Source organism: Streptomyces sp. NPDC028991, from assembly GCF_055564775.1.
Genome location: NZ_JBVHVP010000018.1, coordinates 1 through 56931, shown reverse-complemented (window position 1 = coordinate 56931; position 56931 = coordinate 1). Strand labels below are relative to the sequence as shown.

Genomic DNA, 56931 nt, shown 5'->3' with positions numbered 1-56931 from the left:
AGCTCGGCCAGGGGCAACCAGCGGAAGCCGGGTATCGCCTCGACGTCCTCGGTGACCTCGACGACCATGTTGCGGTTGCGTTTGCGCAGGAACCACGAGCCGTGCTCGGACTGGTGCACGTCGGTGACGATCCGGTGCCGGGCGGCGGCGTTCAGGAAGTGGTCGAGATAGGGGACCTGGGCACCCTTGTGCACGCCCGTGTAGTTGCTGCGGGTGGCCTGCACGGTCGGGGAGATCTGGAGCCCGCCCCAGTTGCCCGGCTCCGGCTTGAGCTGCAGCAGGCCGTGCGGTACGCCGCCGAACCGCTTGACGAGGATGCCGAGCATCCCGATCTCCGGCTGGCTGATGATCGGCTGCTGCCAGTGGGACACCGGGTGCCCCGGTCGTCGCACGTCCAGCCCCTCGACGGAGAAGAACCGGCCGCTGCGGTGCCGGATGGCGCCGGCGTCCGGATCGGTCTCCCAACCGTCCAGGGCGTCCAGCGGCACCTGTTCGGCGCGGATGCCCAGGCGCTCCGCCGCGTCGTCGAGCCAGGACCGGATCCCGACCCGGTCCGCGTGTGTCAGGACGCTCACCGCCGCACGCTCCCGTGCGGCAGGACGTCCTCGAGGAACGCCATCTGGTGGTGCATGGTGGCGCGGAAGTACCGCGTGTAGCGGTCGGCGTGCTCTGCCGTCATGGTCGACAGCGGTACGCACAGCGAGACGTACGTGTCACGGGGGACGAGGGCCAGCCCCTTCCACACCGTCCCGTTCTCGCGTATCTGCGACTCCACCGCGGCTTCGAGCGCCGCCGTACCGCCCCGCCAGCCACGCGGGAGCACCAGTTCGCCGCCGTCGGCCAGGGATCCGTACCAGGTCAGCAAGTCCTGCCGGACAGCGTGGAGTTCGCGCTCCTGGTTGCGGGCGTCGGAAAGTGCGCGGTAGGCGGCGCGGGCGGACAGGGCGTCGTCGAACCGGGCGATCTCGTGCGTGAACCGCCGCTCCAGGCGGTGGGTCCTGGTGCCGGGATCGTCCAGCAGGGTCACCGTACGGTCCAGGAGGGGGGTGCAGCGTTCGCCGGCGTCGGCGAAGCGCAGCCACAGGTCCCAGTCCTCCAGGCCGACCGGGGACTCGCGCCAGCCGCCCACCTGTTCGGCGAGGCCGGCGACGTGCCCGGCGCAGGAGTTCTCGAACAGCGGACTCATCAGCTGGATGTCAGGGTGCCAGCACAGGGACAGGGGGTGCGCCGTGCCGGTCACCGTTCCGGCGGCGGTCACCTTGCGGGCCCGGGTGGCCACGAACCGGGCTCCGTCGTCGAAGGCCTGCCGGAGCCGGAGCAGGTGGTCCGGCTCCCAGTGGTCGTCGTGGTCGAGGTAGGCGACGAACTCGCCCGCGGCCTCGCCCAGCGCGATGTTCGTGGGACCGGACTGGGACCCGAACCGCCCGGTCCGCAGCAGCCGTATCCGGCGGTCGCGCGCCGCCAGGGACGCGACCACCGCGTCCGTGTCGTCGTCGCTCGCGTCGGACACCACCAGCATTTCCCAGTCGCGCATCGTCTGTGCCCGCACGGATTCCAGCGTCGACAGAATTGCTTTACCGCGGTTGTACGTAGGGCATATGACGCTGATGTGTGGCGGCATGGGGATATGGCCTTTCCAAGGTCCGATGCGTCGGAGTATGGGCGAACAACGACCTCCTGTTCAAGGTGAATGGGGGTCGCGGGCGCCTCGGTGCGGGGGCGGCCCGCCCTTCCCCGTCCCGGGACGGGGAAGAGACTGTCCTCTTGGCGGGGGCGCGGAGGTCGTCGACCCCATATCTTTGTGATGTCAGGTCGGGGCGACGGGTGCCGTGGGAAACGGCTTTCCGGTCGACTGACCGTCGGGACATTGTCGGGGGAATCAACGTGCCCTTTTCATGGGCGTGTTTCGATGTCGGAGTGACACATGACCGCGTATTCGGTACTGATGCCGTTTCTGCCGCGCCGGCCGGAACAACTGCTGCCGTACGCCGCGCTGGTCGAATGGACCGGTGCGGACCGGTTGTGGCAGGGCCAGGCGATGCTGGTCGAACCCTTCCAGGGGTTCGCCGCCGCGGCCGGCGCCGGCTTCCGGGTGCCGACCGGCACCGGTGTCACGCTGATGCCGCTGCGGCACCCCTACGAGGCTGCCCACCAGGTCAGGTCACTGGCCATGACCACGGGCGAGTCGGTGGTCGCGGGGTTCGGCCCCGGCGGCAGGGAGTTCCAGCGGAGCCTGCTCGGGGCCCCGTACGCCAGCCCGCTGACGGCCGCGCGCGAGTACCTGACGATCGTCCGCGGCCTGCTCTCGGGCGGGACCGTGGAGCTGGACGGGGAGTACTTCTCCTGCCACGCCGGAATGGTCCCCGCGGTGGCGCCGCGCATCGACCTCGGGCTGGGAGTGCTGCGGCCGGGAATGGCGAGACTGGCCGGTGAGGTCGCCGACGCCGCCGTCACGTGGCTGACGCCTCCCGCCTATCTCCGGGACACGGTGCGGCCGGCCATGGCGGAAGGCGCGGAAAAGGCGGGGCGCGAGACGCCCCGGCTGTCGGCCGTCGTTCCGGTGGCGCTGGAAAGGCCCGACCGCGATCCGACGGAATTGGTGGTGGCCAGCAATTCGCGGCACATGCGCACTCCGCACTACATCGACATGCTGCGGAAGGCCGGAATCGACATCGCGGGCGAGGAACTGCCGGCCGCGGCGAAACGAATGCTCGAAGGCGATGCTTTCGTCCACGGCGCCATCGACGCGATCGTCGAAAAACTCGCGGCCTATCGCGAGGCCGGTGTGGACGAGATCGTCCTGAATCTGACCGGCGTGTTCAACGTGCACGGCCCGAAGGCCGCCATGGACGACCTGAAGAAAATCCTGACATCGGTCACGGCGTGACGCAGACGGACGCGACAAAGAAGTCGAACAGGAAAAGGGGGGTGGAAGACGTGGACGGGAACCGTATGTCCGCGGCCCGACGGCACCTGATGTCCTGGGGAGTGGGCCGGGCGCTGCCCGGTCGCCCCGGGCAGGAGGACGCCGGTGCCGCGACGGTGGTCCTGGAGAACCCGCGACACCTGGCCGAGGTGCTCGGGTCGGATCTGGTCGGCCGGCACACGGTGGTCCTCGCGCCGGGCCGGGTCCCGGAGAACGCGGACGTCCCCGGACCCCTCGTCGTGGGGTACCAGGGGTCGCTGAGCGAGCCCGGCGGCGACCTGTCCATCGACGACTCCTTCTTCCTCCAGACCCAGGACTACGCGACGTCCGCGTACATGTCGGTGATCGGCGCGACCCTGATCCGCGTCACCGAGGAGGCGGACTTCGAGGCCTTCCTCGCCGACGCCGACCGCGCCCGCGCCGAGGGCGAGTTCGCCGCCTTCGCGACCGACCCGGCCGTGCAGCTCGCGGACGTCTCGGCACTGGGCGCCGGACCGGCCTCGGACGGCCCCGCCACCCGGCTGTACGTCGGGGAGGAGGGCGGACTGTCCACGTCTCCCTGGGGCCGCCGGCTGGGCGTGCTGGGCGACGGCTTCGCCGCCGTCGTGGCCGCCTGGGACCGTGCCAACGCCGAGACCGCACACCCCTGCGCGGTCGCCCTGGGCGACACCGTGCCCGAGGACGTCCGCACGGCCGCGCTCACCGGACGGCCCTGGCTGGGCCGGTACCTGGCCGCGCTGGCCGCGGTGCGGGAGCTGCGGGCCCGGGGTCTGGACGGCGTACGGGTCTCCGGCTTCGGAGGCCGCCTCGCTCCCGACCCGGCCGGTTCCTCCGGTGCCGCGGACGCCGACGACGCCGGGCTGCCGCTGCTGCTGTGGACGGACGAGGCCGCGTACGTGCACGCTCCCGGGGCGGGCCGGACCTTCCGGGTCGGCCTCACGGCGGGCGTGCTCGCGGAGACGCTGCTGGCGTGCGGCTCCCTCGACGCCGCCGCCGAACACGCCGACCGGGACCGCCTGCGCGAGGTGGAGGCCTTCTTCGCCGAGGCGGGCGTGGAGCTGCGGTCCACCGGGCTCCTCGGCGCGGGGGCGTGAGACCGTGGCCGTCGCGCTGACACCGCCGAGTGTCCCGGGCCGGGCCGGCGACCTGCTGGCCGAGCTCGGTGACCGGGCCGAACTGCACGATGTGTACGACGAGACCGGCTCGCCGATCTACCACGACTTCTCCCTGAAGGACACGCACGAGGTCCGCGAACTGGTGGGTCTGGTGCGGCGGACACCCGGCACCGTCCTCGAACTGGCCGCCGGTTCCGGCCGGCTGACGCTGCCGCTGCTCGCGCTCGGCCGGGAGGTGACCGCGCTGGAGCTGTCGGAAGGCATGCTGCGGCTGCTCGACGAGCGGCTGGCGCAGGCACCCGCCCGGCTGCGCGAGCGCTGCGTCCCGGTACGGGCCGATATGAGCTCCTTCGCGCTGGGCCGCCGGTTCGAGGTGATCGTGCTTGGCACGACCTCGGTCTCCCTGCTCGACGAGGAGGGCCGGGCCGGTCTGTACGCGGCGGTGCGCGAGCACCTCGCACCCGGCGGCCGGTTCCTGCTCTCCACGGCGGACATCGTGGCGTCCGACGACCCGGGCCCGGACACCGACGGGGCCGCGTCCGAGGCGGAGGTGGAGGCCGTGATCGAGGCGGTCGGTGCCAGCGGACGCGTCTACCGGATGCACGACCACTGGCCGGCCGGGTCCGACACCCGCACCGTCACCATCTTTCCCGCGACGGTCGGCGACGAGGGACCCGTCACGGTGTGCACCACCACCGTCGGCGTGCTGCCCGCCGACCGCCTGGAGACCGAGCTCGCGGCATCGGGCCTGACGGTGCTGTCCCGGCACCCGCTGCCCGGCACCGGGCGCTACCGCGACGTACTGCTGGAAGTGGGGGTGACGGCATGACGGACAACGGCACCGGAACGGCCCCCGGCCCGGCCCTGTGGCCTTCGATGCTCGCTCCGGAGCTGCACGGCGACGACGGACTGTGCGCCGTGTCGGCCCAGGGCGTCCGGATCCGTTTCGCCGACGGCCGCGAGCTGCTGTGCGGCTCCAGCGGACTGTGGAACACCAACCTCGGCTACGGCAACCGGGCCATCGCCGAGGCGGCGGCCGAGGCCCTGTGCGAGGCCTCGTACCTCAGCGTCTTCCGGTACGAGAACGTCTACGCCCGCCGCGCGGCGGCGGCCCTGATCGACGTCTGCGGCCCGGACCACTACCAGCGGGTGCTGTTCTCCACCTCCGGAGGCGCTGCCAACGACCTGGTGATGAAGGTGGCCCGGCACTACCACGCGCTGCGCGGCCAGGACCGGCGCAAGGTCGTGGTCGGACTGCGCGGCAGTTACCACGGCCTGACCTTCGGCGGCTTCGCGCTGACCGGCGACAACCTGGGGCAGCAGCTCTACGGCGTCGACCAGCGGCTGGTGCGGCACGTGGCGCCCAACGACCCGGACGAGATCCGGGCGTTGCTGGACCGCCAGGGCGCGCACGTCGCCGCCGTCGTCGTCGAGCCGGTGCTCGGCTCCGGCGCGGTCCCGCTCACCGAGGAGTACGTCGCCGAGCTGCTGCGCCTGCGCTCGGAGCACGGGTTCCTGCTCGTCGCCGACGAGGTGGCCACCGGCTTCGGCCGGACCGGCGACTTCTTCGCCTCGCACCGCTGGCCCGGGCAGCCGGACCTGCTGGTCACGTCGAAGGGACTGACCAACGGCACCAGCGCCGCGGCGGCCGTCGTGGCCTCGCACCAGGTGGCCGACGTCTTCACGGACGCCGGTTCGCTGCTCTCCCACGGCGAGACCCAGGCGGGCACCCCCGTCACCTGCGCGACGATCCTCGCCACCGTCGAGGAGATGCGGCGGCTGGACGCGGTGGCCCTGGGACAGAGGCTGTCGGCGCGGCTCGACACCGAACTGGAGCGCCTGGCCGCCGAGCACCCCAGGGTGTCCGGGACCACCGGCGTGGGCTGCTTCCGCTCGGTCCGCGTGACCGCGGCGGACGGCTCGCCGCTGCCGCAGACCGAGGTCCCCGCCCTGGTGGCCGCGATCCGCGAGGCCGGCGCCGTCGTGCACCCCGGGGTGCACGGCATCCAGCTCTTCCCCGCGCTGACCTACACCGATGCCGAACTGACCGAGCTGCTGGACTGCGTACGCACCGGCATCACGGCGTACACGGCGGACACGGCGGACACGGCGGACACGACGTACGCGGCGGACCCGGCGTACGCGGCGGACCCGGCGTACGCGGCGGACCCGGCGAGATCGAGGGCGGCGACATGACCCCCGGCTGGCACTGCCCCACGGTGATGGCGTACGGCGGTGACGGGCTCGCGCAGTGGCTCGGCACCCGGCCGGAACGCTCCGTCGCCCTGCTGCTGGACGGCGGCGTCGCCGAAGCCGGCGTCGCGGGCTCGGTGCGGGCGCGGATCGAGCGCGGCGGCCGGACGGTCCGGACCGTCGTGGTCAGTGGTCCCGGGACGCCGGAAGCCGTCACCGAGCTCGCCGGGCGGATCCAGGACGCGGACCTGGTGGTCGCGGTCGGCGGCGGTTCGCTGCTCGACCAGGCCAAGCTGGCGGTCCTGCTGCGGGCGGACCCCGGCGCGCTCGCCCGGCTCACGGTCCCGCAGCGCGGCGGGCTGGTCCTGCTGCGGGCCGAGCGGTCCCGAGGGCCCCGCCTGGTCGCCGTGCCGACGACGCTGGGCACCGGCTCCGAGCTGAGTGCCGTCGCCTGCCTCGCGTACGAACGGGGCAAGCGGCTGGTGATGGGCGGGGGGCTCCGCCCCGACGCCGCGGTGATCGACCCGGAGGCAACCGCGACGCTGCCCGCCGAACTCGTCGCGGAAGGCGTCCTGGAGGTGCTCTTCAGGATCAGCGGCAGCTACGTCGGCGAGCACCGGGACCAGCCCACCGAGGACGCCCTGGCGCAGGCGCTGGCCGAACGGGCGGTACGGCTCGGCAACGAGGTGCGGGCCTGCCGCGCCCGGGGCCGGGCGGCCGACGAGCGGCAACGCACGGAGATCGCCAAGATCAGCGGCCTCAGCCACGCCGGCTGGGTGGTCCTGAACCGTTCCCCCTACGCCGGCAAGGGCTGGTACCTCGCCAACGAGCTGTCGAGCGAGCTGGGTCTGCGCAAGATGACGGCGGTCGCCGCGCTGCTGCCGCCCCTGTGGTCAGCCATCGCCGCGGGTGACCCGCGGCTCGGGTCGGCGCGCAGGCTGGACGCGCTGTGGCAGCGCCTGCGGGCGGCGGCCCTCGACCCGGTGGGCGAGGGACGGGCGGACCCGCCGCTGCCCGAGGACCCGGGGGCGGGTATCGCGGCGCTGATCGACTCCTGGGGCGTCGGACGGCGGATCACCGCGGAACCCGGCCGGCTCGCCGTCGTCGCCCGGCGCAGCGTACGGGCGTGGGGCGCGGGGCTGCCGATGCTCGACGGACTGGGTGCCGCCGACATCGAGGGCCTGCTGGCACGGGCGGTGTGCGATTCGACGCCGGTCAGCCTCTGACCGCCGAATCCACCGAGACTTCCGCGGGTGCGGGCTGTCGCCCGGAGTCCGCGGATGAACAGCACATATATGGAAGGGGGGTAAAGAAAAATGCAGAACTCTGCCGAGCTGGACATCACTCCGGCGCTCGAGCTGGGCATGCAGGAGCTGGAGGCCATGGAGGCCCCGGGCTTCTGGTCCGTGACCGGTTACATCAGCGGCGCGGGTGCCGGCGGTGCCGTCACCTACAGCATCGTCGCTTCCGTCATCGCGACGACCTGATATCCGGACTCCGGATATCGGCTCGCAATTCGAACTGGTTGATGAGAAGGAGGTGTTGAACAATGCAGGACATCTTCGAGAAGAACGCCCCCGAGGCGCTTGAGCTGGGCATGCAGGAGCTGGAGGCCATGGAGGCCCCGGGCTTCTGGTCCAACTTCAAGGACGGTGTGGTCGTCTCGGTCGCCGCCAGCGCCGTCTACGGCGGTGTGGCCTCCGCGGTCGCCGTCACCTGATCCACGCCCACGCGGAGAACGACCGCACAGGCGAACCCCGCCCCGGAAGGAAGTCTCGTTTCCTTCCGGGGCGGGGAGCCGGGTTCCCGGCCGTGGGACACCACCGGGACGACTGAGAAGGAATTGCCATGCCAAGAAATCACAGTCAGATCGCCTGTGTGTGCCACATCGCTGTGAACTCCCGCACGGAGAAAGTATGAGTAGTGCCGTCGTAGCAGATTTCCGCGGTCTGACCAAACGCTTCGGTGAGTTCACCGCGGTCGAGGACGTCACCTTCGAGGTCCCCGCCGGACGTATCGTCGGCCTGCTCGGCCGCAACGGAGCCGGGAAGACCACCTCGCTGCGCATGCTGCTGGGCCTCACCGCGCCGACCGCCGGAAGCGCCACCGTGTTCGGCAAGCCGTATGCCGAACTCCCGCACGCTGCCCACCGGGTCGGCGTCAGCATGGACGGCATCGGCGTGACCCCGGGCGTCACCGGCCGCCGCGACCTCAGGATCTGGGCCAGGATGCTCGGTCTGCCGCGCCGACGGGTCGACGAGGTGCTGGAGCGCGTCGGCCTCGACGGCCGTGCCGACAAACAGCTCAAGGGCTTCTCCACCGGCATGAAGCAGCGTCACGCACTGGCGTCCGCGCTGCTCGCCGACCCCGAACTGCTGGTCCTGGACGAACCCGCCAACGGCCTCGACCCGGACGGGATCCGATGGCTGCGCACCTTCCTGCGGGCCCTCGCCGACGAGGGCCGCACCATCCTGCTGTCCAGCCATCTGCTCGCCGAGGTGGAGCAGACGGTCGACGACGTGGTGATCCTGCAGAAGACGCTGCGCTACTGCGGATCCCTCACCGAGCTCACCTCGGACGGCCGGCACAGCCTCGAGGACCGCTTCTTCGAGCTCGCCGAGCCGACCGCAACCGGAGAAGCCGCCCATGCGTAACCTCATAGCCGCCGAATGGTCCAAGGCGTTCACCGGACGCGCCTGGTGGTCGCTGGCCCTCATCGGAGTGATCCTCGGGTTCCTGGCGAGCAGCGGGTTCGTCGCCCAGGCCGAGGAGGACATCGCCAAGGGCGCCACGACCATCGAGGCCGTCACCGACCAGGTGGTCCGCTCCTGGTTCATGCTGCTGCTGTTCACCGCCCTGCTCGGCGCGGTCCTCGTCACCCGGGAGTACAACTCCGGGGCCATCGGCAGGTCCGTGCTGCTGAGCGGCGGACGCGGCCGGCTGCTGGGCGCGAAACTGCTCGTGGGAACCGGCATGGGCGTCGTGTTCGCGCTGCTCGCCACGGGACTGGCCGCCGCCTCCCCGGCGGTGTTCCTCGCGGCCTCCACCGATCTCGAACCCGCCTGGACCCACGAGACGACGCTGACCCTGGTGGGCGTCTTCACGGTCACCGTGCTGGGCGCCCCCTGGGGGGTGCTGCTCGGCTGGGTCATCCGCAACCAGACCGCCGCGGTCGCGACCCTGCTGGGCCTGACGCTCTTCGTCGACGAGGCGCTGCTGCGGCTGGTGCCCTCGGTCGGCAGGTTCACCATGACGATCGCGATGAGCTCGGTCTACCGGGACGGCAAGCCCGAGCTGCTGTCGGTGCCCGTCGCCCTGATCGTCATCGGCGCCTGGCTGGCCGTGACCGGTTACGCCGCCCGCCGGCTGTTCCTCACCCGGGACGTCATATGAGGCGTGGGCGGGCGGGATCGGGCGGGACGCTGACGCCCGAGCGGGCCAGTGCCCTGCTGGAGCGGCCACAGCTGGCCCCCGACGTGCGGCTCCACGAGCCGATCGCCGACGGCGCGCCGTGGGTCGTCCAGCGCGGCTCACAGCAGTACATCCGGGTGGGGACCGACATGGTCCGGCTGCTGCGCGTCCTGGACGGGGAACGCGACCGCACCCGTCTGGTGGAGGCGCTGGGGGCGCCCTGGACGGAGGAGGCGGTCGAGCGGGCGGTTGAGAGCCTGCACGGGATGCGGCTGCTGGAGGACGGGCAGCCCCACCGGCGCGCCAACTCCTGGTTCAAGTTCGTTCCACCGCTGACGTTCCAGTTCACCGTGGTCAAGCCGGAACGCATGCTCGCCGCGCTCGTGCCGCTGCTGCGGCTCGTGGCCAACCGGGGCGGCGCCGTCCTCGCGGCCGTCCTCGCCCTGGGCGGTGTGCTGTCCCTCGCGTTGCAGGCGCCGCAGCTGCGGCAGGCGCTGGGCTCCCCGCTCCCGCTGGGCGTCCTCTTCGGTGTCGCGTGCGCCTCGGTCGTCGCGACCGCGCTGCACGAGATGGGCCACGGCGCGGTCCTCACCCACCACGGGGGGCGCCCCAGCCGGATGGGCGTCATGCTCTTCTACCTGACGCCCGCCTTCTTCTGCGACGTCTCCGACGGCTGGCGGCTGCCCCACCGGGAACAGCGCGTACAAGTGGCGCTCGCCGGAGTGGTGACGCAGGTGGTCATCGCCGGGTCGGTGGCGCTCGGCGCGTTCGGGGTCGGTGCCGCGTCCGGCGACTCCGGCCTGCGCGACGGCATGCTGGTGTTCGCCGTGTCCACCTACGTGACGGGCCTGCTCAACCTGCTGCCGCTGGTCAAGCTCGACGGCTACATCGCGCTCATGACCCACCTGGACATCTCGCACCTGCGGGACCGGACGATGACCGATGCGCGCCGCTTCCTGGCGAAGGTCCTCTTCGGCGGCCGGTACACGCGGGAGCTGTCCGGACTGCGATGGTCCGTGCCGTTCGGCCTCGCCTCCATGGTCTTCCCGGTCTACCTGATCGCGATGGCGTTCACCCTCTGGCTCGACATCCTCCAGGGCATGGGCCTCGTCGGCGCGACGCTGGTGCTGGTCGGCGTCGTCTACCTCGGCTACCGCCTGTTCAACGGCGCGCGGCTGCTGCTGCGCGAGGCGCGCACGGCCGGCGCCCGGATGTGGCGCGTGTGCGCCGTCGCGCTGCTGCTCACCGCGGGGCTCGGTACGGCGCTGACGACGGTGACCGTGCCGTACACGGTCACCGGCGGCTACGTCGTCGAGGACGGCGGGGCCTCGCTCGTACTGTCGGACGCGGCCGACCTGGACGCGGTCGCCCCGGGCTCCCCGGTGACGCTGTACCGGCGCGGAATGGTGACACGCACCGAGATCGGGTCCGCGACCGTGGGACGGGGACCGGCCGAGGAGGACGTCGCCCCGCTGTCCGCCTTCGTGCCGGTGCGGGAGGGCGATTCCCTCCCGGTACCCGCCGTCCTGCTGCCGCTGTCCGTCACCGACACGGCTCCGGCGGAGAGCGTCGGGACGGCCCGGGTGGCGGCCGGCAGCCGCTCGCTGGGCGAATGGCTCTACCTCTCGTACATCGCCCCGGCCGCTCGCTGACCCGCCCTCACCCGACCCAGGAAACAGGACTCCTTCGGCATCATGGACATCATCCGGCACCTGCATTTCTGCCCGCCCGGTACGCCGTTCTTCGACCTGCCGGCCCGGTCCGCCGCGGCCGAGGACGACTTCCCCCTCGTCCACGACGAGCTGCCGGAGGGCTGGGGCCGTGCGCCGGGCAGCGAATGGGTGGTGCTGTCCCCGCCCAGCGTGGCGCTGCCGCGGCAGGGCTGGAAGATCCACGTCTCGGCGACCCTGGACAACTCCGGCCACCTCCTCGACGTGGTGGCGAAGTACTGCGTCGCCGAGCGCGTGATGTTCAAGTTCATCCGCAGTCGGGACCTGCTCAAGAGGCGCAACAGCAAGTACGGCGACCGCAGCGGCAGCGGCAAGTTCGTCACCGTCTATCCGCTCGACGACCTGCACTTCGAGCGGATCCTCCACGAGCTGGGCGACCTGCTGGACGGCGAGAGCGGGCCGTACATCCTCAGCGACCTCCGCTGGCGCTCCGGTCCGCTCTACGTCCGCTACGGCGGCTTCGTCCTCCAGGCGGTGCGGTCCGAGACGGGCGAGCTGATCCACTGCATCGAGGACCCCGACGGCCGACTGGTCCCCGACCGGCGGGGCCCCGGGTTCCGGCCGCCCGAGTGGGTGACCCCGCCGGCCTGCCTGGCCGAGGCGATCGCCGCCCGCAACGCGGGCACGCTCCGGGACTTCCCGTACCGGGTCACCGAGGCGGTGCACTTCTCCAACGGCGGCGGGGTGTACCGGGGCACGGACACCCGGGACGGCACCGAGGTCCTGCTGCGCGAGGCCCGTCCGCATGCCGGCCTGGACGCGGACGGGCGCGACGCCGTCGCCCGCCACGAACAGGAGCACTGGGCGCTGCGCCGGCTCACCGGCCTGCCCTGCGTCCCCCGGCTGATCGACTACCGCAAGGGTCACGAACACTACTTCCTGGTCCGGGAGTACGTGGAGGGGACGGCGCTCTCCAAGGAGCTCGTCCGGCGCAACCCCCTGCTGAAGGCGGTCGGTTCCGAGGAGACCGTCGCCGAGTACACCGCCTGGGCCCTGGACGTGCTCGACCAGATCGAGCGGGGCGTCGACGCCATGCACGAGCGCGGTGTCGTCTTCGCCGACCTGCACCCGGGCAACATCCTGGTCCGGCCCGACGGCCGGGTCGTCTTCATCGACTTCGAGACGGCCGGCACGCCGGACGCCACGACCGCGCAGACCATGGGCGCGGTGGGGTTCATCGCCCCGGCCGGGCACACCGGATTCGCCATCGACCGCTACGCGCTGGGCTGTCTGCGTCTCGCGCTCTTCGCCCCGCAGGTGGCCGTGCTGCCCTGGGCGCCGGAGAAGGCGGACGAGCTGATCGACGTCATCACCGCGTACTACCCGGTGCCCGAGGAGTACGCGGAGCGGGTCCACCGGGATCTGGGGCCGACGGCCTTCCCGGTGCCCCGCCCGGAGCGTGCCGGTGGTGCTGAGGACGCCGAGGACGCCGAGGGCAGCGGTGGAGGCGGCGGGCGGCGCGCGGCGTCGGTGTGGGCGCTCCCCGCACCGGCCGACCGGCCCGCGCTGCTGCGCTCCCTGGCCGACGGCCTGCTCGCGACCGCCCAGCCGGGCCGCGACGACCGGCTCTTCCCGGGCGACGCCGAACAGTTCTTCACGCCGGAGGGCGGACTCGACCTCGCCCACGGCGCCGCCGGAGTGCTGTGGGCCCTCGCCGAGGCGGGAGCCCGGGTACCCGAGGAGCACCTCGACTGGCTCGCCGAGAAGGCGCACGCCCTCGAGGACCCGCGGCCAGGCCTCTACGACGGACTGGGCGGCATCGCGTACGCCCTGGACCGGCTCGGCCGGGAAGACACCGCCCGCGAACTCCTCGACCGCGTCCTCGACGTCCCCCTGGACGACCTCGGCCACAGCCTCCACGGCGGCCTCCCCGGCGTCGGGCTGACCCTGCTGCACTTCGCCGGGACCACCGAGGACCGCGGACTGCTGGAGCACGCGGGCCGGATCGCCGAGCGCGTCGTGCGTGTCGTCGCCGACGCACCGCCGACCCCCGAAAGCCCTGGGAAGGGCAGGGGAGCGGGGCTGCTGCGAGGAGCGTCGGGCGGTGCCCTGTTCCTGCTCCGCCTGTACGAACGCACCGGGGACACCGCCCTGCTGGACCACGCCGTGGCGGCACTGCGGCGGGACCTCGCCGACTTCGGCTGGACACCGGGGGCGCCGTTCGCGGACGGCACCACGGGACGGCTGCCGCTGGTCGCCTCCGGCAGCGGCGGTACGGGCATGGTGCTGCACGACCTCCTCGCGCACCTCCCGGACACCGAACTGGCCCAGGCGCGCGACGCCGTCCTCGCCGCGACGGAACTGCCCTTCGTCGCGCAGGCGGGTCTGCTGAACGGCAGGGCGGGCGTCATCATGGCGCGGGCGCACATGACGAACGCGCCGGTCCGGGAGAGGACGCGGAGCGGGGCGGACCACCCGTCCGGGCCGGAGCACGGCCCCGGCCCGGACCCCGTGCAGAGCCGGCACGTGGCGGGACTCGGCCTCAACGCCGTCCGCCACCAGGGTCGTCCCGCCTTTCTCGGCCAGGAGTCCCTGCGGATCTCCTCCGACCTGGCGACCGGCACCGCCGGTGTGCTGCTCGCACTCGGGTCCGCGTGGAGCGACCGCCGCTGCCGACTGCCGTTCCTCTGACCGCCCCGAAGGGCGCTCCCGGCCGGGACGCCCTCCTCCCCACCGCGCGTCCACCCCGTCGCCTCCCGGCAGGAACCTCTCGATGATCGACTTCTTGGCCACTCTCGACCCCGGCAACGGACTGGCGGAGAAGTCCGGCATGCTGCCCCCCGCACCGCCCGCCGATCCCCTGTGGAAGGCCCTGGTCCGGCTCTCCTGCGGCACCGACCGCGCCGAGAACACGGCGCAGGCGCTGTCGCCGAGGGTCGTCGGCGCGTACGGGTACTCGCGCATGGACGCCCTGGTGCGCGGCGCGGGTGAGGCGGTCGAGCGGTACGCGCTCTTCCCGCGGCCGGGATCGCTCCCCGGCGCGGTCCGGGCGGCCCCGAGTACCCTCGGCACCCGCGCGCTGTCCTTCGCCGGCCCCGGTGTCGCGCTCGGCGACGCGCGGGTCACGGAGCGGCCCCTGACGTGGTACCCGGCTCGGCGGCTCCGGGACGGCGCCGAGATCCTGGTGCCCGCGGGCCTGGTCGACTACCCGGCGCCCGCCGAGGAGGCCGAGGGTTTCGACCCGGGCCCCTCGGGGGCGGCGTCCGGGCAGGGGTACGACATGGCGTTGCGCTCGGCCCTGCTGGAGACGGTCGAACGGGATGCGCTTCTCGTCGCCTGGGAACGCAGGCTGCGTCCGACGCGCGTCGACGTCGGCGCCATCGAGGCGGACCGGGTGCGCAAGGGCAAGGAGAACGTGCACTGGCGCAGCCTGCTGAAGCTGTGGGGGTCCGCCCGGGAGGCCGGGCTCGTGCCGGTCCTCGCGGATCTGCCGACCGGGGTGCCCGGCGTGGTCTGCACCGTGGGGGTGGTCATCGACGAGACGGGTCCGCAGCCGCTGGCGACCGTCGGATGCAACGCCACGGACCAGGTGGGCTGGAGCATGCTCGGGGCGCTCCAGGAGGCGCTCCAGATACGCTCGGCGGTGGTGAACCAGCGCGAGAGCCACGGCTACGGCGAAGCCCCGGCCGAGATCAGGGACGACGACGACCGGCTGCGGTACGTGGCGTCCCGGCAGTGCTTCGACCTCGTCGGCGAGTGGGTCGCCGGCTTCGGCGAGGCCCGGGCCCCCCGCACGGCGCGACCGGTGACGACCTCCGCGGTCCTGGAGGGCCTGCTGGCCGACGGGGCCGACCCGCTCGCCGTCGACCTGACCGGCCGGCTTCCGGCCGCCCTGCGGGAGATGGGCTGGGCCGCGGTCAAGGTCGTACCGGTCGGCTACCAGCAGTTGCGGATGGCGGAGTCACACGGCTTCAGCTGGAACTCGCGGCGGTTGGAAACGGCCGAGGCCAGGACGGGCCTGGCCGCCGCACCGGGACCGGCGCCCCGGAGCCGTCCCCACCCCCTGCCCTGAGCAGGAACGTTTCACAGATCGAGTTTCGCGGATCAGCAGAAGGAGAGGACCCCCTCATGGAGACCACACTCGGCGAGCAGATCATGCTCCTGTCCCTCGACGACACCACCGGTGCCCCCCAACTGCAGTCGCAGTCCGAATACATGATCTCCAGCGCGTCCGTACTGGAACTGGCGCTCGCGGGCCGCGTCCGCATGGAGGGCGACCGCCTCGTCGTCACCGACCCCACCCCGCCGGGCGTCCCGGCCCTGGACGAGGCGCTCGCGCGGATCGCCGGAGCGGACGAGCCCAAGGACGTCCAGGCGTGGATCTTCGAACTGCGCGAGGAAGCCGTCGCCGGCGCGCGGCAGGGACTGCTCGACAAGGGCGTCATCCGCGAGGAGCGGACCCGGCGCTGGGGCATCTTCCCCACGAGCCGCTACCCGGAGGCCGACGGATCGGCCGAGGCCCAGGTGCGCCGGAAGCTCACGGCGGCGGTCCTGGAGGGCGAGGAGCCCGACGCGCGCACGGCCGCGCTGGTGGTGCTGCTGCACACCGGAGGGCTGCGGGACCTCGTGTTCGCCGACGCCGACCGGACCGCCGTCGACGAGCGCATGGCCGAACTGACCGAGGGGCACTGGGCCGAGCCGGCCATGAAGCAGCTGATCGACTCGGTGTACGTGGCGCTGTCGACCTACTCGGCGTCCACGACCGTCACCGTGATCAACGCCGCCACCTGAGGTCCGGTCGGGTGAATCGGGCGGAAGCGGAACCGCCGACCTCAGTTCTTCCTCAAGTCGTTTGCTCCGTCAACTCTTTACGTTGAAGGGGTAATGAGCTTGTGTTAACTTCCCCCTTAGTGATCACGGTTGTACGGGGGCGTGACCGGCTTTGACCAATTCCGGGCTTCCCCCGCGCTGCGACCATAGTTTCGGGGGAAGTATGGAACGAATCCTTGTCGGCATCAGCACTCCTTCGGCGCGGCGCCGAATGACCGAGGCGCTGGCCGACTTCGGGTGGCTCGTCTCGGGGAAGGACGACAGGTACGCCTCGGCGAGGCCCGTGACCCCGGCCGACGTCGCCATCGTCGAAAGCGGCACGGTGGACGCGGACCCGTCGGTCACCGAGTGGGGCAAGCGGGTCATCGTGCTGGTCAACGGGCGCAGCGACGCGTTCTTCCGGTTGCCCCGCTGCGCCCGGGTGGCCGGGATCGTCGATCGCGACGACCCCGACCACGGTTATGTCAGGGCCGTACGCGAGGTGTTGAGCGGGCGGGGCTGGATCTCGCCCGAACTCGTTCCCACGCTGCTGTCCGGCCGGGCCGGCCACGCCCGGCCGCCGGAGCTCCCCACGGCGGAGATCACTCAACTCACCGGCCGGGAACGAACGGTGGCCGTGCTCGTCGCCGAGGGCCTGTCCAACTCCGAGATCGCCGAGCGGCTGACCATCGAGCGCAGCACGGTCAAGTTCCACGTGTCGAACGTGCTGCGCAAACTGGGCTGCCGGGACCGCGCCCAGGTCGCGGCCCTGTGGCACTCCCAGGCGCTGCCGGTCCACTTCGCGGCCTGAGCCGCCCCCGCCCCGGGGCGGGGGACGACTCGACCTCCGGCGGGCGCGCCCGCGCACCGCCGACCGCTAACTTTGCGACAGGCGTCGTCGCAGCGTGCCCGCTCCGCGCGTGCGGAGGGCGTCCACGCCGTCCGACACGGAGTCCATTCACCCGGTTTCCGTTCGGCCGCGTTCGCGATAGGAAAGCAACGGTCGCGGGCGCCGGTGCAATGGCAAAGAACTCCCGGTCCACGACGCGGAAAGTTGCACAGATGGAGCATGCCCCCGAGCCCCGCGTGTCGGTGATCTGTCCGACGTACAACCGGTCCCGGGCGATCCTGGACACCCTCGCCTCGGTGACCGCCCAGACCGTCACCGACTGGGAGATGCTCGTGGTGTCCGACGGCAGCACCGACGACACCGATGACTGGGTCCGCCACGGCGCCCGCACCGATCCACGGATCAGACTGCTGCGCACCGCACGCCACGGCCATCCCAGCGGCCCCAGGAACACCGCACTGGCCGAGGCACGGGGCGAGTTCGTCGTCTACCTCGACCACGACGACCAGTGGCGCGCGGACCACCTGGAGGTGGTGCTCTCCCTGATGGAGGGCGGTGCCGAACTCGTCGCCACGGGCTTCGAACTGCGCGACCCCCGAGGAACGCTCCGGGCGGAGTCACAGCCGTACGAGATGTGCTGGCACCCGGAGTTCCAGGTCCTCGGGGTGGTCTTCGAGCCGTCGCGCGTGGCACACCGGCGCGGCCTCGCGGAACGGGCCGGCGGTTGGCGCACCGGTGCGGGCCTGGAGGACTGGGACCTGTGGCTGCGGATGACCGACGCGGGGGCACGCTTCACCACGGTGGCCGACCGCACGACGGTCCTGCTCGACGACAGCGGCACGCGCCGGCACCGGATACCGGCCAGGCACCGGCTGCCCCTGGCCGTCTTCGACGACCCCCGCGCGGCACGTTCGATGCTGGAGCTCCTGCGCTCCGGGCGGGACGCCGCCGCGTACCGGACCGCGCAGCTCGCCGACACCGAGGAGTGGCTCGCCCGGCTGGTGGCGGACGAACGCTTCACCAGGCCCCTGGGCTGGCACGGCGACCCGGTGGCGCAGATCGCGCGGGCCAGGCGGTCCGCCCGGGACCTGTGGCCGGACCTCCAGGTCATCAGGTGGGGCGACCGCTACGCCGTGGCCCAGCCGCTGCGCTGCTCCACCGCCGAGCACGCCGAGCGCGTCACGTCCTTGGCGCGGCGGAGCCAACCGAGGCTGTTCGCCCTCCTCGACGCGGCCGCGGCGGAGTGCGCCGGGACCGCCGGGAACCTCACGGGAGCGGGAAGACGATGAAGGCACTCGTTCTCGCCGGCGGTACCGGCACACGGTTGCGACCCATCACCCACACCGCCGCCAAGCAGCTCGTCCCCGTCGCCAACAAACCGGTCCTCTTCTACGGCATCGAGTCGATCGTCGCCGCCGGCATCACCGAGATAGGGGTCGTCGTCGGCGGCACGGCCGGCGAGATACGGGCCGCCCTCGGTGACGGCTCGGCCTTCGGGGCCCGGATCACCTACCTGCCGCAGGAAGCCCCTCTCGGGCTGGCGCACGCCGTGCTCATCGCCCGCGACTGGCTCGGCGACGACGACTTCGTCATGTACCTCGGCGACAACTTCGTCGTCGGCGGGATCACCGACGTGGTGGAGGAGTTCCGCCGGGAGCGACCCGACGCCGGCATCCTGCTCACCAAGGTCGCGGACCCGTCGATGTTCGGGGTCGCCGAGCTGGGGCCGGACGGCGCCGTCGTGCGGCTTGAGGAGAAGCCCCCGGCGCCCCGCAGCGACCTGGCGCTGGTCGGCGTCTACCTCTTCACCCCCGTGGTGCACGAGGCCGTCGCCGCCTGTGTGCCCTCGGCGCGCGGCGAGCTCGAGATCACCGACGCCGTGCAGTGGCTGGTCGACTCCGGCCGCGACGTCCGCGCCACCACCATCACCGGCTACTGGAAGGACACCGGTAACGCCGACGACATGCTGGAGGTCAACCGCACCGTCCTGGAGACCGTGGAGCCGGCCGTCCAGGGATGGGTGGACCAGGCGAGCGAGCTGGTGGGCCGGGTCAGGATCGCCCCCGGAGCCAGGATCGTGCGGTCCCGGATCGTCGGTCCCACCGTCATCGGTGCCGACACCCTCGTCACCGACTCCCACATCGGGGCCTTCACCTCCATCGCCGACGGTTGCCGGATCAGCGGCAGCGAGGTGGAGTTCTCCATCGTCCTGCAGGGATCGCGGATCGAGGACGCCGGCCGTGTCGAGGGTTCGCTCATCGGCCGCTCCGTCCACGTCTCCGGCGCGGTCCGGGCACCACGAGCACACCGCCTCGTCCTCGGCGATCACAGCCGGATCCGGATCGCCTCCTGAGCCCGCTTTTCGGGACACCCACGACACGAGAGACCGCGACACCCGCCATGAGAACCCTTGTCACCGGAGGGGCCGGCTTCATCGGCTCCCACTTCGTACGATCGCTGCTGTCCGACCCCACGACCGAGGCGGTCACCGTCCTGGACGCGCTGACCTACGCGGGCAACCCCGCCAACCTCGCGCCCGTGGCCGACGACTCCCGGCTGCGCTTCGTCCGCGGGGACATCCTCGACGCCGAACGCGTGGCCGGCCTGATGGCCGAGCACGACGCGGTGGTCCACCTGGCCGCCGAATCCCACGTCGACCGCTCGATCGCCGACGGCGGCGACTTCGCCTCGACCAACATGCTGGGCACCCAGGTCCTGCTGGAAGCCGCCGTCCGCACGGGCCTCGGCACCTTCGTCCACGTCTCCACAGACGAGGTCTACGGCTCGATCGCCGTCGGCTCCTGGACCGAGGACCAGCCCCTCGCCCCCAACTCCCCCTACTCCGCGGCCAAGTCGGGATCCGACCTCCTCGCCCTGGCCTACCACCGCACGCACGGCCTTGACGTCCGTGTCACCCGCTGCTCGAACAACTACGGGCCCTACCAGTACCCCGAGAAGATCATCCCGCTCTTCATCACCAGCCTTCTCGACGGGCGCCGGGTACCGCTGTACGGAGACGGCGGACAGGTCCGCGACTGGCTGCACGTCGAGGACCACTGCCGTGCGCTCCGGCTCGTCCTCGAGGGCGGCCGCCCGGGCGAGGTCTACAACATCGGCGGCGGCACCGAACTCACCAACAAGCAGCTCACCGAGCGACTCCTGGACGCCTGCGGCCGGGACTGGGACAGTGTCGTCCACGCCGAGGACCGCAAGGGCCACGACGCCCGCTACTCCGTCGACTGGTCCAAGATCCGTGACGAACTGGGCTACGAGCCCCGGCGCTCCTTCGACGAGGGCCTGGCCGCCACGGTGGCCTGGTACCGGGAGAACACCGCCTGGTGGAAGGCGGCCCGGGAATGACGTGTCGGATCGTTGCCGATACGTTCCCGCCGTCGGCCCCCTGGTCGTGGCCGGAATCTCGCCGCTGAACCGCAGCGGCCGGGTACACGCGGGGGCCATACGCGCCAGGACCACGGACATCTCTCCCCATGGGACACATCGGGATCCGCTCCGGACCGAGCCGGCCACCGTGGTGTGCCTGCCGATCGCGGGTACGCCTCCACTCGCTGCCGCCGAGGGTGGTTTCATCGAGGTCGGACAAGCACCCCAGCGTTCCCGTCCGGCCTCGTCAGGGGGCACGCTTGCAGCCGCTCAGCGCCCTGGCCGACCTGGTCTCGTAATGCGTAGGTCTCGGGTTCGAATCCCGAAGGCGGCTCCGAGAAACCCCAGGTCACGTAGTACGCGACCTGGGGTTTTGTGCTGCTCGGGGAGGTCGGTCGCCCGGTGCCTCTCCATCTCGGTCAGCGGCTGCCCGGGGAGTTGTCCGGGGCGTCGAAGGTGTACCAGATCTTCACCATCGCTATGCCGGTGAACGTCAGGAGGAGCCAGCCGAGATCCGCGTTCCGGAGAGTGTCGCCGGCGAGCTCCGCCCCCGCCACCTCCACGATGCCGATCGACAGGAACACGCCGAACGTCCACCAGTCCGAGCGCCTCCCGCGCCGGATCGCCGCATAGAGGAACGGGATCCAGGCGAGGGCCCCCACCAGCACCAGCGCCACCAGGCACCACATGGCCTTCTGGAAGCGCCCCGCCACCAGGAGGCCCCGGCGCCGGGCGACGGCGGACGCGCGGCGGTGGTGGTGCCATGCCTCACGCCACCGGCCCGTCCTGAGCAGCAGCCGGCGCAGCCGGGCGGCGGCCCCCGCGTGGTCCCGGTCGGCGGCGCGGCGGTAGTACCGTTCCGCCGCTTCCCGCTCTCCCGCGGCCTCCAGCAGCATGCCGGTCCTGGCGGCGGCCTCCAGATGACCGCCGTCGGCGGCCTGGCGGTGGTAGGCCACCGCTTCCGCGCTCCGGCCGGCCTCGTCGAGCAGGTCGGCCAGGTCGGCTGCCGCGTTCGTATGGCCGAGTCGGGCCGCGAACCGGTAGTAGCCCTCAACCCGGTCGCGGCATTCAGACTCGCTCAGATCACAGAGACCCGGCATCTCGGACGGGTCTCCGCTCACCCTCCGGCTCGCGGCCAGAGCCATGAGCCGGAAGTAGCCGGCGTCCCGGTACGCGTGCGTCGCCTGTTCTTCACCGACCCGGTGGAGGTGGCGTTCCGCTTCTTCCTCCCGTCCCGTCAGGCTCAGCAGCAGCGCCAGCCGCGGCACCATGTCGTCCTCGCCGGCCTCCACTGCCGCGCGTGCGTGGGGGAGGGCCTCCTCCTCGCGGCCCAGTTGAGCGAGCGCCGTGATCAGGAAGGACCTGGCGGTGGAGTCGCCCTCGTCGGCGGCGGGTCGGGCGAGTGAGGCGGCGGTCTCGTTGTCGCCCGACCTGCCCGCGTCGATGATGCGCCGGTGCAGCTCGTTCTCGAGGACGGGCAACCGCTCCGCACTCGGGCCCGCCCCGGCCAACTGCATCGCGGCATACACGTCGCCTCGCGCGGCCCTCCAGAACGTGTAGTCGTCGTCCGGATCGGACGCGGCCACGAGGAGGGTGTCGCCGCCGAGGCCCCCGGCGGCTTCGATGCGGCTCGCGACCGCGACGCGGGAGTACTCCAGCTCGGCCCTGGTCCCGGCACCTCCCTGTGCGTGCTTCAGCCCGAGGAAGAGCCGCGTGCGCGCGAAACTGGGCCTGGGCAGCGGGATGCCGAGCACCTCCTGCCGGACCTCGTCCTCGCGCGACATCCGGGCCATCAGCAGGCCCAGCGCCGCGACGGCGCCGGGGTGTTCCGCCTCGGCGGCCCGCCTCAGCAGGCTCTCGGCCTCCTCCGCGCGCCCGTGGTCGGCCATGAGCATGCCGAGTGCCGTCACCGCCCACAGGCTGCCCGCGTCGGCCGCCCGGCGGTACCACTCCTCGGCCTCCGTCTCCCGGTCCGTCTGGCGCAGGAGTTCGCCGAGCAGGACCATCGCGCGGTCGTCGTCGTGATCGGCGGCCGACCGCAGCAGCGCCTCCGCCTCCGGTGAGCGCCCCGTGCGGGCCAGGAACAGCCCGAGCTCGGCGGCGGCGGTGGGCGACCCGGCGGCGAGGGCCGAGCGAAACAACTCCTCGGCCTCCTGCGGGCGTTCCTCCAGGTCCAGCCGTCTGCCGAGCCAGCAGGCGACCTCCGGGTAGTCGTCGCTCAGCGGCCGCCATGCCGCATCCACCACGTGGGAGAGCCCCGCACCGAGCGCGGCGACTCCCACGGCGAAGCGGTCCACGGGTTTCCGCGCGTGGCCGAGGGCCTCGTCCCAGACCTCCGCCGGGACGGCCTTGTCGGTGTGGTCCACGAGGTAGTCGAACACGTCCCAGTGGTCGGCCGTCCCGTCCTCGTCCGCCGGGAACAGCAGACTCGTGGCCCCGTGACGCAGCTCGGCGGCCCAGGCGAAAGCGGCGTCGAGTGCCTCGGGACGCAGCTTCCGGCCACCGGCCTCCTCGAGGTACCGCCCGTGCAGCTTGACCAGGAGAGGGCGCGGATAGGGGCCGCGCAGCCCGGCGTGCGCCAGGCCGACGGCGGCCGCGACGAGGGCGGCCCCGCGCGGGTTGCCTTTGGGGCGCCACGCCCGCTGCCACTCGTCCAGCAGGGCTGGTCCCGCGGCGAGGTACTCGGCGACGCCGTACGGGCCGTGGTGCGCCACCGCGTCGGCGATGCGGCTGTCGTCGCAGGCCCGGGCGCGGGCCAGCTCCGGTGCGCTCCACACCCGCTCGGCGCACACCCCGTCGGCGGCGTTGAGGACCCGGGCGCCGATCGCGACCATCTGGAGCCGCGGGCCCTCGGCATCGTCGCGCGGAGCCCCGGCACGTGGCATGAACATGTCGAACTGCTTGATGCGCATGGTCGCCAGCACGGGTGTGGCCGTCCGGCTGAGCTGGTCCAGCATGCCGAGGGTCAGGCCGTCGGGCCCCAAGTACTGCTCCAGGTCGTCCAGCCATATGACGCACGGGCTGTCCGCGCGGGCCACGGCCGGCATGTCGGTGCCGCTCGCGGGCTGGACGACGCGATGGTCCGGCAGGGTGGCCCGCAGGGCCTCGAAGGCGGTGCGGGTCTTTCCCGCCGTGGAGTCGCCCGTCACCAGGACCAGTCCGCCGTCCCGTCCGGCGGTGGCCAGCCGGTCGCGCAGCACCGTGTCGAAGTCCCGGTCCACGTACGGGGGCAGCGCGTCGCCGTCATCACCGGGCCGGGCCCGGTGCACACCTGCCAGGAGCGCGTTCCATTCCCGGGCGACGGGCCACTGCCGGGGGTCCCGCAGGTACTCGGGGGCGGGCGGCGCGGCCTGGTACACGAACTGATCGGTGCGGCCGATCGCCACGCTGCCGGGGGCGGTGGCGTGGACCGTGAGACTGTCCGGCGTACTGGTGTCCGCGGCAGGCGGTAGTGGGCCTCGGGCGGCCGGTCCGTTCAGCCCTGGTACGGATCCGGCACCTGAGGGGGGCCGACGTGCACGCCTCCATGGATGATCGCGCCCGCGACCGAGCCGCCCTCGGCACGGATGTCCACGTTGCCGCCGACCGCCAGTCCGCCTTCGCCCGCCGACACGGCGTCCCGGGAGGTGTGCTGGGTGTGCTGGGACAGCAGGGCTTGCAGGTCCTCAGCGGCCTGGGCTCGTTCCGTGTCGTCGAGACCTTCCAGCAAGCTCTCGATACGGGTACGCCAAGCCGCTTCCTGACCGATGCGCACACGCTCCACCACGCCCGCCTCTGCGGTGGTCAGCTCGCCTGCGGTGGTCAGCTCGCCTGCGGTCTGGTCCAAGCGCTCCAGCTCCGCCCGCTCGCGCTGCTCGTCTCCGCGGCCGAACCAGCGTGCCATCGCCTGCCGAAGGCCGGTCCACACATCCGTCCCGGCCGCCTGCACCACCGCGGTTCCGCCTGCCGCGGCCAGCGCCGTGAACGCCTGCTCCAGCATTTCCTTCTCCCCCTCGTCAGGACGAACCCGCTCGTACGGCAGCGCCGCCATCCGATGGTGCACAGTGTCTTGACTGAACACGCGCCGCGTCCGCCACCGGTTGCCGCACGGTGCTTCTCGGCCCGTCCGTCCCGCGGCTGCCCCGGGTTCGGCCCCCTGGTTGTCGAGCTGGTTGTCGAGCGCCTGGCGACCGCCTCGAGCGCCTGGCGACCGCCTACCCATGGCACGTGGAAGTGAACCGTGACCACGGCCGTGCGGCCGGTGCGGCCGGTGCGGCCAGTGCGGCGAACCTCGGGGCCACTGGCGGGCGTACGCCCGGAATCCCGGTCGTGAACGGCTAGCATCGCGCACACGCTGTCGGCCGGGGACGAGGTGAGGACATGGGCGAGCACACGGGCGCACCGAGGATCGCCGTCGCCGTGGTGACCATGGGCAACCGGCCCGCCGAGGTCGACGCCCTGCTGGAGTCCGTGGCCAAGCAGGACGTCGCACCCGCGCGGATCGTGATCGTCGGCAACGGCTGTCCGCTGCCCGAGTTCGCCGCACGGTTGTCCCTGCCCGGTGAGGTCACGCCGGTCGAGGTCGACGAGAACCTGGGCTGTCCCGGCGGGCGGAACGTGGCGCTCGCGCGGTTGCGGGAGTTCGGAGACACCGACGTGGTCGTGGAGCTGGACGACGACGGGCTCCTCGTGGACGCCGATGTGCTGCGCCGGGTGGGGGAGCTGTTCGCCGCCGACGACCGGCTCGGCATCGTCGGCTTCCGCATCGCCGACGAGAACGGCGAGACGCAGCAGCGGCACGTCCCCCGGGTCGGCGCCCGTCACCCCATGCGGGGTGGGTACGTCACCGGATTCCTCGGTGGCGGGCACGCGCTGCGGTCGGCGATGCTCGACGAGATCGGCGACTGGCCCGCCGAGTTCTTCTTCGCGCACGAGGAGACCGACCTGGCCTGGCGCGCGGCCGACGCCGGATGGCGCATCCTCTACGCGCCCGAGCTGCTGCTCCAGCACCCGAGGACCTCGCCCGCGCGGCACGCCGTCTACTTCCGGGTCAACGCCCGCAACCGCGTCTGGCTCGCCCGCCGCCGGCTGCCGCTGCCGCTGATCCCCGTACACCTCGGCGTCTGGGTGCTGCTCACACTGGCGCGCAACCGGTCGCTCGGTGGACTGCGGGCCTGGTTCGGCGGGTTCACGGAGGGCCTGCGCAAGCCCGCGGGGGAGCGGCGGCCGATGCGCTGGCGCACGGTGGGGCGGCTCACCCGGCTGGGACGGCCACCCGTCATCTGAGCAGGACGAGAGCCCCGGTCGTTCACCTCTGACGAACGGGGCCCTCATACGTCCCCGGACCCGGCCGCGGCGGCGACACTCCCCCGAGCAACGCGATCTACGCGCGCACCCCCGGGCCAGATCCGATGATGTGATCACATCAGACCTTGCCAACGGATCGCTAACATGTGGCCAACGGTTCTCCGTTGAGGAGAGGGCGCCGTGACGGACGCGGCCGTGGCGGAGAACCGCTGTGAGGAAGGTGGCAGGGCGGCGTGAAGCGGTACCGCCTGCGGTTCGGACTGCTGGGACCACCGGTCCTGTACGACCCGGCTGCCGCCGCCCCGGCGACCGGTGCCGGTTCTGTCACCGCTCCGGGCCTCGCTCCTGTCTCCGGCTGCCCCGGCCCCGGTTCCGGCCCCGGTTCCGGTTCCGGTTCCATCCTCGGTCCCGGCCCCGGTTCCATCCCTGGCCCCGTCCCCGCCCCCATCCCCGTCGCCAGTCCCAAGGCCCGGGCCCTGCTCGCCGCGCTCCTGTTGGAGGCGGGGCGGACCGTGTCCGTCGAGTCGCTCCAGGACGCGCTCTGGGGCGCCGCCCCGCCGGCATCCGCGCGGGCCTCGCTGCACAACCATGTGACCCGGTTGCGACGGCTGATCGACGAACCCGGCCGGCTGCGCACCGTACCGTCCGGATACCTCCTGCGGGTCGAGGAGGGAGAGGTGGACGTCCACGTCTTCGAGGCCGCCGCCGGTGAGGCGCGGGTCGCGCACGCCGACGGTGACTGGGCACGGGTCGTGCGTGCGGGCTCGGCGGCGCTCGCGCTGTGGCGGGGCGCGCCGCTCGCCGGACTGCCGGCCGAGGTGGGCGGGTACGCGTTCGCCCGGCGGCTCCGGGAGACGCGGCTCCTGCTCACCGAGTGGTGCTACGACGCCGAACTGGCCCTTGGCGGACCGCGTCTGGAGAGCCTCGTGCCGGAGCTGTCGGCGCTCGCCGCCGAGCATCCGCTGCGGGAGACGTACCACCGCCAGCTGATGCTCGCCCTGCACCGCACCGGGCGGCGGGCGGAGGCGCTGGCCGTCCACCGCGATCTGCGCGCCCGCCTCACCGAGGAGCTCGGCATCGAGCCGGGCCCCGCCGTGCGGGCGGCGCACGTGGAGATACTGCGGGGGCCCGCCGGCCTGCGTGGCGCGGCCCCGCGGGGCGCGGTCGCCCGTGAGGACGGGCCGATGGACGCCGCGCCGCGGGACACCGCGCCGAAGGGGCCCGCGCCTGGCGCCGTGCCGCAGGACGCCGCGCCGTATGGCACCGCTTCACGGAACGCGACGCCCGCTTCCCGTGAGGCGGCTCACCGTGAGGCGGCTTCCAGCGAGGCGGCTCCCAGCGCGTCCGCTCCCCCCGAAACCGCGCCCCGGGCCGATGCACCCCGCGCTGACGTCTCCTGCGCTGACGTCCCCCGCGCTGACGTCCCCCGCGCCGACGTCCCCCGCACCGACCCGCCCTCCGTCCGCGCGGTCCCGGAGCAGGCGGCCTCGGCCTCCCCTCCGCGGCCTGCGCAACTACCGGCCGCGCCTCCGCACTTCACCGGCCGCGACGCCGTACGCGGCGCCCTGGTCCGCGCCCTCGCCCCCGGTTCACACCCTCGTGTCGCCGTCGTCAGCGGCATGGCCGGCGTCGGCAAGACCGCCCTCGCGCTCCATGTCTCCCATGGCATGAAGGAACGTTTCCTCGACGGGCATCTCTACCTCAACCTGCACGGCGCCACCCCCGGAATGTCCCCGCTGGCCCCGGAGCAGGCGCTCACCGCACTGCTCCGTGACCTCGGCACCGACCCCCGGCTCATCCCCGAACGGCCCGACGCCGCAGCCGCGTTGCTGCGCTCGCTGCTCGCGCCGACGCGCACGCTCATGCTCCTGGACGACGCCGAGAGCGCCGCACAGGTACGTCCACTGCTGCCGGCCGGCCCCGGCTGCGCGGTGATCGTCACCAGCCGGTCGCCGCTCACCGCACTCGACGGCGCCCACCGCTTCCCGCTCGCGCCGCTGTCCGGGGCGGAGAGCGCGGCGCTGCTCCGGGTGGCGTCCGGGCGCGACACCCGGTCCGGACCGGACGCCGGCCACCCGCTCGTCGAGCTCACCGGCCGCCTTCCCCTGGCCCTGCGTGTCGTCGCCGCCCGCCTGGCCGCCCGGCGCGCCCTCACCCCCGACGTGCTCGCCGGTCAGCTGGCCGCCACCGAAGGGCGGCTGAACCATCTGGAGTACGACGACCTGAGCGTGCGCCGTTCCCTCGCCGTCGCCCACGACGCGCTCGCCGCCTCCGACCGCGAGGCCGACCGGGACGCGGCCCTCGCGCTGCGCCGCATCGGCGCCCTCGACCTGCCCGCGTACGGTGCGCCGCTGCTCGCCCGTCTCACCGGCGCCGACGAGGCCCGCGCCGGGGCCGCACTCGACCGCCTCGTCGACGTGGCCCTGCTGGAGGAGACCGCGTACGGCCGCTACGTCCCCCACGACCTGGTGCGCGAGTTCGCCCGGGAGATCGCGCGCGACGACACCGGTACGGACGACGTCACCGTGATCACCCTGCGCTGGTACGCCGCCGTCGCCGAGCGCGTGCTCACCGCGATCGTCGAGCCCGGCATCGACCAGGACGACCGCCGCCGTCCCACCGCCGCCCAGCCTCCCGAGCACGCGGCGGAGGTCGCCTCGATCCCGCCCTTCGACCGCCCCGAGGACGCCTTCGCCTGGGGCGACCTGGAGTCGGAGAACCTCGTCGCCCTCGTCGAGAGCCACGGGGGAGGCACCGGTGGAAGCGGCGATGGCGGGACGCGTCATCTCGCCGTCCTCGTCCGTCTCCTCTTCCCCTACGCCCAGCGCAGCGGCCGGGTGGGCGAGATGGAGGTGCTGGGCCGGGCGGCCCTCGACCTCGCGCGGCGCCACGGTGACGAGGCCGCCGAGGCCTACGCCCTGGGCGACCTGGCGGGCCTGCACTTCCTGACCGGCCGGCTCGGCGACGCGCTCGCGCTCAACGACCGTTCGCTGGCGGTCTGGCGTCGGCTCGGCACGGTCACCCGGATCCGCCGTTGCCTCAACAACCGAGGCCTGCTACTCGAAAACCTCGGTCGTCACGACGAGTCGGCCGAGGCGCTGCGGCAGAGTCTCGCGTACTCGCAGCGGCTCAACGACCCGTGGGGCGAGGCGATCACCCACAGCCATCTCGGCAACCTCTACGAGCACACGGACCCACGGGCGGCGATCGAACAGCACCGGCGTTCGCTCGCCATCGGCGACGAGATCGGCAACGTGATCGTGCAGCACTCGGCGCACTGCAACATGGGCTACGCCCACCTCACCCTCGGCGAACCGGCCTCCGCCGTGGAGCACTTCGAGGAGAGCATGCGCATCCTGGGCGGACACGGTGACTGGCACGGCGAGTCCCAGACCCGGCTCGGCCTCGTCCGCGCCCTGCGCCTGATGGGGCGTATCGAACGGGCGGCGGACGAGTGCGCGGAGCTGCTGCGCCGCGCCGACGCCCGCGCCGACCGCTACACCGGCGGTCTCGCCCGGCACCAGCAGGGGCTGCTGCTGTGGGAGCGGGGGCGCGAACAGGAGGCGTACGAGCAGTGGCGAGCGGCGCTGGCGGCGCTGGAGGGGACGGATGCGAGGGCGGTGGCGGGGGAGTTGCGGGAGCTGCTGGCCGACGGCGCCCCCACCACCGACTGATCACGTGGCTCATGCCCGCCCCCCCGCCGGTCACTTGGCGTCCGCATAGCACTCCACCACCGCCGTCGTGAACGGGAAACGCACCGGCGTGCGGCCGAACGTCAGCCGTCCCGCGAGCTCCGCCGCTTCCCGGATCGCCGCGACGACGGCGTCCGCCTCCTCCTCGGGACAGTGCACGATCACCTCGTCGTGCTGGAAGAAGACCAGCTCCGCAGCCTTGTCCGCACAGGCCTGCCGCAGCGCGGCGAGCAGCAGCAGGGTCCAGTCGGCGGCGCTGCCCTGGACGACGAAGTTCCGGGCGAAGCGGCCCCGTGCGCGGGCGTTGGTGGAGGCGTAGCCGGGCACCCACTCCTGCGTCCGGTCCGGCGTGCCGGAGGGGTCGTCCTGCGGCAGGCCCGCCTCCTCGGCACCGTCGGCCGCCCCGGCCGCCGGCGGGCAGGTGCGCCCCAGCCAGGTCCGTACGAGCCGCCCCTCCTCACCCGCGCGGGCCGCGTCGTCGACATACGCCACGGCCTGCGGGAAGCGGCGCCTGAGCGCGGCCAGGTTCTTCAGGCCGTCACCGGACGTCTGGCCGTAGACCGCGCCGAGCACGGCGAGTTTGGCCTGGGCGCGGTCGCCGGAGAAGGCGCGGTCGGACACCGACTGGTAGAGGTCGGTCTCCCGGCCGGCCACCTCCATCAGCCCGGGGTCACGGGAGATCGCCGCCAGCACGCGCGGCTCCATCTGGTCGGCGTCGGCGACGACCAGCCGCCAGCCCGGGTCGGCGACGACGGCCCGCCGGATCACCTTGGGGATCTGCAGCCCGCCCCCGCCGTTGGTCACCCAGCGTCCGGTGACGGTGCCGCCGGCCAGGAACTCGGGGCGGAACCGTCCGTCGCGCACCCAGTCCTGCAGCCAGGACCAGCCGTGGGCGACCCAGACCCGGTAGAGCTTCTTGTACTCGATCAGCGGCTTCACGGCCGGGTGGTCGATCGACTCGATCTCCCATCGGCGGGTGGAGCCGACCTTGATCCCGGCCTGGGCGAACGCCTTGACCACGTCCCGGGCAGATCGGGCCGTACCCGGCGTCCGAACGCCGCGGACACCTCCTCGGCCAGCTCGGCCAGGCGGCGCGGCTCGCCGCCGCCCGAATAGCGCTCGCCGAGCAGGTCGTGCAGTACCCGGCGGTGCACGTCGGTCCGCCAGGGCAGGCCGGCGCGGTTCATCTCGGCGGCGACCAGCGTCCCCGCCGACTCAGCCGCCGTCAGCAGCCGCATCCGGTCGGGGTGCGCGGATCCGTCGTGGCGCCGCTGCTGCTCGGCGTAGACGGTGAGCAGGTCGTCCAGGGGCAGGCGGACGGCCTGGGGCTCGAAGAGCGGGGACTGGGCGCCGGGCTCGGCGGAGCGCTGCGGCGGATCGGGCGGTACGGGGTCGCCGCGCAGCCGGGCCAGGGCCGCCGCGGCCGAGCGCGGCTCCCCGTACCGCCCTTCGTGGCCGAGCAGGAGGGTTTCGGCGGCCTCCACGTCGTAGCACCGCTCCACTCGCACCCCCGCGGCGAGCAGGTGCGGAGCGATCTCGGCGGTGGACCGCCACACCCAGCGCGCGACGCCCGGCCTGCCCCGCACGGCCTCGGCGAGGCCGGCCTCCCGTCGCACCGGTCCGGCGGGCAGCCCGTCGGGACCGAGGGGAGCGAGCTCCACGCCGCCGTCCTCGGCCACGGCGAGTGCCCACCGTTCGGCCATGACGCGAGTGTCGCAGGAGGGTCTGACAACGGCTCCCGCCGACGACCGGGGCGTTGCTCCGCCACTTCGTCCCCGCCGACGACCGGGGCGTTGCTCCGCTACCCCTTCACTCCTCCCCCCGCTCGGACTCCTGCTCCTCGGTCACCTTCAGGAACTCGGCCAGCACCTCGGTGACGTACCGCTCGGTGGCCTCCTTGCCGAGGCCGAGCCCGCTGAGTACGCCCGCACCGTGCTCGTGCTCCAGCAGGGCGAGCAGGAGGTGCTCGGTGCCGATGTAGTTGTGGCCGAGGCGCAGGGCCTCGCGGAAGGTGAGTTCCAGGACCTTCTTGGCCGCGGGACCGTAGGGCACCAGCTCGGGAACCTCGGCGGCGGCGGGCGGGAGCGCCGCGGTCGCCGCCGCACGCACCGCGTCGAGGGTCACGCCCTGCGCGGCGATCGCCTTGGCGGAGAGGCTCTCTCGTTCGGTGAGCAGGCCGAGGACGAGGTGCTCGGGCAGGCCTTCGTCGTTGCCGGCGGTCTTGGCCGCGTTGTGGGCGGCCATCACGACGTTGCGCGCGCGGGGCGTGTACCGGCTGAAGCCCTGGCTCGCGTCCAGGTCGGCCGACTCCTTGGGCACGAAGCGCTTCTGCGCCGCCTGCCGGGTGACGCCCATACTCTTGCCGATGTCCGTCCAGGACGCGCCCGAACGCCGGGCCTGGTCCACGAAGTGGCCGATGAGGTGGTCGGCCACCTCGCCGAGGTGCTCGCCGGCGATGACGGCGTCCTGGAGCTGCTCGAGCGGCTCCGCGTGCACTTTCTTGATCGCGGTGATGAGTTCGTCGAGACGTACGGATGACGTGATGCTCGGATTCGTCGTCATGTGTCAACCGTAGGTTGCCTCCATCTGACTGTCAACCGACGGTTGACAGTCAGATGAGGGCGGGGCCGACGGCTACTTCGGCGGTGCCACCACCAACCGCGCCGCCGGCCCCGGCGGCGCGGCTCCGGCCGAATTCCGCGGAGTGAGACGGACGGGAGGAGCGTGGCACCATCGCCGGGTGAGTACGCCCCGCACCGTCGACCGTGCCTTCGAGACCGCCCTGTACGACGCCGCAGACGACGCCCTCGACACCGCCGCCTCGCTGCTCGCGGCCGACCCGGCGGCGGACGTGGAACTCGCCCGGCGCGGCGAGGAGTTCGTCGCGACGGCCTGGCGGCGCGGCTGGCAGCCCGCCGACCTCGTACGGATCGTGCGGCGCGAGCTGGACGAGATCCACGTACGGCTGGTGGCGGCGCTGATCCGGGCCCAGGCGCCGCACGACCGGCCGCGCGGCCCCCGCTGGGCCGCGCAGCTCGACGACGTGCCGGACCAGGCGCCGTCCCGCGCCGACCGCTTCTCGCGCGCCACCGCCGTACTCGAGCTGTACCGCCTGTTGCTGCGCCTGCCCACGCTGGAACCCCTGGAGCCGGGGCAGCCGGGGCAGCCGGGGCAGCCGGGGACGTCGGGGGTGTCGGGGGTGTCGGGCGCGGAGTCCCGCCGGGAGAACCGGCCGGAGTCCCGCGCCCTCGCCCGCATCCGCGCGCTGCTCGCCAAGGCGGAGGCGACCGGGTATCCGGAGGAGGCGGAGGCGCTGAGCGCCAAGGCGCAGGAGCTGATGGCCCGGCACAGCGTCGACGAGGCGCTGCTGTCGGCCCACGCCCCCTCGCCCGACTCCCCGGGCGCCTGCCGGATCGGGGTGGAGCCGCCGTACGAGCAGGCCAAGGCGGTGCTGCTGGACGCGGTGGCCGACGCGAACCACTGCCGGGCGGTGTGGAACGAGCCCCTCGGCTTCTCGACCGTCGTCGGCTTCGAGGCCGACCTGGAGGCGGTCGAGCTGCTCTACACCTCGCTCCTGGTGCAGGCCGAGGCCGCGATGACGAAGGCGGAGGCCGCGCAGCGGGCCGGCGGGCGCAAACGGACCAAGACCTTCCGGCAGTCGTTCCTCGCCGCCTACGCCCACCGCGCGGGCACCCGGCTCCGGGCGGCGGCGGAAGCGGCCACCACCGAGTCCGGTACGACGACGGGCGTCGACCTCCTGCCGGTGCTCGCCTCCCGCGAGGTCGCGGTCACGGACCGGCTGGAGCGCATGTTCCCGGAGACGACGACGAGCCGCCTGCGCGGCGCCGGCGACGCGGCGGGCTGGACGGAGGGGACCCGCGCGGCCGACCGTGCCCGGGTCGACCGCCGACGGCCACTGCCGTAGACGTCCCCGGGCGGCGGGTGCCGGCACCCCGTCGCGGGGCGGCCACGCTCCGTTGACGGGCGCCCGTGCTCCGCTACAGGCGCCCGTGCTCCGCTGCGGCCGGCCGTGCTCCGCTACAGGCGCACGTGCTCCGTTCAGGAGCCGAGGCCGGCGGTCGGCAGTCCGGGCGGCAGTGATCCACCCTCCGACTTGGTGTACGTCTCCTCGCCGAGGCCGCCCTGCCACGCCACCTTGAGTGATGTCCCGCCGACCGACTCGACGGTGCCCGTCGCCCGGTCGTCGCTGCCGTCGGTGCACTTCAGGCGGATCGTGCGGGTGCCGGAGTCGTCGCCGACGGCGCCACTGCACACGGTCCCGCCCGTGGCGAAGAGGGCGGCCTTGTCGCCGGTGACCATCAGTGCGACGGCCTGGCCGTCGGTGGTGGCCAGCCAGCTGCCCTCCAGTTCCCCCGCGGCCGCGGACGGCGACCCGCCGCTGCCGTCACCCGTGTCCGCGCTCGCGGACGAGCTGGGCGCGGCCGAGGACTTGTCGCCCCCGCCCGGGCTACCGCCGGAGCCCCCGCCCGAGCCGTCGTCGGAGTCACCGCCGTCGGTGCAGGCGGTCAGCGCCAGCGCGCCCGCCAGCCCGACGGCCACGGCGGCGGCCCGCACGGACCGACGAGTCGCCCGCCCGTGCCGTTCGCGGACACCTGCGGCCGTACTCGTCCCGTTCGCCGTGCTCGCCGCCGTGGTCGCCGTGCTCGCCGCCGTGCGCGCCGTGTTCGCCGCCGTACTCGCCGTACTCGCCGTTCTCGTCGCGTTCGCCGTGCTCGCCGTACTCTCCGCAGTCACGAATGTCACCGGAAGCTCCAAGCTGTAGCCGGACGGCCGGGTCGGCCTCAGGACAGCCGCAAGCTACCAGGACGTCCTGCCAGGACGCCCTGCGCGGACGCCCTACCAGGACGACTTGCGAACTCCCGGCAGGTGCCCGGCGTGTGCCTGCTCACGCAGGTTCACCCGGGACAGCCCGAAGACGCGGAAGTAACCGCGCGGGCGGCCGTCGATCTGGTCGCGGTTGCGCACCCGGGTGGGGCTCGCGTCGCGGGGCTGCCGGCGCAGCTCCCGCTGGGCGGCGAGCCGTTCGGCCTCCGTCGAGGACGGCCGGCGGACGATCTCCTTCAACTCGGCCCGGCGTGCGGCGTACCGCGCGACGACCTCCTGCCGCTGTTCGTTCTTCGCGATCTTGCTCTTCTTCGCCATCAGACCTTCACTCCTCGGGCGCGGATGCGCGCCACGGCCGCCTCGACGCCGATCGCGTCGATCGTTCTGATCGCCTTCGTGCTCAGCCGCAGCCGTACGTGCCGGCTCTCGCTCGGCAGCCAGTAGCGCTTGGTCTGGATGTTGGGGTCGAAGCGGCGGGAGGTCCGCCGATGGGAGTGGGAGATGCGGTTGCCGAAGCCGGGCGCGGTGCCGGTCAGCATGCAGTGGGCGGACACGGTGACGTACCTCTCCTTCAGACCGGACGGTCTTAGCTGCTAATGGAATTCATTTTCAGTAAGGTAGCAGCATGGCACGCAACGAACTCCGCCCGGTCATCAAACTCCGGTCCACCGCCGGGACCGGCTTCACCTACGTCACCCGCAAGAACCGCCGCAACGACCCGGACCGGCTGACCCTGCGCAAGTACGACCCGGTCGCCGGCCGCCACGTCGACTTCCGAGAGGAGCGCTGATCCCGGCATGCGCAAGGGCATCCACCCCGAGTACCGCCCGGTCGTCTTCCGCGACCGCGCCGCGGACTACGCCTTCCTCACCCGCTCGACCATGACCAGCGAGCGGACGATCGAGTGGGAGGACGGCCACACCTACCCGGTCGTCGACGTCGAGATCTCGAACGTCAGCCACCCCTTCTGCACCGGCACCGCCCGCGTCCTGGACACGGCCGGCCGCGTGGAGCGCTTCGAGCGGCGGTACGGGAAGCGGGACGGGGCATGAGCGGGCCGGACCGCCCCGGCCGTCCGGACCGCCCCGACCGTCCGGGCTTCCCCGACCGTCCGGGCCTCCCGGTGGTGATCGTCGGCGGGCTGCACGCCGACGCGCGCAGGGCGGCCGTGGCCCGGCTGCTGGCCGACGTGCCCGGCAGCGTCGTTCTCCACCACGACCTGGCCACGGCCACCGCGGGCACGGTCGTACGCACCGTCCGGGACGCCACCGGCATCTTGTCCGCCGGTGAGGCGCCCCTGGTCAACGACTGCGCCTGCTGCGCGCTGCGCGAGGACCTCGTCCCCGAGCTGGAGCGGCTCGCGGACGCCGGAGGCACCCCGCTGGCGGTCGTCGAGCTGTGGGACTCCGTCGAGCCCAAGGCGATGGCGGAGGTGGTGACGGCCGGTGGCTTCACCGTCACCGGCGTGATCACCGCCGTCGACCCGGCGCTGGTGCTGCCGTACCTCGGCAACGGCGACGACCTCGCCGAGGGCGGCCTCGCCGCCGCCGCCACCGACCAGCGCACCGTCGCGGACACCTTCGCGCGGCAGCTGGAGTACGCCCCCGTCCTCGCCCTCGCCGACTCCCTCCCCGGCTCCCAGGAGGCCGACGACGAGGACCGCGAGCTGCTGGCCCAGCTCCATCCGACAGCCCGCCGGGTCCCGATCGGCCACGGCGACCCGGCGGGCGCACCACCCGCGCCCCCTCCGGCGTCCTCACTCGCGCCCTCGCCCCTGCCGGTGTCCTCGTCCTCGCCCTCCCCCGCGGCCTCGGAGCTGGCACGGGCCGCCCTCGCCGGGTTCGACGTGGAGGCCGCGGCCTTCGCCCAGCACCCGGCCTGCGCCCTGCTGCCCGCCGAGGCCGACGCGCACGGCGTCGCCACCCTCGTCTGGCACCGCCGCCGCCCCTTCCACCCGGAGCGGCTGTACGCGGCGCTCGAGGACCTGACCTGCGCCGCCGCCCGCAGCCGGGGCCGGTTCTGGCTCGCCGGCAAGGCGGACACCCTGCTGCACTGGGACGCCGCGGGCGGGGCCCTGTGCGTGGAGAGCGCGGGGCCCTGGCTCGCGTCACTGCCCGACGCCGCGTGGGAGCTGGTTCCGCCGGTGCGCCGCGCCGCCGCCGCGATGGACTGGCACCCCGAGCACGGTGACCGCTGCCAGCACCTGGTCTTCACGTCCCCCGGCCTCGACCGCGACGGCCTGGAGCGGCTCCTGGAGTCCTGCCTGCTGACCGACGCCGAGTACGCCGCGGGCCAGGCCGCCTGGGAGCGGCTGCCGCCCGCCTTCGACACCCTCCTGGAGGTCTGACCATGCCCCGCAAGAGCGACCGCAAGCCCGCCGGGAAGCGGCCCAATCCACTGGACCAGGCCGGAGTGACGTACATCGACTACAAGGACACCGACCTGTTGCGGAGGTTCATCTCCGACCGGGGGAAGATCCGCAGCCGCCGTGTCACCCGCGTGACCTCCCAGCAGCAGCGGCAGCTGGCCAGGGCGATCAAGAACGCGCGAGAGATGGCACTGCTGCCGTACGGCCAACGCTGACTGCGTGGAACCCCGTCGCACCGGGGGCTCGCTCACGGGAGCGGGCCCCCGGTTTTGTTGCATCTTGTTGCATGTTCTTCGAATACGGGGGCACATGCGGGAACGACTCGCAGGGACCGGGCGTCAAAGAGAACAAGGCTCCGGTAAAGCCGCCGTCAAAGCTGTAACCGCAGGAACACCGCGCGTGCACGTGCATTTGCTCATGCATCTGCACGTGAACAAGGGTTATGATCCGGATCAGTTGACCACTGCATCAATGGCCTCATCAGCCAAGTGCACCACCGGGGAGCGACCTGTGGACCACGACGTGTACGACGTGTACGCCGCTGACGCCGCGACCGGCGTGTACAACGGCATGGCCGCCGCGCAGTTGCACGATGTGGCCTGGCAGAAGAGTCGGCACAGCAATTCGCAGGGCTCCTGCGTGGAGTTCGCGCGGCTGCCCGACGGCGCGGTGGCGGTGCGCAACTCCCGCTTTCCCGACGGCCCCGCGCTCGTCTACACACGCGCCGAGATCGAGGCCATGCTGCTCGGCGTCAAGGACGGCGAGTTCGACCACTTGATCGCGAGCTGATCACGAGCTACCCGGAGCCGACCGCGAGCTGACACGCGTAGAACCGCGACGCGAGAAAGTGTCACGGAGTGGTCGTCACTCGAAGGTCCGCTCCGCGCTCCCGTCGGGCTTGTGGAGCCGGAAGAGCGCCCAGACCACCTTGCCGTTGAGTGTCCCGGCGAGCGGATGCCAGCCCCAGCTGTCGCTGAACGAGTCGACGAGGAACAGGCCCCGGCCCGACTCCGCCGAGAAGTCGTCCGCCTCGCGGGCGACCGGGCTGTCGTGACTGGGGTCGCGGACCGCGCACACCAGCCGCTCGGTCCAGCGCATCAGGTGCAGCCGGACCGGGCCGATCTGCTCCCCGTGGCGCGGGGTGTCGGCCGGCAGCGCGTGCCGCAGGGCGTTGGTGACGAGTTCCGAGACCACCAGGCAGACATCGTCGAAACGCTCGCCCGTGTCCCAGCCGTCGAGCGTTCTGCGGGTGAATCGCCGGGCTTCGCGCACCGCTTCGTACCTCGGCGGCAGGGCGCAGGAGGCGGCGTTGGACACGGCGGCGGGGTCGAGTGGCGGAAGGCCCTGCCGTAACGGCTCGAGCATGGTCGATCCATTCGTCCCCATGCGAGGCACTCCCGGGAATTCGCGGTCGTAGCGATGCGGCGCGGTGGTGCGGGACCATGGTTTCGGATGCGTACCGCAGATGCAAGGGCAGATGCACGTGCACGTGACCGAAATAGACCTGCCCGTACCGCTTGTTGGTCAATTTTTCCGTCCCTTTCGCCTCCTCTTCATCTCGCACGGCGGACACTCCCTGGCCGTTGTGCGCATGATCCCGAGCGTTTCCTTTGGCTCGATTCCGTTTCCGTAACCGGACGAGTACTGCTCGGAGTGTTTTAGTGGCAGACTTCGACCCCTGAAGACGGTTGGGGAGGCTGGCGAACGTGAGCGCGGGAGAGCCCGGATCGGTGGTGCGGCGCATGCTGCTCGGATCACAACTCAGGCGACTGCGTGAGACGCGGGGGATCACGCGAGAGGCGGCGGGCTACTCGATCCGCGCCTCGGAATCGAAGATCAGCCGGATGGAGCTGGGCCGGGTGAGCTTCAAGACCAGGGACGTCGAGGACCTGCTGACGCTGTACGGCATCACGGACGAGCAGGAGCGCACCTCCCTGCTCTCCCTGGCCAAGGAGGCCAACGTCGCCGGGTGGTGGCACAGTTACTCCGACGTGCTGCCCAGCTGGTTCCCCACCTATGTGGGCCTGGAGGGCGCCGCCTCGCAGATCCGGGTCTACGAGGTGCAGTTCGTGCACGGCCTGCTGCAGACCGAGGAGTACGCCCGCGCGGTCGTCCGGCGCGGCATGAAGGGCGCCGGCGAGGCGGACGTCGAGCGGCGGGTGGCACTGCGCCTGGAGCGGCAGAAGCACCTCGTCGCCGAGAGCGCCCCCGAGTTCCACATCGTCCTGGACGAGGCGGCGCTGCGCCGCCCGTACGGCGACCGCGAGGTGATGCGCGGGCAGCTCCAGCACCTGATCGAGATGTCCGAACGCCCCAATGTGCGGCTTCAGGTGATGCCGTTCGGCTTCGGCGGGCACTCCGGCGAGAGTGGCGCGTTCACGATCCTCGGCTTCCCCGAGTCCGACCTGTCGGACGTCGTCTACCTGGAGCAGCTCACCAGCGCGCTGTACCTCGACAAGCACGAGGACGTCACCCAGTACGAGACGGCGCTGAAGGAACTGCAGCAGGACAGCCCGGGGCCGGACGAGAGCCGGGACCTTCTGCGAGGGCTCCTCCAGCTCTCCTGAGGAGCCTCGCCGGCTGCCCCGAGGACCTCTCAACTCGCGTGAAACACAAGTACGATGACGACCGGTCAGGCGGCTTGCTCGCGGCAGCTGCGGCAGCTAGGGGATTGAGGGATCACATGTCGTCGTACTTCACCGACCTCGCCCGGCAGTACATCGACGGCGAGTGGCGCCCGGGTACCGGTTCCTGGGACATCATCGACTTCAACCCGTACGACAACGAGAAGCTGGCCTCGGTCACGATAGCCACGGTCGACGAGGTGGACGCGGCGTACCGGGCGGCCGAGCGCGCGCAGAAGCGGTGGGCGGCGACGAACCCGTACGCGCGCCGCGCGGTGTTCGAGAAGGTGCTGCGCCTCGTGGAGGACCGCGAGGCGGAGATCAGCGAGGCGATCATCGCCGAGCTGGGCGGCACCCGCCTGAAGGCCGCCTTCGAGTTGCACCTCGCCAAGGAGTTCCTGCGCGAGGCGGTCCACCTGTCGCTGCGCCCGGAGGGCCGGATCATCCCCTCGCCGGTCGACGGCAAGGAGAACCGCGTCTACCGGGTGCCGGTCGGCGTCGTGGGCGTCATCAGCCCCTTCAACTTCCCCTTCCTCCTCTCCCTGAAGTCGGTCGCCCCGGCCCTCGCCCTCGGCAACGGCGTCGTCCTCAAACCGCACCAGAACACGCCGATCGTCGGCGGCACCCTGGTCGCGAAGCTCTTCGAGGACGCCGGCCTGCCCGGCGGCCTGCTGAACGTGGTGGTCACCGACATCGCGGAGATAGGCGACGCCTTCCTGGAGCACCCGGTCCCGAAGGTGATCTCCTTCACCGGCTCGGACAAGGTGGGCCGCCACGTGGCCACCGTCTGTGCCGCGCACTTCAAGCGCTCGGTCCTCGAACTCGGCGGCAACAGCGCGCTCGTGGTCCTCGACGACGCGGACGTCGACTACGCGGTCGACGCCGCCGTCTTCAGCCGGTTCGTCCACCAGGGACAGGTCTGCATGGCCGCCAACCGCGTCCTGGTCGACCGCTCGGTGGCCGACGAGTTCACCGAGAAGTTCGTCGCCAAGGTCAAGACCCTCAAGGCGGGCGACCCGCGCGACCCGTCGACCGTCATCGGGCCGGTGATCAACTCCTCGCAGGCGGACGCCGTCTCGGGCGTTGTCGAGCAGGCGCTGGCCGAGGGCGCCACCGCCCTGGTGCGGGGCACCGTCACGGACAACCTCGTCGAGCCCTCCGTCCTCACCGACGTCCCCGCCGACTCCGCGCTGCTCCAGCAGGAGGTCTTCGGCCCGGTCGCCTTCCTCGTCCCGTTCGACGGCGAGGAGGAGGCCGTACGCCTCGTCAACGACACCCCGTACGGCCTGAGCGGCGCCGTGCACACCGGGAACATCGAGCGCGGCGTCAACTTCGCCAAGCAGATCGACACCGGCATGTTCCACGTGAACGACGGGACCGTGCACGACGAGCCGATCGTGCCCTTCGGCGGTGAGAAGCACTCCGGCATCGGCCGCCTCAACGGTGACACCATGCTGGACGCCTTCACCACGCAGAAGTGGATCTCGGTGCAGCACGGCCGGAGCGGTTTCCCCTTCTGAGGACACCCGTGAAGGGCGGGCGGACATGCTCCGGCCGGCGTCTGGGCGCATGTCCGCTGTGCGGCCCATCGCCGAAGCGCCCGCGTGGAGCGCGACCGCCCGCGTGGAGCGCGACCGCCCGCGTGGATCGCGACCGCGCGCTCGGGCGCGACGATGCGCCCTCCCGCATGACGAGGCGCGCCGCGCGCTGCCGGAGGCGCCTCGGCCCGGGACCTGGTGGCGAAGGAGCGGGGCACCTCCTGGGAACGACCGTGCCCGGCCTAACCTGGACCTTATGTCAGTGATCCGACTCCTGGTGCTCGGCGCGGTCCGCCAGCACGGGCGGGCCCATGGCTACCAGGTGCGCAACGACCTGGAGTACTGGGGCGCGCACGAGTGGTCCAACGCCAAGCCCGGCTCGATCTACCACGCGCTGAAGCAGATGGCCAAGCAGGGCCTGCTGCACGCGCACGAGATCGCCCCGTCGACCGCCGGCGGGCCACCGCGCACCGAGTACGAGATCACCGACCAGGGCGCCGTCGAGTACTTCTCCCTGCTCCGGGAGTCCCTGACCGCCTACGACCAGAAGCCGGACGTGCTCTCCGCCGGGCTCGGCCTGATGGTCGACCTCGAACGCGACGAGGTGCTGGCGCTGCTGGAGGAGCGGGTCCAGGCCATCCGGAAGTGGCGCAGGTCCGTCACCGAGTACTACACGCCCGAGGACGGCCCCGGGCAGCTCGGCCACATCGGCGAGATCATGAACCTCTGGGTGCACTCCGCCGACACCGGCGCCGAGTGGACCCGCGCCCTCATCGAACGCATCCGCGGCGGCGCGTACACCTTCGCCGGGGAGGGCGAGCCGTTCGTCGGCGTCCTCGGCGAGGGCGAGGAGAACCCGTTCGCCACGGGGGAGCGGCATTCGGGAGACCACGGCTAATCAAGTTTGACCAATCCGGGAGCCGGGCATACGCTTCCAGGCAGGTAGTCAACTTTGACTAATGAGGGAGTGGTAGTGACCGACACGGCGATCACCGTCGAAGGGGCACGCAAGAGGTACGGCAGCAAGGACGCGCTGGACGGGCTCGACCTCACGGTCACGCGGGGCACGGTGCACGGCGTCCTGGGCCCGAACGGCGCGGGCAAGACGACGCTGGTCCGCATCCTGTCCACCCTGCTGCGGCCCGACGCGGGCCGGATCGAGGTGGCCGGGCACGACGTAGCGACCGACGCGTACGCCGTGCGGCTGCGCATCGGCCTGCTCGGCCAGCACGCCGCGCTCGACGAGGAACTCGGCGGCCGGCAGAACCTGGAGATGTTCGGCCGCCTCCACCACCTGGGCGCCCGGCGGGCACGCGCGCGTGCCGGCGAACTCCTCGCCCGCTTCGACCTCACCGACACCGGGCGCAAGCCGGTCAGCGCCTACAGCGGCGGCATGCGGCGCCGCCTGGACCTCGCCGCGTCCCTGATCACCGAACCGGAGGTGCTCTTCCTGGACGAGCCGACCACCGGCCTCGACCCGCGCGGCCGCGCCGAGGTGTGGGACTCGGTCCGCACCCTGGTGGGCGGCGGTACGACGGTCCTGCTCACCACCCAGTACCTGGAGGAGGCCGACCAGCTCGCCGACCGCATCTCGGTCGTCGACGCCGGCCGGGTCGTCGCCGACGGCACCGCGGACGAACTGAAGGCCGCCATCGGTGGCGACCGCGTCGACGTCGTCCTGCGTGACGCCGGGCAACTGGCCGCCGCGGCGACCCTGCTGCCCCTCACCGGCGTCCGCGTCGACCCCGACCGCCGGCTGCTCAGCGCGCCGGTCACCGACCGCATGGCGGCGCTCTCCGGCGTCGTACGGGCGCTGGAGGAAGCCGGCCTGGAGGCCGAGGACGTGGCCCTGCGCCGTCCGACCCTGGACGAGGTGTTCCTGCACCTCACCGACCGCACCAAGGAGGCCGTGTGAGCACGGGCACCATGAACTCCGCGACGTTCGCCCTGACCGACTCCTGGACCATGACCCGCCGCGAACTGGCCCGCTGGGCACGGCAGCCGATCGCGGTCGTCGTCAACCTGGTCTTCCCGGTGATGATGCTGCTGATGTTCGGCTACCTGGTCGGCGGCGGCCGGGGCGTGAGCGGCGACTACGTCGACTACCTGATCCCCGGGATGCTGGCCCTCACCATGGCCTTCGGTCTGGAGGGCACCATGGTCGCCGTCACCCGGGACCTCGACAAGGGCGTCGTCGACCGCTTCCGCTCCCTGCCGGTGGCCAACGGCGCGGTCCTGGTGGGCCGTTCGGCCGCCGACATGCTCCAGTCGGCGCTCGGGCTCACGGTGCTGATCGCCGTCGGGTACGCGCTCGGCTGGCGGGCGCAGGGCGGCCCCGGCGCCTTCCTGGGCGCGGTGGGCCTGCTGCTGCTCTTCCGGTTCGCGATGCTGTGGATCGGCATCCACCTGGCCCTGGTGGCCGGGAAGCCGGAGCTGGTGCAGGCGGTGCAGATCCTGGTCTGGCCGGTCGGCTTCCTGTCCAACGCCTTCGCCACCCCGGAGGCCATGCCGGGCTGGCTCGGCACGGTCGTCCAGTGGAACCCGATGTCCCAGACCGCCACGGCCGTACGCGACCTGTTCGGCGGCCCAGGCGGCGAGCCCGGCCACGTGTGGGCGGCGGTCGGGTGGCCGCTGGCCCTGCTCGCGGTGTTCTTCCCCCTGGCGGTGCGGAGGTTCGCCCGCCTCAGCCGCTAGCCAGGCCTCCCCGGCCGTGCCCCTGGCAGGCCCTAGTGGTGGAAGCCGGTCGCCGCACCCTTGTCGCGGGTCAGCGGGTGCGGCTGCCGGCGCAGCTCCGGCAGCAGCCGCTCCAGGTCCGCCATGAGCAGGTCGGCCATGTCGGCGGAGAAGCCGTTGCGGCACACCACGCGCAGCACGGACAGATCCTCGCGGTGCGGCGGGAAGGTGTACGCGGGCACCAGCCAGCCGCCCTCCCGCAGCCGCCGGGAGACGTCGAACACGTCGTACGCCGTCACGTCGTCGGCCGTCGTGAAGGCGAACACCGGCAGCTGGTCGCCGTGCGTGAGCAGCCGGAAGTCACCGAGCGCCGCCACCCGCCCGGCGAGCCCCCGCGCGATGTCCCGCGAGGCCTGCTGCACCGCCCGGTAGCCCTCGCGGCCCAGCCGCAGGAAGGTGTAGTACTGCGCGACCACCTGCGCGCCGGGCCGGGAGAAGTTCAGCGCGAAGGTCGGCATGTCGCCGCCCAGGTAGTTCACCCGGAAGACCAGTTCCTCGGGCAGTGCCTCCGCGTCCCGCCACAGCGCCCAGCCGACGCCCGGGTAGACGAGCCCGTACTTGTGCCCCGAGGTGTTGATCGAGGCGACCCTCGGCAACCGGAAGTCCCACACCAGGTCCTCGTCGAGGAAGGGCGCGACCACGGCACCGGAGGCCCCGTCGACATGCACCGGGACGTCGAGGCCCGTCCGTTCCCGCAACGCGTCCAGCGCCGCACACAGGTCGGCGACCGGCTCGTAGGACCCGTCGAAGGTGGAGCCCAGGATGCCGACGACCCCGATGGTGTTCTCGTCGCACAGTTCGGCGGCGGCCTGCGGATCGAGGTGGAAGCGGTCGCCCTCCATCGGCACCTGCCGGGCCTCCACCTCCCAGAAGTTGCAGAACTTGTCCCAGCAGACCTGGACGTTCACGCCCATGACGAGATTGGGCCGCACGTCTCTGCTCGGATACCGGTCGGCGTTCCGCAACGCCCATCGCCGCTTCAGGGCCATCCCGGCCAGCATGCACGCCTCACTCGACCCGGTGGTCGAGCAGCCCACCACCGCCGACGGGTCGGGCGCGTGCCACAGGTCGGCGAGCATCGCCACACAGCGCCGCTCCAGCTCGGCGGTGCGGGGGTACTCGTCCTTGTCGATCATGTTCTTGTCCCGGCACTCGCTCATCAGCACCCCGGCCTGCGGCTCCATCCAGGTGGTGACGAAGGTGGCCAGGTTCAGCCGCGCGTTGCCGTCCAGCATCAGCTCGTCGTGGACCAGCCGGTACGCCGTCGAAGGCGGCAGGGGAGCGTCGGGCAGGCGGTGTGTGGGCGGGGCCTCGGTCATGCCGCCGGTCGGGTCCGCCTGACCGTAGAAGGGGTTCGTGGCGAGGCGGCGCCGGGCGCGGTCGTCGTCCTGCGGTGGACGGGGCCCGTGATGCAGTGGCATGCGACCGACGGTAGGTCCGGGGCCCGGCCTCCGCACCCGGGCTCGCGCCGGGCTTGCACCTCACGTCACGTGAGGCGGCAGCGTGGAGGGCGCCAGAGAAGGGAGCGGAAGTGAGCTACTCCGTGGGACAGGTGGCCGGCTTCGCCGGAGTGACGGTGCGCACCCTGCACCACTACGACGACATCGGCCTGCTCGTACCCAGTGAGCGCAGCCGCGCGGGCCACCGGCGCTACAACGACGCCGACCTCGACCGGCTGCAGCAGATCCTGTTCTACCGGGAGCTGGGCTTCCCGCTCGACGAGGTCGCCGTCCTGCTCGACGACCCGGACGCGGACCCGCGCGCGCACCTGCGCCGCCAGCACGAACTGCTGACCGCCCGGATCGAGAGGCTGGAGAAGGTGGCGGCGGCCGTGGAGCAGGCCATGGAGGCACGCAGCATGGGCATCAACCTCACGCCCGAGGAGAAGTTCGAGGTCTTCGGCGACTTCGACCCCGACCAGTACCAGGAGGAGGTCCAGGAGCGCTGGGGCGGCACCGACGCCTACCGCCAGTCGCGGCAGAAGACCGCCTCGTACACCAAGGAGGACTGGCAGCGCATCCAGAACGAGGCCGACGAGCTCACCCGGCGCTTCGTCGCCCTGATGGAGGCCGGTGAGCCCGCCGACTCCGAGGCGGCCATGGACGCCGCCGAGGACCACCGGCAGGGGATCGCCCGCAACCACTACGACTGCGGGTACGAGATGCACACCTGCCTGGGCGAGATGTACGTCTCGGACGAACGTTTCACGCGAAACATCGACGCCGCGCGGCCGGGCCTCGCCGCCTACATGCGCGACGCGATCCTCGCCAACGCCGTCCGGCACACCTCCTGAGCGGTGGACGTGGCCCGGGTCTCACTCCCGGGCCACGACCACCGCCGTCCCGTACGCGCACACCTCGGTGCCCACGTCCGCGGCCGCCGTCACGTCGAAGCGGAAGGCCAGCACCGCGTTGGCCCCCCGCGCGTGTGCCTGCTCGACCAGGCGCTCCATCGCCTCGTTGCGGGTCTCGACCAGCGTCTTGGTGAGCCCGCGCAGCTCACCGCCGACCATCGACTTCAGCCCGGCACCGATCTGGCTGCCCAGGTGCCGGGAGCGCACGGTCAGCCCGAAGACCTCCCCCAGCACCTCCTGCACGCGATGGCCCGGCAGGTCGTTCGTGGTCACGACGAGCACCTCGGGCCGAGGACCCTGTCCGCCGCCGTATTCTTCAATACCCATGGTTCTCAGGTTTCCCCGGGGAACGTCACAGTGCACCCCCAGGACTCCCGTGGAACCTGGAACGCCACGGCTGCGTTATACGTTTGGGCAGCCAGGTCCCAGCCCGCCTCCCCCCAGCAGCAGGAGCCACAATCCCGTGACCACCCTTGCGCTCGGCCCCGAGTGGCTCAGCCCGGACTACCTGATCGAGACCTTCGCTCTGCCGGGCATCCTGCTCATCGTCTTCGCCGAGTCCGGACTCTTCGCCTTCCTGCCCGGCGACTCGCTGCTGTTCACCGCGGGCCTCTTCGTCGCCCAGGGCGAGTACATCAGCCAGCCGCTGTGGCTGGTGTGCACCCTGATCGTGCTGGCCGCCGTCATCGGCGACCAAGTGGGCTACATGATCGGCAAGTTCCTCGGCCCCAGACTCTTCAGCCGTCCCAACTCCAAACTCTTCAAACGGGAGAACCTGGACAAGGCCCACGAGTTCATGGAGAAGTACGGGCCCAAGGCGATCGTCCTGGCCCGCTTCGTGCCCATCGTGCGCACCTTCGCCCCCATCGTGGCGGGGGCCGGCCGCATGAAGTACCGCACCTTCCTCACGTACAACATCGTCGGCGGCGTGGCCTGGGGCTCGGGCGTCACCCTCGCGGGTTACTGGCTCGGCCAGATCGAGTTCATCCGGACCAACGTCGAGCCGATCCTCGTCCTGATCGTCGTCGTCTCGGTCGTACCGATCGCCATCGAGTACCTCCGCGAGCGAGGCAAGAAGAAGCGCGCCGCCGCGCAGCCGCGGCCGACGCCGGTCCAGCAGCAGTACCAGCAGCCCCAGTACCCGGTCATGGACGACGCCACGACCCAGCTCCGCAGGGTGGACCCGTACCCGCCCCAGCAGCCGCAGCCGCAGCCGCAGCCGCAGACCCAGCCGCCGCAGCAGCAGCCGTACGCCCCGCAGTACCCGCAGGGATACGGCCGGCAGCCGTACGGCGATCAGCAGAGCGGGCAGCACCCCTACAACCAGGGGTACTGAGGCCGCCTCAGAGCCGCGGGGTCCGTACCGGTGTGCGACCCCGCGGCCCCGAGCCCGTAGGCGGTCGGCGACGAAGGTGCACGGCACCCGTCGCTAGAACCCTCGCGTGCGCTTCGCCGCCCGGCGTCCCGCCGCACTCGCCGCGCCCGGCACCTTCAGGAACAGCCGCGAGATCTCCCCACCGAGGTTCACTCCGATGGCGATGGCCATGGCGAGCGCCACGGCCGTCGACAGGGACACCAGCCCCTTGTCGACCTCGCTCTGCGCGATCGCCAGCAGCCCGAAGTACGTCGCCGAACCGGGCAGCAGCGGCCCGATCGCCGCGGTCGTGTACGGCAGCGCCGACGCGAAGCGGTAGCGGGACATGAGCTGCCCGAACAGGCCCACGAGCCCCGCCGCGGCGGCCGTGGACGCCACCGGCGAGATGTCGCCGGCGTAGTGCATCGCGCCGTACACACTCCAGGCGACGCCCCCGTTCAGGGTCACCGCCAGCACGGTGGATCGTTCCTGCTGGAGCAGGATCGCGAAGGCCAGCGACAGCAGCATCGACGCGCCGATCTGGACGACCGGCTGGTCGCCCGTGCCGAGCGCGGCGTCCGGGTTGAGTTCGGCGCCCAGTTGGACGCCGAAGTACAGCACGATCAGCACCCCGGCGACGATGCTGACGAAGAAGTACATGACCTCCAGCAGCCGCGCGGACGCGGTGATGTAGAAGCCGGTCAGCCCGTCCTGCACGCCCGCGACCAGGGCCCGCCCCGGCAGCAGCGCGAACAGACCACCGGTGATGACGGCGGACGCCTTGACGTCGACGTGCGTCACCGTCAACGCGACACCCATGGCGGCCGGCGGCATCGCGGCCACCGCGAACTGGTAGAACTCGGGAAGCCCGCGCCCGGCGCACAGCCAGGCCAGCCGGTCTCCGAGCATCGAGCCGAGCATGGCCGCGAAGAACACCGTCAGCCCGCCGCCGACCAGCACCGACGCCGCGCCCGCGAGCAGACCGCTCGCCGTGGTCAGTACCCAGGTGGGGTACGGGTGCCGGTTACGGCGCATCTCCGCGAGGCGCCGGTAGGCCTCCTCCAGGGAGATGTTCGTGTCCGGGTCGCTGAGGTCGTCCACCAGGTGGAAGACGGCCGCGAGCCGCGTGTAGTCGGTGCCCCGGCGACGGACCGTCCGCGACGCCGTCACCGGGTCCTCGACCAGGGACGGCTGGTGGGAGATGGACAGCAGGGTGAAGGTGACGTTCGGTTCGCAGCGGTCCAGGCCGTAGGAACGGCACACGGCGAACATCGCCGCCTCCACGTCCTCGGCACCCTCACCGCCCGCCAGCAGCAGCTCCCCGATACGCAGGGTCAGGTCGAGCACGCGCGGCACGGCGGGGCCCGTGTCGTCGTCGTGCCGTTGCGCCGTCTCGGGCGCGGGCCGTTCGGCCACCGGCATGCGCAGCATGGCGCGCATCCGGTCCTGCCAGGGCACGTCCGTCAGGTTCACCGCCGGGAAGCCGCTCGCCGGGGTGAAGGTGGTCGGCGCGGTCCAGGCGCTGTAGGTGCTCGGCGTGATGAACGCCGACCCCTCGCCCTCCACGGGCGCGGCCGGAGGCGCGTCCAGCCCTTCGGGCAGCGCGAACTCCGAGGTCGTCTCGGACTCGGTGCCGGTGTGCCGCGGGACGGCCAGACCCTGCGGGATCTCGAACTCGGACGTCGTCGAGGACTCGCCGTCGATCGACGCCGCCGCGGAGCCGGGCGGCCGGAAGGCACTGCGGGCCTCGTCCGACTGCGGCTTGCGGTCCTCCGCCTCCGTCACCTGCGCAACGCTCCCTGATCCGTACACATCCTCCTGCCTGTAGCCCTCAGTATGCGCAGCCAAACGTGAACGGGCCGCACGCGTGAGGCGTGCGACCCGTTACGGGAGTGGCTCCTGATCAGTGGCCGCCCTGGTCCTTGAAGCGCTTGTAGGACCGCTCGATCTCGGCCTCGGCGTCGGTGCGGCCCACCCAGTCGGCGCCCTCGACGGACTTGCCGGGCTCCAGGTCCTTGTAGACCTCGAAGAAGTGCTGGATCTCCAGGCGGTCGAACTCCGACACGTGGTGGATGTCACGCAGGTGCTCCACGCGCGGGTCGGTCGACGGCACACACAGCAGCTTGTCGTCGCCGCCGGCCTCGTCCGTCATACGGAACATACCGATCGCGCGGCAGCGGATGAGGCAGCCTGGGAAGGTCGGCTCGTCCAGGATGACCAGCGCGTCCAGCGGGTCGCCGTCCTCGCCGAGGGTGTTCTCGACGAAGCCGTAGTCGGTCGGGTAGGCGGTCGAGGTGAAGAGGCGGCGGTCCAGGCGGATACGACCGGTCTCGTGGTCCACCTCGTACTTGTTCCGCGAACCCTTCGGGATCTCGATCGTGACGTCGAACTCCACCGGACGCTCCTCCATGATCAGCACATAGTTCTGGTGGTTAAGTGTCCCTCACGCAGGTGTGTGATCGCGAAAGGGGCTGGTGATAGTGCCAGAGCTGAGGCCTTGGCGGGCCGCGGGACCGCACGTGGCGCGCGCCGCGGACGCCGTACGTCCGCGCCTGGCACGCGCCGCGCGGGCCGCCAAACCGCGTCTCGCGCGGTTCGCGCGGGCCACGACGCCGCAGCTCGCCCGGGTCACCAGGCCGAAGACCTGGCAGTACACCGCCGGTGCCGCCACCGCCGGGCTGGCTCTCGCCGCCGGTGTGGTGACCGCCGCCGGCCCCTGGGACTCCACGGGTCAGCGTACGGCCGAGCGGGACCGGGCCGTCGCGCTGGAGCGCACGGGTGGCGTAGATCACGGCCGCGGGCCCGGGGGCACCGGTACGACGCCCGGGGCGCCCCGCCCCGCGCCGAGTGCGGACTCCGTCCTGGCGGGCCTCGGCGGCGCCGCCGGCGGCGTGCCGGGCGGCGTCAAGGCGGCACCGGACCGCGAGGCCCTCGCCGGCGTCCTCGGCCCCCTCCTGGACGATCCCGTGCTCGGCGACCGGCGCGCGGCGGCCGTCGTCGACCTCACCACCGGCAAGCGCCTCTACGGCCTCGGCGCCGACGTCCCCCTCACCCCTGCCTCCACCACCAAGATCGCCACCGCCGTCGCCGCCCTCACCGCCCTGGGCCCCGACCACCGCCTCACCACCCGCACCGCCCTGGAGACCGACACCGGTGAACTCCTCCTGGTCGGCGGCGGCGACCCCACCCTCACCGCGCGCAAGGACGCCCGGGGCCTCGCGAGCCTGCGCACCCTCGCCGGGAAGACCGCCGCCGCCCTGAAGAAGCGGGACGTGCGCGAGGTGACGCTGTCGTACGACACGACGCTCTACGCCGGTACGGAGACGCACCCGATCGGGGTCAACGAGAACCTCGCCCGCGTCACCGCCCTGATGGCCGACGAGGCCCGCACGGACGACTCCACCAGCGGCCCCGCCCCCCGCGTGCCCGACCCGGCCGCCGACGCCGCCCGCACCTTCGCCGGCTTCCTGGAGCAGCACGGCATCACCGCGTCGCCCCCCGGTCCCTCCAAGGCGACCGACCGCGCGGACACCCTCGCCACCGTCTCCTCGCCCCCGCTGGCGGCCCTGGTCGAGCGGATGCTGACCGACAGCGACAACGACCTCGCCGAGGCCCTCGCCCGCCACACCGCCCTGGCGACCGGCGAACCCGCCGACTTCGACGGCGTCTCCGCCGCCATCCCGGCCCGCCTGGAGCAGCTGGGCCTGCCCGTGCGCGGCGCCCGCTTCCACGACGGCAGCGGCCTGGACCGCGCCGACCGGATCACCGCCGGCCTCCTCACCGCCCTGCTGGCCGAGGCCGCCGACCCCGCCCGCCCCGAGCTCCGCCCCGTCCTCACCGGCCTGCCCGTCGCCGGCTTCACCGGCACGCTGACCAGCCGCTACACGGACGGAGCGGCCGGACTGGTCCGCGCCAAGACGGGCACCCTGACGGGCGTCAACACCCTCGCCGGGACCATGGTCACCGCCGAGGGCCGCCTCCTGGGCTTCGCCTTCCTGGCCTCCGACACCACCGACGCGTGGTCGGCCCAGACGGCCCTGGACCACTTGGCGACGACCCTGGTGTCGTAGCCGCGGGCAGCCGTGCCGTACGCCGTAGCCGCGGGCAGCCGTGCCGTACGCCGTAGCCGCGGGCAGCCGTGCCGTACGCCGTAGCCGCGGGCAGCCGTGCCGTACGCCGTGGCCGCGGGCGGTCGTGCCTGCCCCAGTGCCTGAACTGCCCGGGAGGCACCCCGCGACGCCGGGCCGCGCGTCCCCCGGCCCGCACCGGCACCGGCCGCCCACACGGCGCCCCACCCCACCGCCCGCCACAGCCTGCCCCCAGCGGCAGCGCTCACGTACCGTTGAGGAATGACGAGCATCGGCGCATCTTCCGGCATGGTCGACTGGAATCTCGCGGTGGCGACCGCGACCCGGCTCGTACGGCCGGGCCCCGAGGTGAGCCGCGACGAGGCCAGGGCCGTCGTCGCGGAACTCCGCCGCCATGCCAAGGCCTCGGAGGGACACGTCCGGGGCTTCACCCGTATGGCCACCGACGAGGCCCACGACACCCCCGTCCTCGTCGTCGACCGCCCCGGCTGGGCCCGGGCGAACGTCGCCGGGTTCCGGGAAATCCTCAAACCCCTGCTGGAGAAGATGCAGGAGCGGCGCGGCAGCAGCGCCGGCAACGCCGTCCTCGGCGCCGTCGGCGGCAAGGTCACCGGCGTGGAGCTGGGCATGCTGCTGTCGTTCCTGTCCTCCCGCGTCCTCGGCCAGTACGAGACCTTCGCCCCGGCCACCCGCGAACTCCCCGCCGGTGCGAACGGCGGCGGCAGGCTGCTGCTCGTCGCTCCGAACATCGTGCACGTCGAGCGCGAACTCGACGTCGAGCCCCACGACTTCCGCCTCTGGGTCTGCCTGCACGAGGAGACGCACCGCACGCAGTTCACCGCGGTGCCCTGGCTCCGCGACCACCTGGAGGGCGAAATCCAGTCGTTCCTCGCGGAGACCGACGTCGACCCCATGACCGTGCTGGAGCGGGTCCGTGAGGCCGCCCAGACGCTCGCCGGGGGCCGGCCCGAGGCCGAGGAGGACGACGGCGGCCGGTCGCTGGTGGAGCTGGTGCAGACGCCGGCCCAGCGGGAGGTTCTCGGCCGTCTCACCGCCGTGATGTCACTGCTGGAGGGCCACGCCGACTTCGTGATGGACGGGGTCGGGCCGGCGGTGGTGCCGAGCGTCGGGGAGATCCGCGAGAAGTTCCAGCAGCGCCGGGCCAAGGGCGCCTCCCGCCTCGATCTGGCACTGCGCAAGCTGCTCGGCCTGGACGCCAAGCTCCGCCAGTACCGGGACGGCGAGCGCTTCGTCCGGGCCGTCGTCGACGAGTGCGGCATGGACGGCTTCAACCGGGTCTGGACCTCGCCCAACACCCTCCCCACCAAGGCGGAGATCTCCAAACCGGCGGACTGGATCGCGCGGGTGCACCGCAAGCCGGAGTCGTGAGCCCCGCGGGCGGGGCGTGAAACGAATCCGGCCGACGGCAGTCGAACGCCCCTCCAATCACCCGTCCGAGGGACCGTGAGCCCTCGACAGGCGTGCGATGCTCGGGGAACGGCCCGTTTCTGTCACCATCTACACACTCTGCGTGACCGAATCTCGGGTTCACCCCCCGACAACTTCATGAAGGGCACCGGACATGGGTCCCCATCCTGCGGTCGCGGCGATACGCCTGGCGGTCCGCCGCGTCCTCCACGACATCCTCACCGAACCGAACACCACGGCCGGCGTTCCCGCCGCGACGGCCGCCGATCGCGCGCCCGAACGCGCGGCCGGGCCCCCGACGTCACCGCTCGTGCTCGTGGCGTGCTCCGGTGGCGCCGACTCCATGGCGCTCGCCTCCGCCCTCGCCTTCGAGGCCCCCCGGCTCGGTGTCCGCGCCGGCGGCGTCACCGTCGACCACGGCCTGCAGAACGGCTCGGACCTGCGCGCCGAAGAGGTCGTCCTGCGCCTGCGCGAACTCGGCCTCGACCCCGTCGAGGCCACCGCCGTGACCGTCGGCCGCGGGGGCGGGCCCGAAGCCGCCGCCCGTGACGCACGCTACGCCGCCCTGGACGCCGCCGCCGCCCGCCACGGCGCCGCCGCCGTCCTGCTCGGCCACACCCGCGACGACCAGGCCGAGACCGTCCTGCTGGGCCTCGCCCGCGGCTCCGGCATCCGCTCCCTGTCGGGCATGGCCGCGGTCTCGGGGGCCGGCGGCCGTTACCGCCGCCCCTTCCTCCAGGTCGACCGGCAGACCGCCCGCAAGGCCTGCATGGTCCAGTCCCTGCCCGTCTGGGACGACCCGCACAACGCCGACCCGGCGTACACCCGTTCCCGGCTGCGCCACGAGGGCCTGCCCGCCCTGGAGAAGGCCCTCGGCAAGGGCGTCGTCGAGGCCCTCGCCCGCACGGCGCAACTCTCCCGGGACGACGCCGACGCCCTCGACACCTGGGCCCGCCAGGCCGAGGCCGGCGTCCGCGACTCCACCGGCGTACTGGAGTGCGCCAAGCTCTACGCCCTCCCGCCCGCCGTACGCCGCCGGATCCTGCGCCGCGCGGCCATCGAGGCCGGTGCCCCGGCCGGCGCGCTGTTCGCCCGCCACATCGAGGAAGTCGACCGGCTGATCACCGGCTGGCGCGGTCAGGGGGCCATCAACCTCCCCGGCAGAGTCGTCGCCCAGCGCCAGGGTGGCAGACTGGTGATTCGGCAAGGCTGAATCCGGACCCTCCCACCGATCCGCGTACGGATCACCGGGGCGCTCCGGAGTGGCCGGTGGGACGACCGAAAGTGATGCGGGTGGACGCGAACGACATGGGTGCCGACCTCGAGAAGGTACTCATCACCAAGGAAGAGATCGACGCGAAGCTGGCCGAGCTGGCCGCGAAGATCGACGCGGAGTACGCGGGCAAGGACCTGCTCATCGTCGGCGTGCTGAAGGGCGCCGTGATGGTCATGGCCGACCTGGCCCGGTCGCTGTCCACCCCCGTCACGATGGACTGGATGGCGGTGTCCTCGTACGGCGCGGGCACCCAGTCCTCCGGCGTGGTGCGGATCCTCAAGGACCTCGACACCGACATCAAGGGCAGGCACGTCCTGATCGTCGAGGACATCATCGACTCCGGCCTGACCCTGTCCTGGCTGATCTCCAACCTCGGCTCGCGCGAGCCCGCCTCCCTCAAGGTGTGCACGCTGCTGCGCAAGCCCGACGCCGCGAAGGTCGCCATCGACGTGGAGTGGGTCGGTTTCGACATCCCCAACGAGTTCGTCGTCGGCTACGGCCTCGACTACGCCGAGAAATACCGCAACCTGCCCTTCGTCGGTACGCTCGCGCCCCACGTCTACGGTGGCTGACGCGGCGCCGTGACGGGCTCCTGAGCGTTTCGGGGGGCCACCGGGAACCCCGGAGGCCTCCGCGCCGTTGGAGCATGCAGACGGGACGCCAGCGGTCCCGTGCGGCTGAGGGCCGCCGCGCTGGGGTACCGTCGGAAGAACTGTCTTATCAAACTCACTATGGCAGGAGGGACGGGGCGCCACCGCTCCGTGTGGATGGACGTGAAGCGATACTTCCGTGGGCCAATCATGTGGATCGTGCTGGCCGTCCTTGCCGTGGTCGTGTTGATGCAGGTCGTCGGCTCGTCCGGCGGCTACAAGACGGTGGACACGGGCCAGGTTGTCCAGGCGATCAACGACAACAGGGTCGAGTCGGCCAAGCTGACCACCGGCGACGAGCAGACCATCAAGGTCCAGCTCAAGGACGGTCAAAAGGTCGAGGACAGCTCGAAGATCCAGGCGAGCTACATCGGCGACCAGGGCGTGACCCTCGCCAATACGCTGCAGAACAAGTACCAGGACAAGCAGATCCCCGACGGCTACACGGTGTCGCCGTCGAAGCAGAACCCGTTCGTCGGGATTCTGCTCTCCCTGCTGCCGTTCGTCCTGATCGTGGTCGTCTTCCTGTTCCTGATGAATCAGATGCAGGGCGGCGGCTCCCGGGTCATGAACTTCGGCAAGTCCAAGGCCAAGCTCATCACCAAGGACACCCCCAAGACGACGTTCTCGGACGTCGCGGGGTCCGACGAGGCCGTCGAGGAGCTCCACGAGATCAAGGAGTTCCTCCAGGAACCGGCCAAGTTCCAGGCCGTCGGCGCCAAGATTCCCAAGGGTGTGCTGCTGTACGGCCCGCCCGGCACCGGCAAGACCCTGCTCGCGCGTGCCGTCGCGGGCGAGGCGGGCGTGCCGTTCTACTCGATCTCCGGTTCCGACTTCGTCGAGATGTTCGTCGGTGTCGGTGCCTCCCGGGTCCGTGACCTGTTCGAGCAGGCCAAGGCGAACGCGCCCGCCATCGTCTTCGTCGACGAGATCGACGCGGTCGGCCGTCACCGCGGCGCCGGCCTCGGCGGCGGTCACGACGAGCGCGAGCAGACCCTGAACCAGCTGCTCGTCGAGATGGACGGCTTCGACGTCAAGGGCGGCGTGATCCTCATCGCCGCGACGAACCGGCCCGACATCCTCGACCCGGCGCTGCTGCGCCCCGGCCGATTCGACCGGCAGATCGCCGTCGACCGCCCGGACATGCAGGGCCGTCTGGAGATCCTCAAGGTCCACCAGAAGGGCAAGCCGGTAGCCCCGGACGTCGACCTGTCGGCCGTCGCCCGCCGTACGCCCGGCATGACCGGCGCCGATCTGGCCAACGTGCTGAACGAGGCCGCCCTGCTGACGGCCCGCAGCGACCAGAAGCTGGTCGACAACCACATGCTGGACGAGGCGATCGACCGGGTGGTCGCGGGCCCGCAGAAGCGGACCCGGATCATGTCGGACAAGGAGAAGAAGATCACCGCCTACCACGAGGGCGGACACGCCCTGGTCGCGGCGGCCTCACCGAACTCCGACCCGGTTCACAAGATCACGATTCTGTCCAGAGGCCGGGCCCTCGGCTACACGATGGTGCTCCCGGACGAGGACAAGTACTCGACCACGCGCAACGAGATGCTCGACCAGCTCGCCTACATGCTGGGCGGCCGCGCGGCCGAGGAACTGGTGTTCCACGATCCGACGACGGGTGCCGCCAACGACATCGAGAAGGCCACCGGCCTGGCTCGCGCGATGGTCACGCAGTACGGCATGACCGAGCGTCTCGGCGCGATCAAGTTCGGTGGCGACAACACCGAGCCGTTCCTGGGCCGTGAGATGGGTCACCAGCGCGACTACTCGGAAGAGGTCGCCGCGCTGGTCGACGAGGAGGTCAAGAAACTCATCGAGACGGCGCACAACGAGGCCTGGGAGATCCTCGTCGAGAACCGTGACGTCCTCGACAACCTCGTGCTCGCGCTGCTGGAGAAGGAGACGCTCGGCAAGGAGGAGATCGCCGAGGTCTTCGCCCAGATCGTCAAGCGTCCGGCCCGGCCCGCCTGGACCGGCTCCTCCCGGCGCACGCCCTCGACCCGTCCGCCGGTGCTCTCCCCGAAGGAGCTCGCCCTGACGAACGGAGCGAACGGCGCGCCGGCGGCGATCTCCACCGCCAAGAGCGCCACGCCGGAGCCGGCTCCGGCCCCGGCTCCGGAACGAGCCCCGGAGGACCGCCCGGAGAGCTGACTCAGCCCCTCCCGGTGGCCCCACCAGGCCCGGAATGTATGCCGCGCCCCCCAGGTTCTAGCCTTGGGGGGCGCGGCATTTCCGTATGCCGACCGCAGGACAGTACAGGAACGAGGCATCAGATGACCGACCCCGTGACGCTGGACGGCGAGGGCCAGATCGGCGAGTTCGACGAGAA

General features: G+C 72.3%; 51 protein-coding genes and 1 pseudogene (1 of these 52 only partly in view). 38 read left to right on the top strand and 14 right to left on the bottom strand.

Annotated elements, in window-relative coordinates:
* Nucleotides 1–575, bottom strand: partial view of an NDP-hexose 2,3-dehydratase family protein gene (locus tag ACZ4V1_RS28000; protein ID WP_468341181.1) — the 5' end (the start) only. The gene continues 751 nt to the left of window position 1, outside the view; only the first 575 of its 1326 coding nucleotides appear in the window; it begins with the start codon at nt 573–575; its stop codon lies beyond the left edge, outside the window.
* Complete coding sequence (locus ACZ4V1_RS27995) at nt 572–1621, bottom strand: glycosyltransferase (RefSeq protein WP_468341179.1); 1050 nt, start codon at nt 1619–1621, stop codon at nt 572–574. Before ACZ4V1_RS27995 ends, ACZ4V1_RS28000 begins: the two co-directional genes overlap by 4 nt.
* Nucleotides 1622–1924: 303 nt before the next feature.
* Between ACZ4V1_RS27995 and ACZ4V1_RS27990 the strand changes: the two genes are divergently transcribed.
* The 17 genes from ACZ4V1_RS27990 (at nt 1925) to rfbB (ending at nt 20334) form a co-directional block, all read left to right on the top strand.
* Nucleotides 1925–2887 carry an LLM class flavin-dependent oxidoreductase gene (locus tag ACZ4V1_RS27990; protein ID WP_468341177.1) on the top strand — a complete coding sequence of 321 codons (963 nt, stop codon included), beginning with the start codon at nt 1925–1927 and terminating at the stop codon, nt 2885–2887.
* A gap of 50 nt (nt 2888–2937) precedes the next feature.
* On the top strand, nt 2938–4020 hold the full coding sequence (mpaB, locus tag ACZ4V1_RS27985; protein WP_468341174.1) for a daptide biosynthesis RiPP recognition protein: 1083 nt from the start codon (nt 2938–2940) through the stop codon (nt 4018–4020).
* A gap of 4 nt (nt 4021–4024) precedes the next feature.
* Nucleotides 4025–4870, top strand: coding sequence for a daptide-type RiPP biosynthesis methyltransferase (mpaM, locus tag ACZ4V1_RS27980; protein ID WP_468341171.1), 846 nt, complete (start codon nt 4025–4027; stop codon nt 4868–4870).
* Nucleotides 4867–6237 carry a daptide-type RiPP biosynthesis aminotransferase gene (mpaD, locus tag ACZ4V1_RS27975; RefSeq protein WP_468341168.1) on the top strand — a complete coding sequence of 457 codons (1371 nt, stop codon included), beginning with the start codon at nt 4867–4869 and terminating at the stop codon, nt 6235–6237. Before mpaM ends, mpaD begins: the two co-directional genes overlap by 4 nt.
* Nucleotides 6234–7460 (top strand): daptide-type RiPP biosynthesis dehydogenase, encoded by a 1227-nt coding sequence (gene mpaC / locus ACZ4V1_RS27970; RefSeq protein WP_468341165.1) that lies wholly within the window; start codon nt 6234–6236, stop codon nt 7458–7460. The genes mpaD and mpaC overlap by 4 nt, the downstream gene beginning before the upstream one ends.
* Nucleotides 7461–7550: 90 nt before the next feature.
* Entirely contained in the window at nt 7551–7721 is a 171-nt protein-coding gene (locus ACZ4V1_RS27965; protein ID WP_179342685.1) for a daptide-type RiPP, read from the top strand.
* Between the two features lie 62 nt (nt 7722–7783).
* The gene (locus ACZ4V1_RS27960; RefSeq protein ID WP_179342686.1) at nt 7784–7954 is read left to right on the top strand and encodes a daptide-type RiPP; all 171 of its coding nucleotides are present in this window, start codon (nt 7784–7786) and stop codon (nt 7952–7954) included.
* 196 nt (nt 7955–8150) lie between these two features.
* Nucleotides 8151–8888, top strand: a complete 738-nt coding sequence (locus ACZ4V1_RS27955) for an ABC transporter ATP-binding protein (protein WP_468341160.1) — start codon at nt 8151–8153, stop codon at nt 8886–8888.
* On the top strand, nt 8881–9627 hold the full coding sequence (locus ACZ4V1_RS27950) for an ABC transporter permease (protein ID WP_468341158.1): 747 nt from the start codon (nt 8881–8883) through the stop codon (nt 9625–9627). The genes ACZ4V1_RS27955 and ACZ4V1_RS27950 overlap by 8 nt, the downstream gene beginning before the upstream one ends.
* Nucleotides 9624–11297, top strand: a complete 1674-nt coding sequence (gene mpaP / locus ACZ4V1_RS27945) for a daptide biosynthesis intramembrane metalloprotease (RefSeq protein ID WP_468341155.1) — start codon at nt 9624–9626, stop codon at nt 11295–11297. Before ACZ4V1_RS27950 ends, mpaP begins: the two co-directional genes overlap by 4 nt.
* A 42-nt stretch (nt 11298–11339) precedes the next feature.
* Entirely contained in the window at nt 11340–14006 is a 2667-nt protein-coding gene (gene lanKC, locus ACZ4V1_RS27940; protein WP_468341152.1) for a class III lanthionine synthetase LanKC, read from the top strand.
* 82 nt (nt 14007–14088) lie between these two features.
* On the top strand, nt 14089–15387 hold the full coding sequence (locus ACZ4V1_RS27935) for a YcaO-like family protein (protein ID WP_468341149.1): 1299 nt from the start codon (nt 14089–14091) through the stop codon (nt 15385–15387).
* Between the two features lie 56 nt (nt 15388–15443).
* Nucleotides 15444–16106, top strand: a complete 663-nt coding sequence (locus ACZ4V1_RS27930; protein ID WP_468341147.1) for a GOLPH3/VPS74 family protein — start codon at nt 15444–15446, stop codon at nt 16104–16106.
* Between the two features lie 202 nt (nt 16107–16308).
* Complete coding sequence (locus ACZ4V1_RS27925) at nt 16309–16935, top strand: response regulator transcription factor (RefSeq protein ID WP_468341144.1); 627 nt, start codon at nt 16309–16311, stop codon at nt 16933–16935.
* A 251-nt stretch (nt 16936–17186) separates the two neighbouring features.
* Nucleotides 17187–18263 carry a glycosyltransferase family 2 protein gene (locus ACZ4V1_RS27920; RefSeq protein ID WP_468341142.1) on the top strand — a complete coding sequence of 359 codons (1077 nt, stop codon included), beginning with the start codon at nt 17187–17189 and terminating at the stop codon, nt 18261–18263.
* Nucleotides 18260–19327: a glucose-1-phosphate thymidylyltransferase gene (locus ACZ4V1_RS27915; RefSeq protein WP_468341140.1), complete on the top strand. Its 1068-nt coding sequence runs from the start codon at nt 18260–18262 to the stop codon at nt 19325–19327. The genes ACZ4V1_RS27920 and ACZ4V1_RS27915 overlap by 4 nt, the downstream gene beginning before the upstream one ends.
* A gap of 47 nt (nt 19328–19374) precedes the next feature.
* Complete coding sequence (gene rfbB / locus ACZ4V1_RS27910; RefSeq protein WP_468341137.1) at nt 19375–20334, top strand: dTDP-glucose 4,6-dehydratase; 960 nt, start codon at nt 19375–19377, stop codon at nt 20332–20334.
* A 440-nt stretch (nt 20335–20774) separates the two neighbouring features.
* Here the strand turns inward: rfbB and ACZ4V1_RS27905 are convergent, their stop codons facing one another.
* On the bottom strand, nt 20775–23741 hold the full coding sequence (locus ACZ4V1_RS27905; protein WP_468341134.1) for a tetratricopeptide repeat protein: 2967 nt from the start codon (nt 23739–23741) through the stop codon (nt 20775–20777).
* An 89-nt stretch (nt 23742–23830) separates the two neighbouring features.
* Complete coding sequence (locus ACZ4V1_RS27900) at nt 23831–24385, bottom strand: hypothetical protein (RefSeq protein WP_468341132.1); 555 nt, start codon at nt 24383–24385, stop codon at nt 23831–23833.
* Nucleotides 24386–24714: 329 nt separating this feature from the next.
* Between ACZ4V1_RS27900 and ACZ4V1_RS27895 the strand changes: the two genes are divergently transcribed.
* Both ACZ4V1_RS27895 and ACZ4V1_RS27890 read left to right on the top strand, forming a co-directional pair.
* Entirely contained in the window at nt 24715–25620 is a 906-nt protein-coding gene (locus ACZ4V1_RS27895) for a glycosyltransferase family 2 protein (protein ID WP_468341129.1), read from the top strand.
* Between the two features lie 254 nt (nt 25621–25874).
* Nucleotides 25875–29315 (top strand): AfsR/SARP family transcriptional regulator, encoded by a 3441-nt coding sequence (locus ACZ4V1_RS27890; RefSeq protein WP_468341126.1) that lies wholly within the window; start codon nt 25875–25877, stop codon nt 29313–29315.
* Between the two features lie 30 nt (nt 29316–29345).
* Here ACZ4V1_RS27890 and ACZ4V1_RS27885 read toward each other — a convergent pair.
* Nucleotides 29346–31036: pseudogene (locus ACZ4V1_RS27885) on the bottom strand (bifunctional 3'-5' exonuclease/DNA polymerase).
* 106 nt (nt 31037–31142) lie between these two features.
* Nucleotides 31143–31895, bottom strand: a complete 753-nt coding sequence (locus ACZ4V1_RS27880; protein WP_468341123.1) for a Clp protease N-terminal domain-containing protein — start codon at nt 31893–31895, stop codon at nt 31143–31145.
* Between the two features lie 178 nt (nt 31896–32073).
* Between ACZ4V1_RS27880 and ACZ4V1_RS27875 the strand changes: the two genes are divergently transcribed.
* Nucleotides 32074–33258 carry a DUF2786 domain-containing protein gene (locus tag ACZ4V1_RS27875; RefSeq protein WP_468341120.1) on the top strand — a complete coding sequence of 395 codons (1185 nt, stop codon included), beginning with the start codon at nt 32074–32076 and terminating at the stop codon, nt 33256–33258.
* Nucleotides 33259–33392: 134 nt separating this feature from the next.
* Here the strand turns inward: ACZ4V1_RS27875 and ACZ4V1_RS27870 are convergent, their stop codons facing one another.
* Complete coding sequence (locus ACZ4V1_RS27870; protein ID WP_468341117.1) at nt 33393–33908, bottom strand: hypothetical protein; 516 nt, start codon at nt 33906–33908, stop codon at nt 33393–33395.
* A 64-nt stretch (nt 33909–33972) separates the two neighbouring features.
* Between ACZ4V1_RS27870 and ACZ4V1_RS27865 the strand changes: the two genes are divergently transcribed.
* Nucleotides 33973–34116, top strand: coding sequence for a hypothetical protein (locus ACZ4V1_RS27865; protein WP_468341115.1), 144 nt, complete (start codon nt 33973–33975; stop codon nt 34114–34116).
* A gap of 74 nt (nt 34117–34190) precedes the next feature.
* On the opposite strand, the gene rpsN is transcribed toward ACZ4V1_RS27865, so the two are convergent.
* Nucleotides 34191–34496, bottom strand: coding sequence for a 30S ribosomal protein S14 (gene rpsN / locus ACZ4V1_RS27860; RefSeq protein WP_468341112.1), 306 nt, complete (start codon nt 34494–34496; stop codon nt 34191–34193).
* Nucleotides 34496–34732 carry a 50S ribosomal protein L28 gene (gene rpmB, locus ACZ4V1_RS27855; RefSeq protein ID WP_468341109.1) on the bottom strand — a complete coding sequence of 79 codons (237 nt, stop codon included), beginning with the start codon at nt 34730–34732 and terminating at the stop codon, nt 34496–34498. Before rpmB ends, rpsN begins: the two co-directional genes overlap by 1 nt.
* A 71-nt stretch (nt 34733–34803) precedes the next feature.
* On the opposite strand from rpmB, the gene rpmG reads away from it, so the two are divergent.
* From rpmG to ACZ4V1_RS27830, 5 genes are all read left to right on the top strand, one after another.
* Nucleotides 34804–34968 (top strand): 50S ribosomal protein L33, encoded by a 165-nt coding sequence (gene rpmG / locus ACZ4V1_RS27850; protein WP_044382365.1) that lies wholly within the window; start codon nt 34804–34806, stop codon nt 34966–34968.
* Between the two features lie 7 nt (nt 34969–34975).
* Nucleotides 34976–35230 carry a type B 50S ribosomal protein L31 gene (locus ACZ4V1_RS27845; RefSeq protein ID WP_468341105.1) on the top strand — a complete coding sequence of 85 codons (255 nt, stop codon included), beginning with the start codon at nt 34976–34978 and terminating at the stop codon, nt 35228–35230.
* Nucleotides 35227–36525 carry a CobW family GTP-binding protein gene (locus ACZ4V1_RS27840; protein ID WP_468341103.1) on the top strand — a complete coding sequence of 433 codons (1299 nt, stop codon included), beginning with the start codon at nt 35227–35229 and terminating at the stop codon, nt 36523–36525. The genes ACZ4V1_RS27845 and ACZ4V1_RS27840 overlap by 4 nt, the downstream gene beginning before the upstream one ends.
* On the top strand, nt 36522–36761 hold the full coding sequence (rpsR, locus tag ACZ4V1_RS27835; RefSeq protein WP_468341361.1) for a 30S ribosomal protein S18: 240 nt from the start codon (nt 36522–36524) through the stop codon (nt 36759–36761). Before ACZ4V1_RS27840 ends, rpsR begins: the two co-directional genes overlap by 4 nt.
* A 295-nt stretch (nt 36762–37056) precedes the next feature.
* Nucleotides 37057–37335 carry a DUF397 domain-containing protein gene (locus ACZ4V1_RS27830; protein WP_468341100.1) on the top strand — a complete coding sequence of 93 codons (279 nt, stop codon included), beginning with the start codon at nt 37057–37059 and terminating at the stop codon, nt 37333–37335.
* Nucleotides 37336–37410: 75 nt separating this feature from the next.
* On the opposite strand, the gene ACZ4V1_RS27825 is transcribed toward ACZ4V1_RS27830, so the two are convergent.
* Nucleotides 37411–37911, bottom strand: coding sequence for an ATP-binding protein (locus tag ACZ4V1_RS27825; protein WP_468341097.1), 501 nt, complete (start codon nt 37909–37911; stop codon nt 37411–37413).
* 377 nt (nt 37912–38288) lie between these two features.
* Here ACZ4V1_RS27825 and ACZ4V1_RS27820 point away from each other — a divergent pair, with 377 nt between their 5' ends.
* The 5 genes from ACZ4V1_RS27820 (at nt 38289) to ACZ4V1_RS27800 (ending at nt 43402) form a co-directional block, all read left to right on the top strand.
* Entirely contained in the window at nt 38289–39113 is an 825-nt protein-coding gene (locus ACZ4V1_RS27820) for a helix-turn-helix domain-containing protein (protein WP_468341358.1), read from the top strand.
* A 116-nt stretch (nt 39114–39229) separates the two neighbouring features.
* The gene (locus ACZ4V1_RS27815) at nt 39230–40690 is read left to right on the top strand and encodes an aldehyde dehydrogenase family protein (RefSeq protein WP_468341094.1); all 1461 of its coding nucleotides are present in this window, start codon (nt 39230–39232) and stop codon (nt 40688–40690) included.
* A gap of 274 nt (nt 40691–40964) precedes the next feature.
* Nucleotides 40965–41606 carry a PadR family transcriptional regulator gene (locus tag ACZ4V1_RS27810; protein ID WP_468341092.1) on the top strand — a complete coding sequence of 214 codons (642 nt, stop codon included), beginning with the start codon at nt 40965–40967 and terminating at the stop codon, nt 41604–41606.
* A 75-nt stretch (nt 41607–41681) separates the two neighbouring features.
* Nucleotides 41682–42623 (top strand): ATP-binding cassette domain-containing protein, encoded by a 942-nt coding sequence (locus tag ACZ4V1_RS27805; RefSeq protein ID WP_468341089.1) that lies wholly within the window; start codon nt 41682–41684, stop codon nt 42621–42623.
* An 11-nt stretch (nt 42624–42634) separates the two neighbouring features.
* The gene (locus ACZ4V1_RS27800) at nt 42635–43402 is read left to right on the top strand and encodes an ABC transporter permease (protein ID WP_468341355.1); all 768 of its coding nucleotides are present in this window, start codon (nt 42635–42637) and stop codon (nt 43400–43402) included.
* 32 nt (nt 43403–43434) lie between these two features.
* Here the strand turns inward: ACZ4V1_RS27800 and ACZ4V1_RS27795 are convergent, their stop codons facing one another.
* Complete coding sequence (locus ACZ4V1_RS27795; protein WP_468341086.1) at nt 43435–44862, bottom strand: glutamate decarboxylase; 1428 nt, start codon at nt 44860–44862, stop codon at nt 43435–43437.
* Nucleotides 44863–44972: 110 nt separating this feature from the next.
* On the opposite strand from ACZ4V1_RS27795, the gene ACZ4V1_RS27790 reads away from it, so the two are divergent.
* The gene (locus ACZ4V1_RS27790) at nt 44973–45734 is read left to right on the top strand and encodes a MerR family transcriptional regulator (protein WP_468341083.1); all 762 of its coding nucleotides are present in this window, start codon (nt 44973–44975) and stop codon (nt 45732–45734) included.
* A gap of 21 nt (nt 45735–45755) precedes the next feature.
* On the opposite strand, the gene ACZ4V1_RS27785 is transcribed toward ACZ4V1_RS27790, so the two are convergent.
* Nucleotides 45756–46121, bottom strand: a complete 366-nt coding sequence (locus ACZ4V1_RS27785; RefSeq protein WP_468341080.1) for a YbjQ family protein — start codon at nt 46119–46121, stop codon at nt 45756–45758.
* 136 nt (nt 46122–46257) lie between these two features.
* On the opposite strand from ACZ4V1_RS27785, the gene ACZ4V1_RS27780 reads away from it, so the two are divergent.
* Entirely contained in the window at nt 46258–47130 is an 873-nt protein-coding gene (locus tag ACZ4V1_RS27780) for a DedA family protein (RefSeq protein WP_468341077.1), read from the top strand.
* A gap of 93 nt (nt 47131–47223) precedes the next feature.
* Here the strand turns inward: ACZ4V1_RS27780 and ACZ4V1_RS27775 are convergent, their stop codons facing one another.
* Both ACZ4V1_RS27775 and ACZ4V1_RS27770 read right to left on the bottom strand, forming a co-directional pair.
* Complete coding sequence (locus ACZ4V1_RS27775; protein ID WP_468341075.1) at nt 47224–48933, bottom strand: threonine/serine exporter family protein; 1710 nt, start codon at nt 48931–48933, stop codon at nt 47224–47226.
* A gap of 118 nt (nt 48934–49051) precedes the next feature.
* The gene (locus ACZ4V1_RS27770) at nt 49052–49543 is read right to left on the bottom strand and encodes an inorganic diphosphatase (protein WP_007452023.1); all 492 of its coding nucleotides are present in this window, start codon (nt 49541–49543) and stop codon (nt 49052–49054) included.
* Nucleotides 49544–49667: 124 nt separating this feature from the next.
* Between ACZ4V1_RS27770 and dacB the strand changes: the two genes are divergently transcribed.
* The 5 genes from dacB to ftsH all read left to right on the top strand — a co-directional run bounded on the left by dacB (nt 49668) and on the right by ftsH (nt 56753).
* Complete coding sequence (gene dacB, locus ACZ4V1_RS27765; RefSeq protein ID WP_468341072.1) at nt 49668–51218, top strand: D-alanyl-D-alanine carboxypeptidase/D-alanyl-D-alanine endopeptidase; 1551 nt, start codon at nt 49668–49670, stop codon at nt 51216–51218.
* A gap of 279 nt (nt 51219–51497) precedes the next feature.
* Nucleotides 51498–52625 (top strand): zinc-dependent metalloprotease, encoded by a 1128-nt coding sequence (locus ACZ4V1_RS27760; protein ID WP_468341070.1) that lies wholly within the window; start codon nt 51498–51500, stop codon nt 52623–52625.
* Between the two features lie 193 nt (nt 52626–52818).
* Nucleotides 52819–53877 carry a tRNA lysidine(34) synthetase TilS gene (gene tilS, locus ACZ4V1_RS27755; RefSeq protein WP_468341067.1) on the top strand — a complete coding sequence of 353 codons (1059 nt, stop codon included), beginning with the start codon at nt 52819–52821 and terminating at the stop codon, nt 53875–53877.
* Nucleotides 53878–53972: 95 nt separating this feature from the next.
* On the top strand, nt 53973–54512 hold the full coding sequence (gene hpt, locus ACZ4V1_RS27750) for a hypoxanthine phosphoribosyltransferase (RefSeq protein WP_238696629.1): 540 nt from the start codon (nt 53973–53975) through the stop codon (nt 54510–54512).
* Between the two features lie 195 nt (nt 54513–54707).
* Nucleotides 54708–56753: an ATP-dependent zinc metalloprotease FtsH gene (gene ftsH, locus ACZ4V1_RS27745; RefSeq protein ID WP_468341064.1), complete on the top strand. Its 2046-nt coding sequence runs from the start codon at nt 54708–54710 to the stop codon at nt 56751–56753.
* The last annotated feature ends 178 nt before the right edge of the window (nt 56754–56931 follow it).

Excerpts from the sequence above, each read along its gene's own strand:
- rfbB (WP_468341137.1), top strand. The coding sequence starts at position 19,375 with ATGAGAACCCTTGTCACCGGAGGGGCCGGCTTCATCGGCTCCCACTTC.
- rpmG (WP_044382365.1), top strand. The coding sequence starts at position 34,804 with ATGGCACGCAACGAACTCCGCCCGGTCATCAAACTCCGGTCCACCGCC.
- ACZ4V1_RS27990 (WP_468341177.1), top strand. The coding sequence starts at position 1,925 with ATGACCGCGTATTCGGTACTGATGCCGTTTCTGCCGCGCCGGCCGGAA.
- ACZ4V1_RS27840 (WP_468341103.1), top strand. The coding sequence starts at position 35,227 with ATGAGCGGGCCGGACCGCCCCGGCCGTCCGGACCGCCCCGACCGTCCG.
- mpaP (WP_468341155.1), top strand. The coding sequence starts at position 9,624 with ATGAGGCGTGGGCGGGCGGGATCGGGCGGGACGCTGACGCCCGAGCGG.
- mpaD (WP_468341168.1), top strand. The coding sequence starts at position 4,867 with ATGACGGACAACGGCACCGGAACGGCCCCCGGCCCGGCCCTGTGGCCT.
- lanKC (WP_468341152.1), top strand. The coding sequence starts at position 11,340 with ATGGACATCATCCGGCACCTGCATTTCTGCCCGCCCGGTACGCCGTTC.
- hpt (WP_238696629.1), top strand. The coding sequence starts at position 53,973 with ATGGGTGCCGACCTCGAGAAGGTACTCATCACCAAGGAAGAGATCGAC.
- ACZ4V1_RS27815 (WP_468341094.1), top strand. The coding sequence starts at position 39,230 with ATGTCGTCGTACTTCACCGACCTCGCCCGGCAGTACATCGACGGCGAG.
- ACZ4V1_RS27820 (WP_468341358.1), top strand. The coding sequence starts at position 38,289 with ATGCTGCTCGGATCACAACTCAGGCGACTGCGTGAGACGCGGGGGATC.
- ACZ4V1_RS27935 (WP_468341149.1), top strand. The coding sequence starts at position 14,089 with ATGATCGACTTCTTGGCCACTCTCGACCCCGGCAACGGACTGGCGGAG.
- ACZ4V1_RS27810 (WP_468341092.1), top strand. The coding sequence starts at position 40,965 with ATGTCAGTGATCCGACTCCTGGTGCTCGGCGCGGTCCGCCAGCACGGG.
- ACZ4V1_RS27895 (WP_468341129.1), top strand. The coding sequence starts at position 24,715 with ATGGGCGAGCACACGGGCGCACCGAGGATCGCCGTCGCCGTGGTGACC.
- ACZ4V1_RS27920 (WP_468341142.1), top strand. The coding sequence starts at position 17,187 with ATGGAGCATGCCCCCGAGCCCCGCGTGTCGGTGATCTGTCCGACGTAC.
- ACZ4V1_RS27915 (WP_468341140.1), top strand. The coding sequence starts at position 18,260 with ATGAAGGCACTCGTTCTCGCCGGCGGTACCGGCACACGGTTGCGACCC.
- ACZ4V1_RS27795 (WP_468341086.1), bottom strand. The coding sequence starts at position 44,862 with ATGCCACTGCATCACGGGCCCCGTCCACCGCAGGACGACGACCGCGCC.
- ACZ4V1_RS27925 (WP_468341144.1), top strand. The coding sequence starts at position 16,309 with ATGGAACGAATCCTTGTCGGCATCAGCACTCCTTCGGCGCGGCGCCGA.
- ACZ4V1_RS27965 (WP_179342685.1), top strand. The coding sequence starts at position 7,551 with ATGCAGAACTCTGCCGAGCTGGACATCACTCCGGCGCTCGAGCTGGGC.
- ftsH (WP_468341064.1), top strand. The coding sequence starts at position 54,708 with ATGGACGTGAAGCGATACTTCCGTGGGCCAATCATGTGGATCGTGCTG.
- ACZ4V1_RS27845 (WP_468341105.1), top strand. The coding sequence starts at position 34,976 with ATGCGCAAGGGCATCCACCCCGAGTACCGCCCGGTCGTCTTCCGCGAC.
- ACZ4V1_RS27800 (WP_468341355.1), top strand. The coding sequence starts at position 42,635 with ATGAACTCCGCGACGTTCGCCCTGACCGACTCCTGGACCATGACCCGC.
- ACZ4V1_RS27950 (WP_468341158.1), top strand. The coding sequence starts at position 8,881 with ATGCGTAACCTCATAGCCGCCGAATGGTCCAAGGCGTTCACCGGACGC.
- ACZ4V1_RS27930 (WP_468341147.1), top strand. The coding sequence starts at position 15,444 with ATGGAGACCACACTCGGCGAGCAGATCATGCTCCTGTCCCTCGACGAC.
- ACZ4V1_RS27825 (WP_468341097.1), bottom strand. The coding sequence starts at position 37,911 with ATGCTCGAGCCGTTACGGCAGGGCCTTCCGCCACTCGACCCCGCCGCC.
- ACZ4V1_RS27955 (WP_468341160.1), top strand. The coding sequence starts at position 8,151 with ATGAGTAGTGCCGTCGTAGCAGATTTCCGCGGTCTGACCAAACGCTTC.
- rpsN (WP_468341112.1), bottom strand. The coding sequence starts at position 34,496 with ATGGCGAAGAAGAGCAAGATCGCGAAGAACGAACAGCGGCAGGAGGTC.
- ACZ4V1_RS27900 (WP_468341132.1), bottom strand. The coding sequence starts at position 24,385 with ATGGCGGCGCTGCCGTACGAGCGGGTTCGTCCTGACGAGGGGGAGAAG.
- ACZ4V1_RS27880 (WP_468341123.1), bottom strand. The coding sequence starts at position 31,895 with ATGACGACGAATCCGAGCATCACGTCATCCGTACGTCTCGACGAACTC.
- ACZ4V1_RS27760 (WP_468341070.1), top strand. The coding sequence starts at position 51,498 with ATGACGAGCATCGGCGCATCTTCCGGCATGGTCGACTGGAATCTCGCG.
- mpaC (WP_468341165.1), top strand. The coding sequence starts at position 6,234 with ATGACCCCCGGCTGGCACTGCCCCACGGTGATGGCGTACGGCGGTGAC.
- ACZ4V1_RS27785 (WP_468341080.1), bottom strand. The coding sequence starts at position 46,121 with ATGGGTATTGAAGAATACGGCGGCGGACAGGGTCCTCGGCCCGAGGTG.
- ACZ4V1_RS27995 (WP_468341179.1), bottom strand. The coding sequence starts at position 1,621 with ATGCCGCCACACATCAGCGTCATATGCCCTACGTACAACCGCGGTAAA.
- tilS (WP_468341067.1), top strand. The coding sequence starts at position 52,819 with ATGGGTCCCCATCCTGCGGTCGCGGCGATACGCCTGGCGGTCCGCCGC.
- ACZ4V1_RS27960 (WP_179342686.1), top strand. The coding sequence starts at position 7,784 with ATGCAGGACATCTTCGAGAAGAACGCCCCCGAGGCGCTTGAGCTGGGC.